Origin of the sequence: Pseudomonas sp. S09G 359 (assembly GCF_002843605.1) — a bacterium.
GTDB lineage: Bacteria > Pseudomonadota > Gammaproteobacteria > Pseudomonadales > Pseudomonadaceae > Aquipseudomonas.
Genome location: NZ_CP025263.1, coordinates 3,630,473 through 3,682,010, shown reverse-complemented (window position 1 = coordinate 3,682,010; position 51,538 = coordinate 3,630,473). Strand labels below are relative to the sequence as shown.

Genomic DNA, 51,538 nt, shown 5'->3' with positions numbered 1-51,538 from the left:
CCCGAAGCCGGGCCGAACGAGATCGAGGTGCTGATGTACGCCGCCCTGGTGCTGATGTTTATCACCTTACTGGTCAACGTCATCGGCTCGATGATCATGCTCTACGCCCAGCGGGGTACCAAATAATGACCAATCTCACCGTTCCTACCGCTGCATTGCCCAGCCTGCAACGCCGCTTCGAAGGCCGCGCGCTGCGCAGCCTGGTGTTGACCACGCTGGTCTGGCTCGGGGCGCTGCTGGCCAGCGTGCCGTTGATTTCCGTGCTGTACATGCTGATCACTCGCGGCGGCGCGCGCCTTAGCCTGGAAGTGTTCACCGAACTGCCACCCACCGGCTTCGAAACCGGCGGCGGCTTCGGCAACGCTATGGCGGGTACCTTCGTGATGGTCGGTATCGCTGCGGCCATTGCGGTTCCGGTCGGCATCATGGCGGCTATTTTCCTCGCGGAACTGGGGCCGGACAGCAAGCTGGCGAACGCCTCACGTTTCGCCGCGAAAATGCTCACTGGCTTGCCATCCATCCTGGCCGGGGTATTTGCCTACGCGCTGGTGGTGATGACCACCGGGACTTACTCGGCGCCGGCCGGCGGTGTAGCGCTGGCCGTGCTGATGCTGCCAATCGTGGTGCTGACCGCTGAAGAGTCGATGCGGATGGTGCCCAAGATCATGAAGGACGCGGCCTACGGCATGGGGTGTACCCGCTCGCAGGTCATCTGGAAAATCGTACTGCCCACCGGCATGCCGGCGATCCTCACGGGCGTCATGCTGGCCGTGGCCCGCGCTGCGGGCGAAACCGCGCCGCTGTTGTTCACCGCGCTGTTCAGCAACTACTGGATCTATCACGACGGCAGCCTGGCTGTGATGAATCCGACGGCATCCCTTGCCGTACTGATTTACAACTTTTCCGGCATGCCTTTCGACAACCAACTTGAGCTCGCATGGGCGGCCTCGCTGGTGTTGGTGATGATCGTGCTGGTCGTGAATATCGTGAGCCGTATTTTCGGCAAGCCCAAGTATTAAGAACGGGAGCACCTGAATTTTGAACGTATCAACTGCACACGTAGCCTCTCCGTTGGTCACCCAGGCGCCTGTGGTCATGGACTGCAAGCTGGACAAGATTTTCTACGGCAACTTCATGGCGGTGCGTGATAGCCATGTGCCGATTGAGAAAAACAAGATCACCGGCTTCATCGGTCCCTCCGGCTGCGGTAAAAGTACCGTGCTGCGTAGCCTCAACCGCATGAACGACCTGGTAAAAGGCTTCCGCTTCGAAGGGCATGTGCATTTCCTCGGCCAGGACGTTTACGGCAAGGGCGTTGACCCGGTAGTAGTACGTCGTTACATCGGCATGGTCTTCCAGCAGCCGAACCCGTTCTCGATGAGCATTTTCGACAACGTTGCCTTCGGCCTGCGCCTGAACCGCTACAAGGGCGACCTCGGCGACCGCGTCAAGCATGCCCTGCAAGGCGCCGCGCTGTGGGATGAAGTCAAGGACAAGCTCAAGGTCAGCGGCCTGTCGCTGTCCGGCGGCCAGCAGCAACGTCTGTGCATCGCCCGCGCTATCGCCACTGAGCCGGAAGTGTTGCTGCTGGACGAGCCTTGCTCGGCACTGGACCCGATTGCCACCCGCCGGGTCGAAGAGTTGATGGTCGAACTGAAAAAGGACTACACCATCGCCCTGGTGACCCACAACATGCAGCAGGCTATCCGCGTGGCTGACACCACGGCGTTCTTCTCGGTAGACATTTCCCAGGGCACGCGCACTGGCTATCTGGTCGAGATGGGCCCAACCACGCAGATTTTCGATAACCCGCGTGAACAAATGACCGGGGACTACATCAGCGGCAAGTTCAGCTGACTATGCATCTACCGTTTTCAGGGCCGCCAAGGGCTACCACACGTCGTCTCGACCTGCTCGCGATTGAACGCGCGCTGCGTGAGGTACAGCGCCGCTTTACCGCGCTCAGTCGCGACTTTACCGAGCCGCGCGACCCCTTGACCGACGAGGTGCTGCAGAATGTGCTTGATGGCTATGCCCTGATTGACGACTATGTTGCCCGTGGCATCGACCTGTTCGACCTCCAGCAACTGAACCTGATGCTGGAGATCAATGCCACCGTGCTCTGTGGCAAAGACGTGGTACGCCGGCAGGAATATGCTCATCACCTGGCGGCGACCGAACAGCACTTTTTCAACAATGTTGAAGGCGGCATCAAGGATTTGTACAACTGGTACTGCAGGCACCACAGTGAATCGGTGTGGAAGCGTGCAGCCGGGGTCTACGTGCGCATTCTCAGCAAGCCGCAGTTGTTTATCGAGGGCAATCACCGCAGTGGGTCGCTGATCGTCAGCTACTTGCTGATGCGCGAAGGTTTATCGCCATTTGTGCTGACGTTGGAAAACGCCGAGGGCTACTTCAACCCGTCCTCGGTCATCCGCAACTCGGCCAAGCATGGTGTCAAGGCGTTGTACGAATTGCCCAAGATCAAGAAAAAATACGCGGCTTTCCTGGAAGAACAGGCACCCGATCCAAAGGAGTTTTTCGTGGACGAAACACCGTTGCCCCTCTATCAGGGAGGCCTTTGATGAAACGGCTTACACTGCTCGCCAGATGCCGTACCTCCGTCAGCCGCGCCTGGCGCGCCATCCCGATGCCGGTGCTCCAGCGCCCACGCATACGTATTTCGTTCGATATCGATGACACACTGGCCTGCCAGCTTCACCACTGCGACGTAGAGTCAAGCCGGCTGCCAGCCTGTGTGCACCGTTGGCTGGGTGAACCGTTGCGTATCGGCACACGCTCCCTGACTCGCGAGCTACGGCGCCAGGGTTGCAGCATCTGGGTTTACACCTCTTCCGGTCGCACACCGTCCTACATCCGGCGTTGGCTGATGCTGTACGGCATTCGTGTCGACGGTGTGGTCAACAGCGTGCTGCACAAACACGCCCTGACGGCGCATGGCCTGTCGAACACCCCCTCGAAATTTCCACCGGCATTCGATATCGACTTGCACGTGGATGATTCCGAAGGCGTGCGGCTGGAAGGTGATGACCACGGCTTTCGCGTCGTCGTGGTACACCCTGAGGATGAGAACTGGGCGCACCGAGTGCTTGAAGCCGTCGCCGCGGTCCAGGCGCAGCTCGCCAGGCAACAACCGCTGAGGCACAAGGCCTTTGTGCAGCAACCCCCACGCATCTATAAGCCCGCGGTTGCAGGCATACCGGTGCGCTGCTGATGGGTTTGGCCTGACTCGCTGGAAACAGCGGGCCTCAGGTGGTGACGTTAGCGGCAGTCGGACTTGCTTATCTGAAAGTCCGCTATTGGGGCGTTGTTTGAATCGTTGAAGACGTAATTAATCAAAAGCCCCGACTCAACGTACAGCCCCAAGCCTTTTTCGTCGCAGGACACAGTAGCTGCAACGGCTTTTCTGTCTTCAGTAAAGGCATCGGAATCAAGGTCGTTTTTCGAAACAGTGGTGAGCGTATACGCGATACGCATCATCCCATCGTTGTAAGTCACCGAATCGAGGCGAGCCGATTCATCGATCATCTTTGGGGCCCCGGCACCCATGATGATTGCGGCGCCTTTAAGCTGGCGTTCGCGCTCTTGCTTCAGCTCTTCCGGGGCAGATTTGGCATGCCAGACTTGCACCAGGATAAAGAGTAACGACATGACCGAAACAAAAATGATGAATCCGCGATACTGCTTCAACTAAGAGCTCCATATCAAAATGCCATCATGCATTTGAGCACGCTGCTATCCTCATCTCAAGCACGAAGATCGCCACGGGCGCTTCTGGCGGGGCATTCCTCCAGAAGCGCTGCCCGCGCTGGGCTTTGGCGTCTAGAAACTTGAAATCAAATACTATTAGAGAGGCAACACATGGAAGTCAGTACCACTCAAAATGAGTACCGCAAGCCAGACAATCTGGCTGGGTTGGGGCGGCGGCTGGGAGGGCAATGGATCGACTCCTTGATCACCGTCTTTGTGTTACTGGCCGTAGGACGAGCGGCTGAGTTTGTGGGTGTATCCCCAGACGCGGTCGGAATCCTGGCGCTTGGGTCCGCTGCGGCGTACTACCTGTTTTCAGACGCAATGCCCAACGGTCAAAGCGTGGGAAAGAAGCTGCTGGGGATGTCCGTAATTGACGAGCGCAGCCATCTTAATTGCAATCTGTATCAGTCTTTTATGCGCAACATTACTACGCCGATCCTGAGCATTTTTGACTGGATATTTATTTTCTTTGGCTCACGCAAACGCTTAGGGGACATGCTTGCGTCTACGATTGTGATCCGAACCAAGTGACTGTAAATGCTGCAATGTAGTGGCGATAGCCATTTCTCCGGGGACGCGCAGCGGTTCCGCACATCGCACAACTTAGCCAGTTACGTCCTACAGACCGAGCAGGACGGAACTGGAATAGTGCCGTGACCTGAATCTGTCTACGAGCTCATCACAAATGCCAATCTCCCTGTCGGAGCGTTATCGTGGCTGCCTACTTGGCCTGGCCTGTGGCGATGCCGTCGGGACTTCTGTCGAGTTTATGCCGCGCGGGTCCTTTACACCGGTCACGGACATGACCGGCGGGGGGCCTTTTGATCTTCAGCCTGGGCAGTGGACCGACGACACATCCATGGCACTCTGCTTGGCGGAAAGCTTGGTGCAGAGCGGCGGTTTCGACCCCGTAGATCAGATGACGCGCTATCTGAATTGGTGGACGTCGGGCTACTTGAGCTCAACCGGCGAATGCTTCGATATCGGCCTGACAGTGCGCCAGGCATTGGCTGACTTCCAAAGAAATGGCGAACCCTTTGCCGGATCGACAAATCGCTACTCGGCGGGCAACGGTTCAATGATGCGTCTGGCCCCAGTGGTGCTGTTTTACTTCCCGGATGCCCATCAAATCCTTACCTTTGCGGCTGATAGCTCCCGTACGACTCACGCCGCTCAGGAGGCGGTGGAATGCTGTTTGGTGCTATCGATGGTGATTGCCAGCGCCCTACGTGGTGATACGAAAGAACAAGTGCTGCAGGTAGAAAGTTCCGGTTTGATCGAGCCGAAAGTGATAGCGATTGCTCAAGGGGCCTACCGGGAAAAGGCCTGCGCTGACATTGCGGGTTCGGGCTATGCAGTGGCTTCGCTGGAAGCCGCGCTGTGGTGCTTCCACCAGACGGACAGCTTTGCGGAGGCCGTGCTGGCGGCTGCAAATCTGGGGGACGATGCGGATACGACGGCGGCAATCGTGGGGCAGGTGGCCGGTGCATATTATGGCGTGCACGGTATTCCTGCGGATTGGTTAGACAAGGTGTGGATGCGTGAGCATATCCAGAGCACCGCCGATGCGTTGATGCAGATGGGCGAGTCTCACTAGGAAACTCGCCCATTGTCATGGATCAATCCGCGATCAGCAGACCGATCGCGGGAACAATCAGCACCGTACTGATCGCCATCGACAGCACATTACCGATATAGGGATGCAGGTAGCTCGGCAGCCGCCCGGCAATCGTGCAAGCCAGCGGCGGGGCAATCAACGCTCCCAGCAATGCGCTGGCCACAATGACCGTTGCGCTGCCGCCATAGGTCAACACGGCCGCGGGCACCACGGACACCAGGGGCACATATGTTGGGTACCAGCCCCGTTTCCGCCACTGCGAACGCCATATCATAATGCCGAGCAGGGAGGTCAACGCCTGGCTTGTTATCAGGTGCGGCAGCCATCCCGATCCATAAGCCGGACTCAGGGGATTCAAGGAGTAGGCCAGCAATACCCCCGCAAGCAACCCCAAGCTCGCCCATTCATTACCGAAAAACGGCGCTTCGGAAAAGTCCGCCAGCACCCGACGAAATGTCCAGCGTATACCGTAGTCGGGTACTTTGTCGGGCGCGGGAGGGGGGACTGTGGCGTTGGCCTCAGGTGAACGGCTGACCAGCACCGGTAGCGCCCTGCACAGCAAAAACGCCACCACGCTGCCCAACGCCATCCCCAGCACATTGCCGATCACCACCGGCAAGCCCAATGGGATGCACAGGTAATTGACCATCAACAGGCAGCTCGGCGTCACCAAGATGGCACCGAGTAGCGCGCCGTTGAGAGTGACCTTCCAGCCCCCGCCAAACAGCAGCACCATGGCCGCCGGCAGTGACACAAAGGCGGCGAACGTGGGTTGCCAGGAGTCAGCTGTGAGAGTCCAGCCCCAGAGCGCATTGCTCAGTAGCAGTCCCAGCAATGAACTGGTTACCAGCCAAGGCCATAAGCCGGTTCCATAGGCGATGCTGAAGCCTTGCCAGCCCGGGGCATACCGACTGGCCCAGTAACCGAAAGCGCCCCCGAGCAGCAACCCCAGGGAGGCGAACTCGTGTTTATAAAACGCCACTTCGCTGATATCGCCGACCACCCAGCGTATCCATGCCGTAGGCGAGGGCAGGCTGGCCATCAAGTCGCTGTAGCCCGGCCATGACATCGATGCCGAGGTGGAGTAGGCCACTGACAATCCCGTGAGCGACACCACCACGGTAAGTGCGGCCAGGATCAGAATGACAAGGTGGCGAACAGATGAGTCGGATGTTGGTTTTGTGGGTGTGAGATCCATGGTCGCACCTCCATCAGCGTGGCAGGCACGGATGATGGCGATAGCCGAGCATCGCGTCATACAGGTCGCCCCTGCGATCGCGCTGCAGGTCGTTCAGGCTGTTCCAAATCGGCGCGCTACGGGCGCTGGACAGGTCGATGTCGGCATAGATGATTGTTTGCTCATTGGCTGTGGCGATTTTGCCGATGGGCCAGCCGTTGGTGCCGGCGATCAGCGAACAGCCCAGGTAGCGAGCGTCACGCTCCTCGCCGATGCGGTTGGCGGCGGCGATAAACACGTTGTTGACGTGGGCCGCGGTCATGGTCAGGTATGAGGCCATGCATTTGCCGGCGTCATCGAACAGCGGCGGCGGGGTCCACACCCAGTTGTTCAAGCTGCAAATGATGTCGGCGCCTTGCTGGGTCAGGATGCGCGGGACCTCGGGGAACCAGATGTCCCAGCAGATCAGCAAACCAATACGGCCGATGGGCGTTTCAAACACGGGGAAACCCAGATTGCCCGGGGTGAACCAGAGCTTTTCCTGGTTCCAAAGATGGGCCTTGCGGTACTTGCCTATAAAACCTTCGGGGCCCAGCAGAACCGCAGTGTCGAACAGTTGCATGCCGTCACGTTCTGCCAAACCTGCCACCAGATACACCTGGTGAAACTGCGCGAAATCCATCCAGGCGCGCATGCTGGGGCCGTCGGGAATAAGTTCGGCATGCAGGTAGGCATCATGACGGTTGATAAAGAGATAACCGGTATTGGCCAGCTCCGGCAGCACAATCAGATTGGCGCCATTGTTCACCGCTTGCAGGGCGAGGTTCAGGCTGGTTTCCAGGTTGGCGGCGCGGTTTTGCGTGCCGACTTGCGGATCGAACTGCACAACGGCGACGCGCACGGGACTGGTAGATTCGTTCATGGAGCAGACCTCTTTTTATTGTTATTGCCCACCGGTGTGGTGGGTGGGCATTAAGTAAGAAGTCTTTTTCACGGGCTTGGCAGTCGGCCGTTTCTGTTTAGGTTGTAGTCTCTTGCTGTAACGCTGATGGCGGCTGGCCTTGGTAGTGTGGGTAATCGTCCAGGGTAAACCCGCCGTTGAATTCGGCGTGGGTGGTATTGCAGAGGTGGATCACCGTATCAATGGCACCGCGCAGGCAGGGTTCCGTCCAGCCGGCATCCACGGAAAACGATTCGCCTGCCAGGTAGAGCCCGGATAAATGGGCGTAGTCGCGGTTGTACTTCATCAAGCTGACCGCGTCGTAGTAAGTTCCCGCTCGATACAGCTTGGCGCAGCCCAGTGCGTTCTTGTCGGTCACCCAGCGTTGGACCACGGCGTTGCGGGTGTCGATGTAGGGGGATATCGGCGTTTGGATATTCGTGGACCGCAATAGGATACGGTCCAGCTCGGTGACGCATTTTTCGACCAGCGCCTGATCATCGAAGGACGCCAGTTTGGTCGCATCATCCTCCCAGGTGTAACTGAGCAAGATGCAGTCGTAGGGATAGGCATCGTGGTAACGGTAGGTGTACACGTCATGGATAAAACTGTCGGTGACCATGATCTGAGGGATCTTTTTGTTTTTCGACAGGAAGCTCTTTTTCAACGGTGCGTAGACTTTGCAACTGGTTTCCCAGTGCGCGGTTTTATAGGCATTGGTGACGGCGTACGGCAGCATGGCAGGACTGAAGTTTTCCATCTGGATGTGAGTTTCGATGAGCCAGGACGGTAGGGTCATGATCACCGCATCGAAGTCTTCATGGCCTTCAGATTTCTCGGTCGGGCTGCTGGCGTGCCAGTCGTAGGTCACACGGATCTGGCCGTTTTCCAGCTTGGTCAATCGATTCACGGAACTGTCGGTCAAAAAGCCCGCCCCGCGCTGGCGGCAGTGGTCGTAAACGGACTGTATATTGACACCGGTTTCCATAAATAGCAGGCACTCATCCAGTGCGGCCAGGCCGAGATAGCGAGGTGGGTCGAAGGCCACGCCGTTGCAGTCATCGAGCGAAGGCTCGCCCAAGTACGGGGATGGAGTGGGGTTGCCTTGGACATCTACGCGGCCATGTACGAGCTGCAACTGGCTGCTGAAGCCAAAAATCGCGGTGCGGATGGGGTAGAGGCAGCACACGTCATAGAACGCGCCCCAACTGCCATCGCCGATACCGATGGAGTAGAAGAGGGTGGATTCGTCCTGGGTCATGCCCAACCCACCAAAATCCCCCGGGGTATCGGCATTCCAGGCGAGGCTCGGCAACGTCACCAGGTCCCGAAAAGACAGGCGGTGGTAGCGCTCGACGATCGCGGCCCACAGGGATTCCCATTGCGGCGTGCCATAGGCTTGGGCGACCTGACGTGTCATCTGATCGGCAAAGTGGCGCCACTTGGCGTACACCTGCTGCAATTGCTCTGTCGGAGGAGGCGTTTGGCCGTGTGGGTTTTTCCAGATCAGCATGTGCGGTTCCGGCTGGCCTTCGAGTAGTCCTTCGCGCAGATAGATGCCGGTACTGCGCACATGGGGAGTGCCAGGATTGGGAAAGTCTGACAGCCGCAGCTCGAAGAGCTTGCAGTAGTAGGCGACCAGCGACTGGCCGTCTAAAGGCGATTCGCCGGCTTGGTTGAACAAGGGCATGCGCATTGCGCCCATTTCGAAGGGGGTGCTGCCGAGGAGAGGGGATTGACCGGATTTGATCACCGATAGATGACGGCCGCCAATGCGGTGAGATTGTTCCAGCAACGTGACGTTGTTGAAGCCACAGCGCAGTAGTTCGCGGGCGGCGCAGAGGCCAGTGACACCGGCACCCACGATGCAGATTTTGTAATTGGGCTGGGTTGCCCGGGCGATGCCGAACGGTTGTTCGATCAGCTTGCGGTAGTTGAAACAAAGATCAGGGGGACTCGGGAAGCGGCCGCGCCAGGAGGATGGAGCTTGGGCCAATAGCTGATTGGCGGCGAAGGCCGGGTAGTCGTAGGTGGATCCGATGGTCATGGTTCACGCTCCAGAGTTGCGCGGTCGGATGGGATGACCGGTGGCAATGAGCGGTGAATTTAGTGGGGCGGTGAGTGTATTGGGTGGTAGATATTGTGATGGGGCTTACTAACGATAAAGGTGGCGCGCGAGGAAACCATTCACGGTGGGTGGCTCCCCGCTCCCTAAACATATCGGAATCAGCTGGAAACCGAAGCGGTCTCATAAACGAAAAAACCCGCCGAGAGGCGGGTTTTAAAGGGTTCCACGGACTTTACTGGCTGTCAGTGGAACAAGAGTTGGTGCCCGAACCCGGAATCGAACCGGGACGCCCTTACGAGCGGGGGATTTTAAGTCCGATGGTAAATTGTTTTAAATCAATAGCTTGTAGTTGTTTTAGGTCCGCAATAGTTCTGCGATGACTCGCTTGGAGGCCTTTGTTTACAAGGGGACTATTTTAATTGCGGAACGGATTTTCACTTGGTTGGGAGCACTTTCAGCCCCTTACGGCGCCGGATGTACTGCTCTGTCATGCCGACAGTTGTGTGGCCCAACTGGTCACGCGCGTCACGAATACTTCCTGTCGACTCCTCTTTGTCCGTTGCAGCTTTTGCGCGCAGGTCGCGCATTTGGAACGCAGACTTTTCAATTCCGGCCTTTAACCTGGCCGCGTCAAATCTCCCCCTCAGCATGCTTGCTGTCATCGGCTGGCCGTTGTCCATTACGACGAGCCTGGTTGACCGAATCTTGTGCCCCTTTTTCCTTTCCATGATCCGGTCGATTACGACCTTTAGCTCGCCGACCACCTCAATACGCCTTTTGGCGCTGGTCTTTCCTTGTTTGATCAGCAGTTGGCCGTCCAGCAAGTCGCGCTCGTCCATTTTGAGCGTGTCACCTATACGCTGGGCGGTTAGGTAGAACAGGTCCAGCGCGTCTTTGAGCGGCTGATCGGCATGCAAGTAAACGGATGCGAACATCTCGTCCTCGACGTAGGTGTCCCGGCCTGTTTCTTTGTTCCCTTTGACGCCCGAGCACGGGTTGGCGAGTGATGTGTAACCGCTTTGTCTGGCGAAGTTCCAGATCGCGCTTAGCAACGCTTTCTCCCTATTTGCTCGCACCTTCGCTGTCTTAGAGCGGTAGCGCAGGTACTGAACAACGTGCTTTGGCTCTATTGCCTCAAGCGGGCCAGGAGGGTCATTGAAGAAGATTAGAAGTTGTTTCAGCTCGCGAGTGTTGTCCTTCTGTGTGTTCGCTGATTTAGTGGGCACCACCTCTTCCATGTACTTGTTTGCGACGTACTCAAATGTCAGTACGGCGCCGACCAGTGCGCTGGCTGCTCGGCTCTTTTCGAGTCGGGCGTATTCAACGATGGCCGCGCCGTAATCAGAACCCAGCGCGATCTCCTTTCTCGGCTTGTCGCCTGCATCGTAGTAGTAATAAACCCTTCCCCCGGAGCGCAGTCGCTTTCTCAGCCGGGGGATGCTGCCGGGGTTAGTGGGGCGTCTTGCCATTTACTGAATTCCCATCCTTGGTTGCCATTCGGCCTTTTCGGGCTTTCGATCTTTAGGGCTGGCCAGCAGCGATGCCGATATTACGCATGGCCAACCATTTCGCTTGATTGTGTGGCGTATGCCGTTTCGAGATAGGACTCGAATCTGGCCGGCTTTGGTTCTAGCGCCGGTAAGCTCGCAAACATCTTCGTGCGACAGGAACTGAATTCCGTCCATATCTACCTCCTACCGCCTGGTTTGGGCGGTGCCTTGTCGTTGTTCAAGAGTTGTCCTCGCCGCGCTGGGCGGCAGAAGATGGTTTAGGGTTATGCTCTTTCGCAGAGGTCCAAGCCGATCTGGCTTACGCGATCGACACAGGCTGGGTTAAGCCAGATGCATTCGGTTCGGTTCGCGGTGCCGCGCCCGGCGCTGATGCGGGCAGATGTGCTGTAGCTCGCCCAGCCGGGTAGAAGCTCCGCGTACAGGTCACTCGGGTATCCCGACAGCACGACCATTCCTTCTAGCTCGAGCAAAACCCCGAGTAACACGCGGTGTGCGGCATCATCCATCTCATGTTTGTAGTACCGGCCGCTCGACGCGCCTTTGTACCTGGTGTCATGCACGTAGGGAGGGTCGACGTAATGCAATGTCTGCGGCGCGTCGTGCGCCTTGATCACCTCGATCGCGGGGCGGTTTTCGATCAGCACGCCGCTGAGCCTCTGGCCAACCCCGGCAAGTTGCTCCGGATAGGAGGCCCAGAGTGACTGGGCTGTGCCGTATTGGCGTTTGGTGTCGATGCGGAAGCCGGTCACGCCCTTGGTCGCACCGGCGGAGCCGAACCCCATTTGCGCTCTGATGATGGTCCGCCTTGCACGCTCGATCGGCTCGGCGCTCGGCTCCCAGGACAGTTCGAACTCTTCGCGGGAGTAGGGTGTGAATACCAGGCGCTCGACAAGTCCCGATCGCGAGTCCTGATCCTGCAAAACCCTGAACAGGTTAACGATGTCGCCATCGAGGTCGTTGTAGACCTCGGCATACGACCGAGGCTTTTGCATCAGCACGCCAGCAGCGCCGCCGAACGACTCTACGTAGCATGTGTGCGGTGGGAAGTGTTGCAATACCCACGGCGCAAGTCGGAACTTGGCGCCGTGGTAACGGATGACCGGTGCGGTGATGGTCATAATTGTTTTCCAGGCGTGCGCCCGCCGCTCACCGGCAGGCACTTGTGATTTAATGAAATGAATTCTTAAAGGTGACGCGAAATGGATAAGGTGTTTAGAAACCCTTTGTTTTTGACTGGGATCCCGTTGGCAATTTGCGGCATTGTGATCGCTGCGCCAGCCCTATGGATTCCCGGTTTGGTTTTGATGGTTTGTGGGTTGGCGAAGAGCAAGAAACAGCCTTGATGCTCACCGGCAGGCATGTAGGGGGATTGGGGTTTGTCTGAAATAGATCCGGCATGGGGCCGAGGGTTGTGCTACACCTGATCTGCCGCGCATGTATTTCAGGTGTGTGTTGTTGAAGTGCTCTGCCGGCAGGCGCTCTATCAAGTAATTTGAGCGCGCCCTTCATGCTGTGGGCAGTGATTCGATGGATCGAAGTAGTTAGCTGCGAGTTAAACAACTCCCTTCCTCTGGGCTAGTAACTCAACGCCTTGGTCCATTGGTCACATCCTCGCCCAGTCACGCGTAGATGCAGACGTAGGCGAACCAGAGGGTGGCGATCATGGCGTCACCCGCTTGAACTCGACCACCCATACCCACGGGTTGGCTTGCCAGTCGCCGCCGACGGATGACCAGAGTAGTTCGAACGATTTGCGCGGATCAGCGCTGTAGGTTTCGATCCCCTCGACGTGCCACCAATCACCCAGCTCCGCATGATCGGTGTAGAGCCTTACGCCCTCGGCCTTTGCTTGCGCCTCGGTGATGTCCTGCAACCGCTCGACGCGCACGTCGTTGATCTCCAGCAGGATGCGGCTGGCCCAGCGGTTCATGTGGATGCTTGGCCGGTGCCGCCAGATCTTGTTCGGCGCCGCCGCCGAGTAAGCGCCGTTGCGCAATCCGTTCGGGTAGCTGGTGTTTGGCTCGTTCGGTGGTGTGCCGTCAGCCGAATAAACCACGCGCTTGCTGCCAAACCAGGCGCCGGTGTCGTCTTCGGGATAGGTAGCCTGCCAGTCGCCAGCTTGCCACCAGCTCTCGCGCACCCAGAGCCGCTGCTCGGGTTGCCCGTAGGGGCAAAGGCGGTGCGCCTCCGATTGGCCGATCTCGTTGCCGGCAAGTTCGCAACCGAAGTCGCGATCGATCAGCGGAAACTTCACCGCCCGGCGCGTGACCGTCTTCCGGCCTTCCAGGATGGCGCGCACCATCGGCGCCGAGAACAGGATGGGGCGTTCCTTTATTTCAGGCATGACTTCGTCCTTGCCGCTATAGCGGCTGACTTTGAAGGGGGAGGGTGGCTTTCTGTTACAGTTCAGGAAATTGCATGGAGGTAGATTGAGATGGAACGGACAATCAAAAAAGACAAAACAGCTGGCGAACAGCTAAAGCTGATATGTGCGGAATGTCGCATTCCTCAAAAGCATGTAGTGCTAACTTCCATGGAGGACTGCATCGAAGAGAGTAATTTTGAATCCAAAAAATCATACCAAATAGTTCAGTGTCTCAACTGTGAGGCACTTTGCTTTCGTAGTGAGTATGATGATTCTGAATCTCATGCTTATGATATGGAAACAGGGGAGGACTTTCATTGGACTTCAGTGGATATTTTTCCCCATAGAACCGCAGGACGGTTCAAGATCAAAGACTCTTTTTTGTTGCCACCTATAGTTCGTAAAGCCTATGACGAACTAGTTGACGCTATGAATGCCGGCCAAACAATTCTTGCGGGCCTAGGGATTCGGGTTCTACTTGAGTCAATTTGCGTTGACCTCAAGGCTGAAGGCGATTATTTATTTAAGAAAATAAACGATCTTTTGGTGAGGGGGGCGATAACTAAAACTGATGTTTCGATTCTTCATAAATTAAGATCTTTAGGAAATACAGCAGCTCATGAAGCAAAGCCAAGTAGCCCCGAACAGCTTGACTTGGCAATGAATGTACTTGAGCACTTATTGCTCGGTACGTATTTACATCCAAGGCTGGCTGATACTGTCTTCAAAACATGACTTTATTCAACGGCAGATCGCGGAAAGTGATGAGCTTCATACCGCCGTCTGCTGCTGTTCCTGGCTCAATGCCTGCTGAACTGCATGAATGATTCGCTCGAGGTAGGCGTAATCGGGGTTTGGCTCGGTGGCATCATTGGTCAGGTGCCACCATTCATCCCCGAAAAGCTTGGCCATCAGTTCGCTGTGCGCAGCGTGCAGGTGGTCAATCGATGGCGATTCGCGAAAGTCTTCGGCTTTGGTGAACAGCTCACGCGCTTCGTCCTGTCCGAGTTCACCGCGCCGGCGTCCTTTCAGTACGGTGTTTTGTGCTTTGTTTGCAAGCGCTTCACCACTGAACTGCCGTGGGCTCATCGCCTGGTCGAAGTAACCGATGATGTAGCCGGTGCTCAACTCGCAAAAGAACTGCCCGATGTTTAGGCTGTCCCACATGCCACCCCAGTACGCGGTCCAGCTCTTGCCCCAGCAGCTGACGGTGATCTTTCCCCTGCATTGGGCCAAGTCTTCAAGGAAGACGGTGATCGGGTCGAGACTCGGTGCGCCGGTGATAACCAGCTTCGTAACTGTCGATCGCTCCACCTGGAGAGGCTCGACCGAATTGTTTTCTGTGGGCATCGGGATTTCTCGGCGGTATATTTAGCGTTTTGGGGAAAGGAGAAAGTATGAGTATTCCAGGGGAAAGCTATTTCGCCACTGATCGCAATAAGAAAATTTTATCTAATATGGTGGTAAAGGTTCGTGGTGGGTTGGATGCACTAAGAGATAGCGACAATGCTAAACATAAATTCCTTTTAGAGTTTATTGGAACGACGCTTTTTCATCTTGAAAGCTATCCCGAGAGCTTTGACGAGAGATGCATCATGAATATCGCCTCTTTAGGCGATAGGTTTATGGATGAGGTGAGAAAGTTTGAGCTCGGCGAGATAGATGCTGAGTACCTTTTTGCATACTGCTACAGATTTTTAATTGAATATCAGCTTAGCAGTCCACATCAAATCTCGTCAGAATTACTCTCTATCTTATCTCGCGTTTCTGATTTCGAGTATACAGTTGGAAGTTCTCAAGTTAGATATGCTGGTCATCAAATGCTGATTAATGTTGTTCAGCATTATTTGTATCATCCGAACCTTGTCTCCTTGAAAGACCTGCCGGAGGTTATTAAGCGTTCTGAGGCCGAACGAGAGGGCGCCGAGCAAGCTATCTTGGATCGAGAGACTAGAGTGAGTGCTTTGGCGGAGAAGCTTGAAACGTACGAAACAGCGTTCAATTTTGTTGGCCTTTACTCCGGTTTCAAAAGCCTAAAAATAACGAAGGTTTCTGAGAAAAACTGGAACTTTCTCTTTTTGCTTGTGCTGGGATTCTTACTGCTGGTTCCCATAGTTGTTAAGTTCTTTAACGTTCTCGAAGCTCCAGCAAAATCTGGTTCTGATATAATTTCGTTTTTTGCGCTGGCGGGGTTGGAGTTGCTACTTCTTTATTTTTTCAGGGTGGCCCTTCAAAATTTTCGATCTATTAAAGCTCAGTTGCTCCAAATCGATCTGCGGATGACTCTTTGTCAATTTGTGCAGAGTTATGCCGAATACTCAAAGGGTGCCCCTGATGGCAGCAAAGGGTTATTGGAACGTTTTGAGCAGGTTGTGTTCAGTGGCATCGTTAATGACGAAAGTGCCATTCCGTCTACATTCGATGGCTTAGATAAGCTCGCAGAGTTGGTAGGCAAGATCCGAAAATGATAATTGTTTTCATTGGTCGGCTGGCGTGATTCTTTGATATGGGGTATTACGGGTGACCGGCATGAGGCCGGAAGGAGCGGATAGAGTTGAATTGGATGGATGGCCACTCAGGACTAGCATCGTGGGCTCAAGCAATTGGGTCGGTCGTTGCTTTGTTTGTTGCTATAGGCGTTGCATGGTGGCAAGGACGCCAGTCGCAAAAGCTGTTTCGATACCAGGTTAACCACGCTGCGGAAGAAGCCAGGCTTCAGCGTATTGCGTCGCTCAGGGCGACGGTTGAAGTTGCTGAAATTGTTGCTAGGCGCGTAATTGAGGTGGCCAGGAAGATGCCCGATATCATGATTGAAGGGAGTGCGCCCTTACATAGAGAAGCTCTTGAGGCCGCAGCACTATGGATTGCAAGGCTTCCTATCTACGAACTCCCTGGAGCTTTGGTCGCTAGGGACGTGCAGAACATAGCCCTGTACGCAAATCGAATGCACAAAGTTCTAGATCAAATATCCACTCAAGGATATCAGTCCGATGAAAGCCGAAAATCTCTGTGGGTGCTCAACGGTGCGCCCGAAAAGGCTTTACTGAGCTTAACTTCCTTTGCAGATGAATATAGTGGCGGAGTCGAGGTAATCAGGGCGCCTGATCTTTAATCTGCGCTCGGCGCAATAGGCGAGGGCTAATCAGGAACGGACTGCTCAGCAATGAAGTAGTCCCAAGCAGCTTTGTCGCTTTGTGCCACATACCATTTCAGCTCCGTGCTTTCTTCGTTGTCAGTAACTGAGCCGCCGTACTGGGCACCAGGGAAGGTGAATAACCCTTTGTTACCGCACCACGGGTATCCGCCGGTGAACTCGGTGAAGGTCACGCCGGGTCGCTCTGCTGCCACACGAACCTTGAATTCTTCAAATCTGGCATTGCGGGCCGCGACCTCAGCTTCGTGCCCAGTCTTACACTCAGGCGAGCAGTAAACGACACGGCCGTCGAACACCAAATCCAGTGTGATATCGGTTTCGGTCTCTTCATCCCAGTAGCTGGCATCACTGTCGCACCTGGCGCCGCAGTGGGTGCATCCGAACCACCAGCCAGCATCGATGTAGGCTTTCGCTGGGATAAAGCGCTGGCCGACATACTGGTCGGTCCAGTGGGCACGGCGGCAAGAAACCGAACCAAAGTCAGTACCGATATTATCTGCGCCCTGGCGGCGAGCTGCAGCGTTCGAGGTGGCGAACTGAATGTTGGATTCTTCAGGGTCGTTGGTCTCTACGGAGTAGGCCAGCACCTTACGCGATGCCGGATCGGCTTTTGGCTTGCTCATGGATTATCTCCAGTCAGGCGCCGCCCTCCGCTACCGGTGGTGGCAATGAGTGATGGCAAAATGGTTGTTTTTCGGTTATTTGTGTGCGGCCGGCATAGGAGCCGAGAGTGGATAGGTAGGATCGAATGAAAAATAAAATAGGCTTGGGGTGGGTAATCACGATAGTAGTCGTGATCGTACTGGGGATATATGCTGGTTATTATAGTTTTCTATATTCAGGCTTTTCATCTCCAGAAGATTTAAAAGAGCTAAAAGGTGTTCGGGGCGGGACGTTTGGTGACGCATTTGGAACGCTTAATGCTCTGTTTTCTGGTCTGGCATTCTCCGGTGTTTTAATTACTTTGCTTATACAGCGTAAAGACTTGCAGGGAAGTCAGGAGCAGAACTTTAGGCAGCAAATCGACTCGCAATTTTATAATATGCTAAGCCTGCAGCAGGGTGTAGTTCAAAGTTTTGACATCAAGAAAAATGGTGTCGTAAAAATGCTTGGTAGGGATTGTTTTAAGACTTGGGTTTGGCATTTGCGAAACGAATATCGTAACGCCAAAGGAACGCATGAGGAAAGAATGGGGGTTGCTTATCGTGAAGTTATGAGAAGATTTCATGGCGATCTTGGTCTGTATTTTCGAAGCCTCTATTCGGTTTTTAGGTTTGTCTCTGAGTGTAATCATCCAGACCAGAGAAAGTTCGGAAACGTAGTTAGATCTTTGCTGTCTGATTTTGAGTTGGTAATTTTATTTTATAATAGTCTAGGTGAGAAGGGGAAAAAGTTTCGGGTTTATATAACCGAGTTTGCTATATTCGATAATTTAGAGCCTGCGATGTTGTTGGATATGTCAGATGTGCTTTATCTAGCCTCTGAATCCTACGGCGCAAATACTGAAATTCTCGATACGTTTAGTCGTAACAGATGCGGGGCTTGTAGCGCCAGTACGTTGAAGAGAGCATCTGACATTACTTATTAAGTATGCCTGGATGAAATGTCTCATCACCTGAATCTCTCCTGATTTCCCGCAGGCTCTCCTCTTGGAATCTACGCGCCACGTTTTCGCTAATCACGATTTCGTGGCGCGGATAGCTCAAGAACTCGATCAACTCGTGGTCGCCCATCAAGTCCATCTTCATGATGGCGATCTGAAGAAGCTCGCTGATGATCGGCACCTGGCCGCGCAGCCGGATTCGCTCCATGGCCTGCTCGATGCCCGGCCTGACCTTGTGCCGCAATTCCTTCTCTGCGACCGCCAGACGCTTCTGCGCAGCCTTGGCCGACCGCTCCTGTACTGATTTTGCCATGGCCTACCTCTTCTATTCCGCTGGCCGGCAGTGCGAGCCAGGTTTGACGTTTGCGTTGCTGGGTGCGGGCTATGCGGCGCATGAATCGACCTTCACCTGGCGCCAGGCGCCGACGGCTTCAAAAATCCGCGCTGCGTGCGCCTCATCAAGCGACATCGCTTCCGGAATGGCGATCCAGCCCGAAGCAACCATCTGGCTTTGGTTGGCTTCGTCGCGGAGCTTCTTGTAGCAATGCTCGATCACGTCTTCCAGGTGGTCGGAGAGGTAAACGCCATCGGGTGCGACCTCCACCGATTTGCTGTAGCGGTCGCCTCGGGCATCGATGCAAAGTGTGCTCAGGTAAATCGTCCACCGGTGAGGAATGCCGCAGACGGCCTGGCCGATCTTCCCAGGCGCGATGTTCTTCAGCGACTTGTAATTGATCATGCCCTGGCGGCCGCTGGGGTCGATGTTGACCACCGCCACATGGTTTGTGGACAACAGGGAGCGGAACGAACGGGCAATGCGGGCCTGTAGGTTGTGGGGCTTACGCTTCTTGCTCATAACGCCTCCGCAAGTTTGCGCAGCGCCTTACGTTCTGCCGCTGTGATAGCCGGCTTGCGGCGCTTGAGGATGGTTTCGGGATCGATCTTGGCCGAGCGCTTCGGCGGTGGTGGGTTGATGGCAGGGCTTTCGCCCTGGTAGATCGTCCCGCCGGCGGATAGGAACTGCTCAACCTTCGCGTTGATCGCGTCGGAGACGCGGACGGTGTGCCTCTACGATGGTCTGGTGATTGCTGATCATGGCGATCTCACTTGATGCGGATCGAACTATCGCCGCGCTCCAAGTGAGCCCAGGTAGGTTCTGGTAAAAGTTCGTGTTCAGCATCCTCACCGGCGGCCATGCGCTTGCGGACCGCCTCGTTATGCTCTCGGATCTCCTTGAGCTTGGCGGCGATGGCCTTTTTGTCTGGGGTGATGCTCGATTTAACGTTGGTCAGCTCGTCCGGTACCGCATCTTCGTTGTCCACGATCACCTTCTCGCTGCCCATAGCCAGTGTGATTGTGAAGAGCGGCCGTTTGATTGACTTGATGTTGGCGGCTTCCATATTGCGGCGCAGGTAGTCGCTGATCTCTGACACGCTGTTGGATTTGATGCGCTTCAACTCGGCCAGGCGCTCAATCTCGTTTTCGATGGCCGTCACATCGCTCTCGATATTGCGGCGCAGCATGACGATGTTGTCTGCCTTGATATTGAAGTCGCCTTGAACCTCGTCCATGGCATGCTGCAGGGCCTCTTTCAAGCCTTCATCATCGGTGTCGGCCATGGCCTGGAGTTCGGCGAGTTTGCCGGTGAGTGCGTAAAGTTGAGTCATGCTGCTGCCTCCTTGCCTTTCTCAAGGCTGTCTTTGCGCTCTTCGAATGCACGAGTGATGCGGGCGATGAACGCTGGTTCATTGCGGCGAGTAGCTTCGCGGATGTATTTCACGTTCAAGGTTTTCAGTTCGTACGTAGTGACGGCCTTGCCGATGGTCTCAACTGCTGAGGCGAGCCAATCCACGCGCTCCTGCTTCTGCCGAAGGATTTCTGCGTCCTTGTCGTCGGCGTTTGCGATCGCTTCCTCTTCTTTGAGCTGAGTGACGTACGCGTCGTCATCGAATAGCCCGAGGAACACGTCGGCGCTGAACCCAAGCATCGAAAGCGATTTCTTGATGGCGTCCGTAAGCGATTTTTTTGGCGCTTCGCCGTCAGTGGTCATGCCGTAGGTAGTTTTGTACTGGTACCGAGTGCAGCCGTATTGCTCAATCTCGCCGCGCTGGCTGTCCTGCATAAACCAGAGGGCGATTTTGACTGTGTGACCAATCTCGCGACCTATGCATGCACGCTTGTCGCCTTCACCGATGAAGATTTCGTGACCCTCATCGAAGCGTTCTTCGACAATCCTCCAGCCCCAGCCGATGCCGACCGGACCAAACAACTCGGTCGCCTTCATGGCCATCGCGGTACCGCTCAAGCTGGTGATGTCCTGGCCGTTGACCTTGGCTTTCTTGGTGAACCTGGTGTCGGTCTTATCGACCTTGTTCCAAATATGCATGTTCTGTTCGGACATGGTTGCTCTCCGCGCCACCGGAGAGGGGCGCTGTAGGTGTTTAGGAGGTGATCCGATCAGCGAGGGCGCTGAGCAACATCAGGAAGGTGCAGACGGAGAGGGCAGAGAAAGAGCCGCGCCAGATGAGGAGGCGACGGGTGCGTTGGTGTGTGGTCACGGCCGAACCCTCACCGCGATCCGCCCGCCCTTCATGGATGCCGCCAGGCGCTTCGGCAAGGTGGCCACGGCACGCTCACGCGGCTGGCCGATCACTTCATTGAAGGGAAGGCCGAAGCCCAGCATGATCAGCTTCGACTCAACTTCGTCGAGTTGCTCGTCGATCAGTGATTTAACCGGTGCAGTGCTCATGCAGCCTCCTTGCGGTGCCTGGTGATTTTCAGCAGGCGCTGGCAGTAGTGGTTGAATTCTTCGACGGTGATTGCGTCGCCGGTGAGCATGTTGGTGATCATCCGCACCACCACCGCCTGGGCGCCGGGCTCGCTGCTGGGATGCTCAAGCGCTTCAAGTGCCTCATCGATCAGGATGTGCGGGCTCATAGGTCGGCATCCACGTCGTCTTCTGCCTCTTCCCGTTCTGCTGCCACAGCGTCGGCGGCGTAAGGCCTGAGCAGGTCTACGGCGACCTTCTCGGCGGCTTCGATGGGGCGGGGCTGGCCGATCAAGTCAGCGGCGTGACCGCGTGAATCTGCCTGGCTGCCCAGGATCGACGACAGGAAGAGGCGGGCGAATGAGTCGCGCTGGTCCAGGCCATCAATCTGGCGCTGATTTAGGACGCCTTGCAGGTAGGTGCAGAACCGATCAAACGTCACCACCTGCGGCTGGCCGTAGCGGCGCTTCCACTTGATGTCCATGCCGCACACCAACTGTTCCGCCGAGTGTTCCAGCCACTCCTGCTCCGCGCTCGCCTCGCTTACCTCTGGAGGCAACTGAGCGTCGTAACGCTCCTGGCATATCTTCAATGCTGCGTTCATGGTCGCCTCCAGGGTGGCGGGTTGTTCACCTGTATTCGTCAACACTCATGCCTCCCGCTGGTTGCCGATGGGCGCGGGGGAGGAGTGCTGACGTAATAGAGGTGGGGGATAAGGGTGAAGGCTTATCGCACTGCTATATTTGAACCAGTTGTTCGAGGCCGAGGAGAACGAAATGAGCGGGGATGAAAGCAGGTACAAAGCAACTTGCAGTGCTTGTGGTCATGAGGGTGTTCAGGTCAGGAGCTCAGATGACTGGGGGCGCACCGAAGAGTGGTGGGAGGGCTTTGACACCACTCCCGCAAATGACTACGAGTACCATCGGAAACGCTCCGAGGCACTCGTGCCAGTCTGTAAGTGCGGAAGCAAAAACATCGATATTGGAGAAGCCATACCCAGATGAAGAGGCTCATCGATATTGGTGTTCACACAGCCAGTTCTGCGCACTCAGCCCGGCGCACCATCCGAACCTGAGCCATTCGCCGTTCCGGCGCCCGGCGATCACGGCGCAGCGAGTCGTCACTGATCATCGAGTGCATGGCGATCAGCGCCGCCAGCACAAAGCACACCGGGGTGATGATCTGGCGCTTCATGGCCTCAGCCACCAAAGCAGTGCGCTTCGTAACGCCCAGCTTGAACATCGCATTGGTCAGGCGCTTCTTGACGCTGCCGTACTCGATGCCCGCTTCCCGGGCGATCTCTTTCGAGGTGAAGCCCTGGGCAATCCAAAGCAGAAACTGAAGTTCTCGCGGCGCAAGGCCACGTCCGAGGTGGCCTTTCCATCCGCCGTTGATGATTGTTGCTTCCATCGTCGTGACTCCCGGTTGTTTTCCCGTTGCCACCGATGCGGTGGCAAAAGTGAAAATTTCCGATTACTTGCTGCGCGCAGCCAGGGCTGCTTTGGCATCGACTTCTTCATCGAATGAGCAAAGGTCCGGCGCCGTTAAATAGAGGTTCAAGGCGCGCTCGTTTTCATCGGTGGACCAAGTCGACTCCGCGATATCACGCTCCGTAGAACTTGCGAATGCTTCGATGGCGGCCTCGATCACGGCAGTCATTGACCGGCGCTGCTTACGACCCACCACATCCAGAAGATGTCTTAGCTTTGGATGCATCCGAATTGCTATCGCCGTCACCGTCGTTTTCCTCCCTACCTTTTTGATCATCACTACTCTCCGGTTGTTTTCCCGCTGCACCCGTCACCAGGTGCAGAAGTGAAAATGTCCGTCTCTCCACCACGCGCATCGCCCGATTCATATCTCTGGCCGGCGTCACACATTTCGTGGACGGTGTTCTTCGCCGACCGGCTTGCGTGGTTTCGCGTACTCGCATGTGGGAGTACGGCCAGTTCCAGAGCTGGCATGGAGATCGAATTTATTGTTCGCGCTGTGCCCGTTACCGGGGATCGATCTGCGAAGGTCTTGGGTTGTTAAAGAGCGGCGCAGCTTTCGCTGCTGGCCGGCGGTGTTCGCTGCTGGCTTGAGATAAATTTAAGCAAGCTGAAATTAATGTGTCAAGTATGCTGAATAAATAAATTCAGATTGCTGAAATTTTTGGGCGATAAAAAGCCCGCTCATTGGCGGGCTCCTTTATGCGTCGCAGTACTCGCGCCAGCCGATCCTGACGGCACCGTCATCCAAATGCTCGACGCTAATGCCGGCGGTGTCGCCGATGTCTTGGATGACCTGGCGCCAGGCTTCAGGGCTTTCGTCGTCGCGTCTGGAAACCTCGACCAATTGAATCCGCTGTACCCGGGGAGAGGCGATCAAGCCTTGCAGGCGGCGGCCAACAAGTTCGTAGGAATTTCTCGGTTTGGATGTGGGGTAGGGTGCCTGGATCATGCGTCGCTCCTTGCGAATACTGTATGTATACACAGTATTGGTGCTGGCATATCTTGGCAAGAGGGCGGCAAGAAGTTTCATGCATAAATGCATATTTTCTGGAGGGTGTTTTTCGACAGGCATGAAAAAGCCCGCACTGGGCGGGCTATCGTTGAAAGGTTTGATCTTACTTTGTCGCGTCGAGAACCTTGCGCATGCCGCCCATGTCACTTTCAGAAATTTTTCCCTCTATACCGCAGACCTGAAATTCTATGAGTTTCGCAGAAGCTAGCCTTTCAAGATTGGCGCGATCAACCCGCTTGTCAAATCGTTCCATGACGGCCGATCCAGCGCTAACCGAAGAATATTCAAACTCTAGATATGGGTCTCGAGCGCCATCAACAAGCCAATTAGTATGGTGACAGTCTCTGAATTGCCCTCGGTCGCTCCAAGTCATGAGTTGGACTCTGTAGTAACCAGGCGCTGGTGAGCCTTTTAAATACAAGGCATACGTAGAAAATGAGAAGTCTTCAGGCTTTGAAGGCAAGGCGTCCCAAGAGGCGGACCTGTTGCCGGTGAATCGGTCTGTCTCGTCCTTGAATAAACCGGCATTGGCCGAAAGCGAAATGGCAAAGAAAAGCGCCGCGATTGGTGCGTGGAAACGCATGGAATCCCTCCCATAATTGAGCGAGCACTTTACCATTCGTAGCGTACAGCCACCATTGGCGGGTTCACGTCGGCTCTCTGAAGGGGTTGTCTCTTGACGACTACGCCTCGAGACTCGCACTCACCCCCGATTGGAAATCTCTTCTTCGACTTGCTGCCCGCCCAGACCCCGCAGCGCTAAGTAGTAGGCCACGCACCATCCGATTAATGTCCATCCGGTCAGCAGATTGATTAAAAAAATTCGGCGGGGCGGAATTGGTTCGACCGCAGCGGCATAAATTGAGGGGAATAGGTAAAGAGCTATGGCGGTAACGTAGAACATGAGATCAGCTGCAATCGCGACTCCATTGTCGCCGCTGCTGATGAAGTAGCTGACCAAGCAGGTTGGTGCAAGCAGTACTAATCCAAAGACCTTCATCGCAGCTCTCCGTGAAAACTAGAAGATGGCTATTTGATATCGCGCGGCATTTGCTTTGGATAGTGGCTGTTCTTTTGATTCAGTGTGGGGCTATGACGAAGGTGCCCAACCTTACCTCAAAACCTAGTTACGATTGCCTGTGCGAGCTGCTGATCATTCATCAGCGGTGGCGCATAAGTCGTACGGTAGAAGCGCACCGCCTGTTCAAATTGGGCGCCGCGAATATCGCCGTCGGAGCCAATAAATGCGAGCGCGTCAGCCTTTGCAGGCTTGAAGTTATTTGTGGCTAGCATTGTGAGCCCGGTAGTGCCTGCAACGGTGTAGGTTGGAGCCATCAGTACAGACAACATCGAGTTGTTATAGGAGTCATCCGACCCCTCAGAGGCATGAGCGTTGATCGATACCAGTAGGGCTACCGTCATAATCTTCCATGAATCCATTCTTCGTTGCTTCCATTGCGTTTAAAGTAGAGCGCGATCGGGTTCCAGCGGGGGGGAAGCCAGAAGGCCGTCACTGCGGGCATCTTTAGGTCGACATCAGAGCGAGGTCGCTATCGCCTGCGCCAGCTGCATGTCGGACATATGAGGCGATGTGTATGCCGAACGATAATACCGGGAGGCCTGCTCAAACTCCGCACCGCGAATCTCGCCGCCTGAACCGATGAATGCTAAAGCGTCGGTCTTGGCCGACTTGAAAATCTTTGGCGGCTCGGTCGTGAGAGATGTGGTCGCCCCAATTAAAATGGTTGGCGCGGAGATTGTGAGAAATATCGCGGCAGCGATAGGGTTGGCGCCATCACCTGATACGGCCTGCGTGCTGACCGATGCCAGTAGGGCTATCGCCAGTGTCTTACATAACTCCATGCTTCATTGCTTCCATTGCGATCTAAGGGCGCCACCATAGCAGGGTAGTGGCTCGCCAGAAACAAGAAGCCCGACGCAGGGCCGGGCTCGATGTAACCGCGTCAGAAACTAACGATGCTTGTTCTTGTGTTTATGCTTGTTGTTGCCTTTGTGCTTCTTACCATCCGACCGATGATTGCTCTCATCATCCGCCAGGTTGTTTCCAAGCGCTCCACCCGCAGCGCCGCCTAGACCTGCGCCGATCGTCGAGCCAGTCGTGCCGCCGAGGCGATTACCGATGAGCGAGCCACCAGCCGAGCCGATACCGCCACCTAATGCGGCTTCAGCTCTGTTGCCTCTCTGAGCGCCGACAGCACTGCCGGCAGCACCACCTACGCCTGCGCCTACTGCCGCGCCAGTTGAGCCGCCGAGCTGTTGGCCTACGATATTGCCAAGTGCACCACCAACGCCGCCTCCAAGGCCGGCTGTGCCATCTCCGGCAGCCATTGCTCCTTGCGAGATGAGGACGCCTAAAAATAGGGCAGGCAGTGTAATTTTCATTTTTTGAACCTCTATGGGCTGTCAGCAGGCGCTCACGGTTTAAAGCACGCCTAGCATTAGGACTGGAGTAGAAGTTTGTAGTTCTCTACAGGCGGTGCCTACAGGCGAATGGTTGTAACAAGATATGCCGTGATGGCTTCAGCGGCGAAGGGCAGGCTTAAGCGGTTTCACCAAAAATTGGGATGACCAGAGGAGCCCGAGTGTGAATGGGCAGATACAAGAAGCCCGGCGCTGGGCCGGGCTCATACTCTTCAGTGGAGCGTATCTGGAATGCCTTGTTTTATTTTTTCCAGCAATGCCGATTTCCCTTCTTCCGAACTGGTGACGCGTATTCCTGGAAAAGACTTAAGCTCTTCAGAAATCTCCCGATATGCCCTCAGTAGCTTTGGCTTGCCTTCTTCGGGAGGTCCGGCAATGAAAAGGGTATCTTTTGCGAGTTGCCCAGCGGCATTCAGGCGTCTGATCTTCGAAATCCAGGCATCGCCATGCTCAATGATCTTGGCCGACTCGTCATGTCCCAAGTGGATTGGCTTCAAGGCCTGGACCGGTTCAATGCCACTCATCAGCACGAACGGAAACTTAACCGGATAATCAGCATTGCCCAGTTTTTGCTCGCTGTAGCGCTGCTTAAGGTTGGACGCGGCAAGCAGCTTTCCGAGCTGACGCTCCAAAAATGTTTCCTGATACTCCTTCGTTGCAAAGCTATGATTCACATAATGATCGAAAAGAGTCGCGAGAGCTTGGTCCGCATTATCTGTGGCCATAGTGCCAGGATCGCTAAACCTCATCATCGTCTCGCGAGGGTGAATCAAATGTTTGAAAGTGGAGAGGAGTAGTCCTACATCTTCGCGATTAACAGTGAGAAAGCCGCTAAGACGTGTCAGCTCCACATCGATTTCCCTGCGAGCTCTGACGAATATTTTTGCGTCGAGGCTGGGAAAGAAATTAGTAATTCGCTGCCTTTTTTTCTCAATTTTGAAGCGAAAGTCACCGTTATTGGCAATCAGAACGATACCAATATTTACGAACTCGCCTGTTTCAGGGTAAGGCAAAAACCTCAAAATTGAATAGTTGCATATGTATTTCATAGCGCTCCCCAGAACCGCTCTTCCTTGAACACTTCCAGCATTTCCAACCTCTCTGCTAGCGTCGGCTCTGATTCATCGATGTAGTCGCGATCTCGATAAAGCCAGTCGTTAGGCAAAAGGGCGGTGATCGTACCCCAGTTCTTCATAGCCTCGCTAAGCATTTGCTCACAGTCCTGACGAACGACCAGATCTCTAAAGAAAGACCTGCATTCTCGAAAAACGTGCCCTTGCATAAATGCATCGGAGTCAAACGTTCTGTCAAACGCAAGATTGTGGTCAATGACATTTAGGTCGCCGCTAGCGTCCAATATTAGGTTCACGTTGCCGCCACGATCTCCAAGGCACCGATCCTCATTCCGAATCCAAAAATCAAACAGAAGAATTCGTCTTCTTAGGTCTAAAGGGGTCCGGTTTATATTACTGAGATTGAAATCCGAGGCGTTTTCTACTGCGAGCGAGGCGAACGCCAGACCCCCGCCGAGATCCCCCACATTAGGGATTGCGCTGAACGCAATCAGATCCTGTGGAATGTGCATTAACCGCCAAGGAGGTATTGGAAGGCCTAGAACCTTCCCAAGCTCGGCGCCAATTGCCTCTGAAATAAGTGCGAACCCGCCTGCCTTGTCGAGTCCTTTGACGAAATATGGATGGCCATCGTCTCCCCGCACAATAAATGGCTTTATCGAATATCCCTGTTGACTCTGCCGGACGATTTCAATCGCTGTAATGCTCTCAGGCATTAGGTTTCTTCCATGTTCGACGCTGTGCGTGTCCGGTTTTGGCTGGCCGCGAGCCTGTATGCTTTCGCGGCGCTTCGCCCTCAATAAAACTTCTGCAGCGCCTGCACAACCACGCCCACGATCCGGCAGTTCTCGTCGACCGCCTCGATCGGGTAGCTCGGATTCAGCGGTTTCAGGAACAGCCGACCGCCGTCGCTGACCAGCTTCTTGAATGTAGCCTCGTTGCTGTCTGGCAGCTTGGCCACCACCAGCTTACCTGGTGCAACCTCAGCCTCGGTGTCTACCAGGATCAGAGTGCCCTCAGTGATGCTCTGGCCGGCGGGCGCCGTCATCGAGTCACCTTTGACCGTCAGCCAGAACGCCGGACCTTTGGAGTCGTACTCCGAAAACTCGTAGGTGTCCGAGATTCCAGCCGGGTAGGGCTCCACTGCTTCCGACCAGGCGCCGGCGGCAACCCAGCTCACTACTGGGTAGCGGAATGATTTGGTGGGCTGGGCGGCGGGGGAGATATTTGATTCGGTAGCCTCCCGTTCATTGCCCTCGCCAATGGCTAGCCACTCAGCCCGAAAGCCAGTCGCTTTCGCCAGGGCGTAAAGGTTCTCCGGCCTGAGGCTTTTGCTCTCGCCGGTGATCCACTGAGTGACGGCCGAATTTGCAACGCCGCAAAGCGATGCAATTTCCCCTTTCTTTTTACCGCTGACCTGTATGGCGCGGGCGATACGTTCGTGTCTTTCCATGGACTCAATATTAAGTTAACTGAATTTAAGCATGCAGTAGGTGCAAATCACCGTTGATGCCATAACTTAAGCATGCTTAAATTGCGACAGGCTCGAACGAGGATGCGCAATGAATACGCATGAAGTCGCCGAATTCTTCGGCAGCAAGACGAAGCTGGCACTCGCTTTGGGCATCCGCCCAAGCGCCGTGACCATGTGGGGGGAAACGATCCCCGAATCCCGGCAGTACCAGATCCAGGTCCTTTCCAAGGGCAAGTTCAAGGCGACAAAGAAAGACCAAGCCGCCTGACAGGCAAACCCTTCTGCCCATGTAGCCAGTATCGGCCCAGCCGGTCTGCGAAGTAAGAAACCTGAGGTCGCTGGTGTTTTATCCAGTGGGTTTTGAGAGAGGCGATGCGGGGAGTAGGGCGAGGTGGTTGGCGCTTCGGCGCCGAATTACAGGCAATAAAAAAAGCCGACGGTCGAGGTCGGCTTCTTCGATAAAACTTAGCGAGGTCGATTATATGCAAACGCCGCCACATATCAATAGCACTACCAATCTCGCGCCACGTTTTTCGCAATCTGAAAACGTGGCGCGCAATTCAGCAGTAATTCCGTTCGACTTCGACGGCGCCGCAATTCGGGTCATCACCGACAAGCTCGGCGATCCGTGGTTTGTCGCGCGCGATGTCGCTGACGCCCTCGGCTACTCCAAGCCAGAGAATGCCGTGTCCCGTCACTGCAAGGCTGCGTCCACTACCCCGAAACAGGGTGGTGGTTTCATGACCATTATCCCGGAGCGCGATCTTTACCGGCTGGTAATGAGGTCCAAGCTTCCGACCGCCGAGAAGTTCGAAGAGTGGGTGGTGGGCCAGGTCCTGCCGAGCATTCGCAAGACCGGCTCGTTTTCCGCCCAGAGCCCGAACAACTCCAAGATCGTCGGCGAGCTGGCCATTCTGGAATGCTTCGACCGCCTGTTGAAGCCTGCCAACTCCAGCAAGATGCTGATGCTGGCCAAGATCGCCGCCAACAACGGCCTGGACGCCAAGTTCCTTCCAGGCTACGCCGTTGACGCCGCCCCTGATGCCGCTGGCGGCTCTTCGATGCCTACCAAGGCAATCACCGCCCTGATCAAAGATCACGCCATCGCCAGCACCGCCCGCGGCTTCAACCTTGCTCTTGAGGCCCACGGCTTCCTCAAGGTTCTTCAGCGCAAAAACTCCAGGCAGGAAATGGTCGACTTCTGGTCCGTGACCGAGAAGGGCATGGCCTACGGCAAGAACCTCACCAGCCCTCAATGCCCCCGCGAGACGCAGCCTCACTGGTATGTGGATCGCTTCCTTGAATTGGCCGCAAAGGTCGGGAAGGCCTGACATGCAATACACCGTCACGATTAACCAGGTGAAGGCGCTGGAGTGGGGGCTGAATTCTCAGCAGGCCCTGCTGTTCGCCTTCGTCTACGGCTGCCCAAGCTGGACCAAGCCAATCAAGACTGATGACGGGATCTTCTTCGCGCTGAGCAAGGCCAAGATCATCGAGGAGCTGCCGCTGCTCACTGATAAGCCGGACACCGCTTACCGCATGCTGAAGGCCCTGGAAGAGGCCGGTTTGATTGAGCTTTCCAGCACCTCGAACATCACGCTTTTCCGCCTCACAGAGAAGGCCGTCGAGTGGAACCAGAAGCTGGATGGGTCGGAAAAATATCCGACCCCACCAAAAAACAAGGGTCGGAGAAATATCCGATCTACCTCGGATAAATCTCCGAGCAAGGTCGGAAAAAAATCCGGGCAAGGGTCGGAAAAATCTCCGACAAATCAGGATACCAATCATCAGGGTACCAATCAGGACACCAGTCAGGACTTGCAGGACGCCACCGGCAAGCCGGCTCAGTCCCGCGGCTTGTTGCTGGTGGTTGATCGCACCGATGCCCCACGGGTTGAGATCCCCGCCGACATGCCGGGCCCCAAAGACCAGACCTGCAAAACCTTCAAGGTCTGGGCGAACTACGCCATGGCTTACCGCAAACGCTACAGCGCCTGGCCAGTGTGGAATGCCAAGGTCGGCGGCCAACTCGGCCAACTGGTTGACCGCCTCGGCGCCGATGTCGCCCACCACGTCGCTGCCCACTTCCTGAAAACCAGTGACGCCGCTGTGCTGCGCAAGTGCCACAGTCTCAACGAGCTGCTGGCCAACGCCGAGAGCTACCACACCCAGTGGGTCACTGGGCAGCGCATCAACGGCACGACCGCCCGGCAGATGGAACGGACAGAAGCGAACCACTCCGCAGCGGAGCAGGCCGCCCAGATGGTTTTGGCCAAACGCCAAGCAGGTGACCGTAATGAATACCTTTGAAATGAATGACCACCAGGTTGCCGGATTGGCCGCCGCCATCTGCGCCACAGCCGAGGCCATGGGCCAGGAAATGAACCCGGGTACTGCCGCGATGATGGCTGAAGACCTCTGCGCGTATCCGGTGCCCGTCGTCAAAGCCGCATTGAAGGCCTGCCGCTTCGAGGTGAAGGGCAAGCTGGCAATGGCTGACATCCTGCAACGCGTCCAGTCCTCCGACGGGCGCCCGGGCAAGGACGAGGCCTGGGCCATCGCCATGACCACCAACGACGAATTTGAAACAGTGGTGCTGACCGACGAGATCCAGCTGGCCCTGGCTGCTGCGAAGCCCATCTTGGATGGCGGCGACAAGATCGGTGCGCGCATGGCGTTCATCGATGCCTACCAGCGTTTCGTAGGGCAGGCCCGCGAGGATGCGAAACCGGTCAACTGGCACGTGTCCGTGGGCTTCGACGCAAACCGTCGCGTGCAGGCTGTGACTAAGGCAGTGGAGCTGAAGAGAATCCCGCGCGAACACGCCCAGAAGTACCTGACGGACCTTAGCGTCGAGCCGATCACTGAGGACGGTCGCGCCATCGCCGGTTTGCTCACTGGCACCGTCACACGGCCAGAGCCCCAGCTTCGGCAGAAGTTGGAACTGGTGAAAAACTCGATGCTGGAAATGCGCAAGGCCAGTGCCGAACGGAAAACCGAAATGCGGATTGACGCGGCAAATGAGTTGGCGGATCGCAGGGCGCTGCTCATCAAGCAAGCTCAGGAACTGGAAGCGAAGAGGGCGGCGCCATGACCGACAAGATCAGCGTGAACTGCCAGGCCAAGCTCTCTGAGGCTATCACCAAGTTGAGCGCCATGTACCGCGACAAGAAGTTCGTGGTGGTCTCCTTGCGCCCGGGCAAGGACCGCACGCTTGACCAAAATCGGTTGTGGTTCGGGATGTACAAGCGCATCGCCGAAATGACCCAGATCGGTGACGCCGCTGACGCCCGGCGCTACTGCAAGCTGCACTTCGGCGTTCAGATCCTGCTGAACGAGGATGCCGGCTTTCAGGCCGAGTGGTACCGGGTCATGCGCCATCTGCCCTACGAAACGAAGCTGGCCATGATGGGCGAGTGCCATTTGTTCGGCCCCGACGGTTTCCCAGTGACCAGCCTGTTCAATCGCGCCCAGGGCATCGCTTATACCGACCGCATTGCAGCCTACTTCACGGGCCAAGGTGTGGTTTTCACTGATCTACTCAGCAAGGAGGCTGCATGATCGCCAAGCAACCCAAACCGAAGAAATGCAAGAACCCAGCGTGCGGCATCAGCTTTCCGCCGCAGCGCCTCGGACAGGCCGTATGCAGCCCGAAGTGTGGCCTGGCAATCAAGGACGTAAATCAGGCGAAGGCGCGTAAGTCTCTGGCTCAAGTTGAGCGGCGCGAGATCAAAGTCCGCAAGGAGAAGCTTAAGAGCAGGGCGGATCACCTGCGCGAAGCCCAAACCGTAGTGAACGAGTACGTGCGTCTGCGTGACGCGCACCTGCCGTGCATCAGCTGTGACTCGACGCCGAGCGACGGCGACCTCATGACCGGCAGCCGGTGGGACGCCGGGCACTACCGATCCGTCGGCGCCTGCCCGGAGCTGCGCTTCGAGCCGCTGAACATCCATCGCCAGTGTGTGAAGTGCAACCGCAACCTTTCCGGCAACGCAGTGGAGTACCGCATTCGCCTGGTGTTGCGCATCGGCGCCGAGAAGGTCGCTTGGCTGGAAGGCCTGCACCCAGCCTGCAAGTACACCGTGGAAGAGATCAAGGCGATCAAAGCCAAATACCGCGCAATGACCAGAGAGTTGAAAAAAGGGGAAGCTGCATGACCTATCGCAACGTTGTTTCAGCAGTAGTCCGAGCCCTCGCGGCCGAGACCATCACTTCCGCCGGCGGCTGCGACTTTGAACCGAAGGTGCAATGTGCCAAGCAAAAGGGGGAGATCATCGGAAAGGAGGCGGCGTTTCTCCAGGACTGCTGGGTGTTCGGCCGGCTGCACAAGGCGCTCACCCCGGCGCACTGGCGAGCACTCGTGGCGAAGTATTCCACCCATGAGGAGCGTAAGCACGGCGCGATTCTGGAACTGCTCAACTCGGTGCGCACGCCTGCGCCGAAACGTTTCCGGGAGTGCGCCGTATTGACCTGGGCGATTCCACAAGTAGCCGGCGCCGAAGGCAAGCGCTCCGCCGCGGTGCTGCCGGCCGCCTGGTACGACATCACCAATTGGGGCAATGATGGTAAGCCAGAGTCGACCCGGTACCGTTGGCGCTCAGGGATCCGCAAGACGCTTGATGACCAGGTGAACGAGGCGCTTACTGCCGCTCAGGAACTGCTCGACGCTGAGGGGCTTATCGAAAGTTGCGCCGCGTGACAAAAAGCCATTGCATCGAATGAGAAAGTGAGAGAGCATTTGTTTATCCTGTCGATCTTGCGCGTTGAGGTTGCACAGTAAAGCCCGGCGACCGTGTCGGGCTTTTTATTGGGTGAGCATCGTTTGCGGGTTGAAAATTTTATTTGACGCCACTAAATTGGCATCATTGTGCCTCTATCCTATAGTGGCACACTCAGCCCAAAGGATCTGACGATGTTGAAACCAGGTTATGTAGCACCACTTCTGTTGGCATTGGCTTCCTCTCAAGTTTTCGCTCAGCAAGCTACCGACAATTTCGCGGACACCCAATCTCAAAAGCCGCGCGTCCAAAATGACCCAATGAAGGGCTGTTACGCCGCTGATCAGTTCTATTCAGAAGGTATGAGACTGGATGTGAAGTCTGGCACCTTGGTTTGTGCGCATACTAAAAGCTCATACAATCAGCGTGACTCTTCTTTACCATTTGAGTGGGTCAAAGAGTCCGAGCTTTAATCAGGTTTATCCCAAAAAGCCCCGCCATGTGCGGGGCTTTTTATTGCCCACGGAAGGGCGATTCAGCAAAAGGAATTTGCAGATGTTGAAAGAATTCAGATGCGGTAACTGCAAAAGACTTCTCGCCCGTACGGGTGGGTTTACAGAGCTCCAGATCAAATGCTCCCGATGCGGGACGTTGAATCATGTGAAGGCCACGAGCCTCGAGCAATCGCCTTTGAGCGACATGAAAGCGGAATCCTCCGCGACAAATCATTCGACTCAATAGGTGAAAACATGGAACCAGTACAAATCGGCAGCCGTTTCAAATCGGTGGCAACCAGCTACGCCGAGGCAATTTTCACTCCGGCACAGAACGTCAATGGCGCTGTAGTTCGGACAGCTACGATGATCAGCCCTGTCGGGAACGGATTTATTAGTACCGGCACGACCATTCCGGAAGGGCGCTGGGTGACCAACGTGCCCGTTATCTTGTCCGCCGTTAGCGGTTCTTCCACTCTTCCGTTCTCTGTGACCATCCCTGCCGGTCAGGGCCTGTGGGTAGCAATGACGCAGAATGGCGGCGGTACGGCCTACGTGACCTACGACCTGCTGCCATAAGAAGCGGTGGGCTGCATCTGCAGCCGTTTGCTTTTCTCCTGTCCTTACGTGACAGGCCAAGGCCCTGGCATTTGCCGGGGCCTTCCTATTTTCGGCTCCGCCACACCCATTGCTCCGAGCTGGGAGTGCTGCTGGAGCCGACCTATTTCAAACATGCCCCACGGAGTCGAGCGCATGGAGTATCTACAGCGCCTGCTCGACAAGATCGACAGGTACGAATTACTGATCGCGGGCCTCGTCGGCGCTGTAATCGCCAGCTGGTGGCACAAGGATGACCTCAACGACTGGCGTGCCTGGGTGATTTTCCTCGTCACCGGCATGGCCTGCTCGATCTATCTTACGAGCATGGTCAGCACCTACCTGGGCGTGACTGAGCCAAAGATCGTCGCTGGCATCGGCTTCCTGCTGGGTGCCTTTGGCGGCTCGCTCCTGGCGGCCATCAACAGAGCCATTAAATCCGCTGACCTCTGGGCTCTCATTCGCCAGCGGTTTGGGGGAGGCAATCCACCATGAATCTTGAACTGATCAATACCATCGCCTGCGGCCTTATCGCGCTGTGGGCAGCCTGGTGCGTACTGAGCGGGAAGGTGAGGGACGGCATTCTCGGGAAGCTGATCTACTCGGCCATCGCCATCACCGGTTTCGTTGTGATGGTACGCAGCCAGAACATCTTCTTCGGCCCTACCACTGCCGGCCTGACGTTGCATGTCGCCCTGGCCCTGGCCGGTGCACGGCATATCTTCATGGTCACGTACTGGCAGCGGGTGAAGGTCTGGCTGTGCCGGACGCTGAACTGCGAGCACTGCCTGAACTGTAACAAGGCACCTGGCGGTGTCGAGCGGCGGGGTAAGTAATCCGCGCCACGTTTTCGGGTGCGCCAAATCGTGGCGCGAGGTTTCAGATGAGCAATGTCACCCGGCTGCGCCACGTACTCCCGATGAGCCTATACATATGGTGAAGTCTATTTTCTTGACGCAAAGCACGTCTGCAAGGACTCCTGATGTTGTCGCATCATGATCTGCATGTTTCCACGCTTTTCACTTGAGTCTGTGTAACCGTAGGCTTCCTCAATTTTGTACTGCAAACGTGTGATATCCCTTCGAATAGATTCGCACTGATCATTCTGCATGCTTACTAGCCTGGCGTTTGCAGACGAGTTTTCAGCGCTGAGTTTTGTGTAAGCGTCCCGCCACTTCTCAATCGCTTGTAGGTATTGTTCGTTTGCTTTCTCAAGCTGCGCGCTGCGACGTTTTTCGGTGTCTAAAGAGCTTCTGAGTTGGCCGTAATCGATGCCGCCGAGAACCAGTGCTGAAAGCCCGGCGCCTACTGCTAGCGCAATTGGTACGGCTACCGCCAATTTAGAGACGGTTCCCCAAAAAACGCTTTGTTCCTGGCTATCCATGTCCTTCCCCTAAGTTAAACAGCCATTTTCGGTTGGTCACGGGTCTAAAAGCAATTCGTGGATGCGAGGTAATAATGGATAGGCCATACCCTCCAGCGTCGCTGCTTGAGCTGTCCGACCTTTCCGACTTCGGTATTCGGCTAACTCCAGCACCTGAGGTGTGGGACTGGCTCCAGGCCCAGATCCTTGCCGACACCGGCAGCATTCACAACGAAGACCATGCCCACCTACTGGATGCAGACATCCGGGTCATGTGGGCGTCGTCGAGCTTCGAGAAGCAGGGTAGGACAGTGCTTGGCCAGGCTGAACAGGTAGCGTTTCGTGCAGGTGGTTGGCAGAAGGCCCGAATGGAGCAACAGATGCGTGATTGGTTCGGCGACGTGCCGGCTTTCATCATCACGCTGGCTGCCGACTACTGCGACCAGTGCAGTGACACCGACTTCTGTGCACTGGTTGAGCATGAGCTTTATCACATCGCCCACGCCAACGATAAGTCCGGCCAGCCAGCATTCACCAAGGATGGGTCGCCCAAGCTCGAGATGCGCGGCCACGACGTCGAAGAGTTCGTCGGTGTCGTCCGCCGCTACGGTGCAAGCCCTGACGTTCAAGCGTTGGTGGATGCTGCAAACAGTCCTGCTGAGGTGGGTAAATTGAACATTGCGAGGGCCTGCGGAACCTGTCTGCTCAAGTCGGCCTGATTCTGGACAGGCTCTGGACGGATGAGAATCTATGGCAGCCCTTCAAAACGACGTGAAGGCCTTTATCGTTCAGGCCCTGGCGTGCTTCGACACGCCCTCACAGGTTGTTGAAGCTGTCCAGAAAGAATACGGGGTCGTTGTAACCCGCCAGCAGGTGGAAACACACGACCCGACGAAGACATCGGGTAAAGGCCTGGCAAAGCGCTGGGTGACGATGTTCGAAGACACCAGGAAGCGATTCCGCGAAGAGACTTCCGAGATCCCGATTGCCAACCGCGCCTTCCGCTTACGAGCCATGAACCGCTTCGTGGAGAAGGCTGAGTCGATGAAGAACATCGGCCTCGCCATGCAGATCCTGGAGCAGGCCGCAAAGGAAACCGGTGACATATACGTCAATAGGGCGCGGAAGGAAGAGGCCGGCGATGAACCGATGATCCCAACCCGCATTCAAGTCGACGTGGTGGATGCGAGGAAGCCGAATGCCGAGTCTTAACGTTCCGCAGGCTCAGTTCCTAACTCTGCCCCACAAGTTTCGTGCCTTTGTTGCCGGGTTCGGCTCAGGCAAGACCTGGGTGGGATGCTCGGCACTGAGCAAACACTTCATGGAGTGGCCCGGCGTCAATGCTGGCTACTTCGCACCGACTTACCCGCAGATCCGGGACATCTTCTATCCGACCATGGATGAGGTGGCCTACGACTGGGGGCTGAAGACCAAGATCAACCAGGCGAACCACGAGGTTCACATCTACAGCGGCCGGCAGTACCGCGGCACTGTGATCTGCCGGTCAATGGAGAAGCCGCAGACGATTGTCGGTTTCAAGATCGGCCATGCCCTGGTGGATGAGCTGGACGTTCTTACTGCCGTCAAGGCTCAACAGGCCTGGCGCAAGATCATCGCCCGGATGCGCTACAACTTGCCCGGGCTCAAGAACGGGGTGGATGTCACCACGACGCCGGAAGGCTTCAAGTTCGTCTTCCTGCAGTTCGTGAAGCAGCTCCGCGACAAGCCTTCGCTCAAAGAGATGTATGGCTTGGTGCAGGCCAGCACGTTCGACAACGAACTGAACTTGCCGGATGACTACATCGCCTCCCTGATGGAGTCGTACCCGCCGCAGCTGATCATGGCGTACCTCAAGGGCCAGTTCGTCAACCTGACGTCAGGGACGATCTACACGGCCTACGACCGAAAGCTCAATGGGTGCTTCGATAGAGTGCAGTCCGGCGAGCCTCTCTTTATCGGCATGGACTTCAACGTCGGCAAGATGGCGGCGATTACTCACGTCAAGCGCGACCAGGGGCTACCCAGGGCAGTGGATGAGTTGATCGACGGCTACGACACGCCCGACATGATCCGCCGTATCAAAGAGCGGTACTGGCAGCACGACGGCAACGAATTCAAGAAGACCTGCGAGATCAGGATCTACCCGGATGCCTCGGGCGATTCGCGCAAGTCCGTGAACGCCAGCATCACCGACCTGGCCATGCTCAAGCAGGCAGGGTTCGCAGTCATCGCTCCAGCGGCAAACCCGCCGGTGAAGGACCGAATCAACGCAATGAACGCCGCCTTCTGCAATGCGCAGGGCGAGCGCCGCTACCTGGTCAACCCGTTCACCTGCCCAACTTATGCCGATGGCCTGGAGCAGCAGGTGTGGGGCGCAAACGGGGAGCCAGACAAGACCGCAGGCATCGATCACGCGAACGACGCCGGCGGCTACTTCATCCACCGCGAGTACCCGATCATCAAACCGGTCACCGCAATGAAAATGGGGGTCGCTCGATGACGGACGTCACTTTCACCCGTCCCGAGTACACGGCGGCGAAATACCGCTGGCGCTTGGTGCGCGACGTCTGCAAGGGCTCGGAAACAGTCAAGGCTGCTGGCGATTACTACCTGCCCAGGCCGAACGCCTCGGACAAGTCACAGGACAACAAGGACCGGTACGAGGCGTACAAGAAGCGCGCTGTGTTCTACAACGCAACTGGGCGCACGAAACACAGCCTGGTAGGCGCGGTGTTCCGCACATGGCCAACGCTGACTGTTCCCGGTGCGCTCGACTACGTGACGAAGGACATCGACGGGCAAGGCGTCAGCGTTTACCAGCAATCGCAGTCGGTTATCGGGCATTTGCTCGAGGTTGGTCGTCACGGCCTGCTGGTGGATTATGCCGCCGTTGAGGCTGGCACCGTGAGCAAGGCAGACGAGCAGGCCGGTCGCGCCCGTGCCAACGTCGCCAGCTATCCGGCTGAATCAATCATCAACTGGAAAACGCGCCTGGTTGGCGGCCAACACCTGTTGAGCCTGGTTGTGCTGCGCGAAAAGGTCGACGTCGATACTGATGACGGGTTCGGCAGTGAGCAGGTTGTGCAATATCGCGTGCTGCGCCTGGATGCTTCCGGCGTGTACACCCAGGAGGTATGGGAAGAGGGATCCAGCAAGACGGAGATGACGGTAGCGCCATTCGCCCCGCTGAACGGAGCCGGCCAGCCGTGGCGAATCATCCCGTTCCAGTTCCTGGGCAGCGAGAACAACGACACCAGCATCGACGACTCGCCGCTGTACGACATGGCCGAAGTGAATATCGGGCATTACCGGAACAGTGCCGACTACGAAGAGGCGGCTTACCTGGTAGGCCAGCCTCAGCCATGGATGTCTGGCCTTGATGAGCAATGGCGTGACCACCTCGAAAATGCCGGGATCTTCCTGGGCTCCAGGGCGCCCTGGCTGCTCCCTGTGAATGGCGCATGTGGCGTATGGCAGGCGCAGCCCAACACCGTCGCCAAAGAGGCCATGGACGCCAAGAAAGAGGACATGGTTTCGCTCGGTGCCCGGTTGATCGAGCGTGGCAGTGCAGTGAAGACCGCGACCCAGGCCGATAACGACAGTGCCGCCGAACACAGCGTTCTCTCACTGGTGGTGAGTAACGTCAGTGAGGCCTACAGCCAGTGCCTGGTCTGGATGGCCGAGTTCGTCAATGCGCCCGGCGAAGTGGTCTACAAGCTCAACCAAGACTTCAGCCAGATCACTCTGGACGCGACGATCCTTTCGGCGCTGTTCAACGCGGTGCAGGGAGGAAAGCTACCGGAAGGCGACTTCTGGCAGTACCTGCGCGATCGCGGCGTGATCAACCCGGAGAAAACGGACGACGAAATCCGGGGCGAACTGGAAACGCAAAGCGCCGGGCCTGACCTGGACGATGATGAGGGCGCACTAAATGGCGGCAAATCAAGCAATCCTTGACGCCACCATCCGGCATGCCGTCTTCCTGGAGCAGCTCAAGTCGGGAGAGGTGGCGAAGTTCGCACCCTTCCTCAAGGAGATCGATCGCTCGATTCGCGAGCGACTGACCCGGGCAGACCTGACGGATTACACCGTCGTCCGCCTAGAGCGGCTGCTGAGCGAGGTTGATAGCCTCCTGCTGGGCATCTTCGACCGGTACAGCGAGAGGCTGAACCTCGACCTGGTGGATATCGCCAACTACGAGGCCGAGTTTGAAGCGACCAGCCTGACTCGGGCGGCGCCGGTTGGCGTCACCTTCGACGCTGCGGTGCCTGGTGCTGCTGCGATCCGCGCGGCGATCCTCACCAATCCGCTCAGTGTGCGCGGCGCCGACGGCGGGAAGCTGCTCAAGTCGTTCATTGATGGCTTCACCGCAACAGAGCGGCAACGCCTCACTGGCGCGATCAGGCAGGGCTTCTTCGAGGGCCAGACGAACTTCCAGATCATCAAAAACATTCGCGGCACCAAGGCACTCCAGTACAACGACGGCATCCTGGCCACGACCAACCGCAACGCCGGCGCCATCGTGCGGACGGCGGTGCAGCACGTCGCCACCCAGGCGCGCATGGAGACGCTGAAGGAAAACAGCGACGTTGTGCAGTCAGTGGAGTGGGTCAGCACCCTGGATTCGAAGACCACCAGCCAATGCCGGACGCTCGATAAGCGTCGGTTCAAGCTGACTGAGGGGCCGAGGCCACCGATCCACATCAATTGCCGCTCGACGGTGGTGGCGGTGACGCGCTTCAGCGCTCTGTTTGCTAAGGACGCCACTCGGGCATCCCTCGGTGACGCCGGCGCCCAGCAGGTGAGGGCTGACCTTAGCTATTACGACTGGCTCAAGCAGCAGCCGGCGGCGTTTCAGGATAAGGCCATCGGTCCGGTTCGGGCGAAGTTGTTCCGCGAAGGCGGCCTGAGCATCGAACGCTTTTCCGAGCTGCAGCTTGATCGCAACTTTGCACCTCTGACCCTCGTGCAGATGCGTGTTCTTGAGCCGTTGGCGTTTGAGCGGGCAGGTATTTGACGAGGTTCTTCAAACCATGTAGTCAGTGCATTTCAACTGATGAATGGATGAGTCATGATGAGATACCAAACCGTTGAGCTGAATGATCTGGAGGGGTGGTGGCTCGACTATGTCATTGCCGGAGAGGTATGCGAATATGGCACGAACGTCAGCTGGCGTCCGGGTGGTTATGGTGCAGATTTAACGATTAGCGTTCGGAAAGGGCCGTGGAAAAAATTTTCGCCAAGCACGCTGTGGGCGGATGCGGGTCCGCTGATCGAGGAGTTCAGGATATCTCTTAAGCATTTCGACCAAGGTGGGTGGGAGGCAAGCTTAGAGAGTGGCGAGAGTTTCACCCATCACTTTCCTCTGATTGCCGCCATGAAAGTCTTGGCTATGTCCAAGGACAAAGATGGTTTTCAGATCCAAATGTACAGCTGATTGATCAGTTTTTATAAGCCCTGCCTAGTGCGGGGCTTTTTTTTGCCCGCAGGCAGGGCCTGCACCTACGTCTCTGGGAGACAACCAATGCTGAAATTCCAACTGGATACCCTGGAAGGGGTAGATGAAGCCGTGCGCGCTCTTTACACCGAGAAGGACGGCAAGTTCGTACTCGGCATTGAGGGGCTGCCTCAACAAGAAGATGTGTCCGGCCTGAAAGCTAAGGTCGATGAGCTGCTTGGCGAGAAGAAAGCCGCAGAGAAGGCTCGCAAGGATGCGGAAGAGCAGGCCCGACTGGAGCGTGAAGAGGCAGCTCGCAAGTCCGGCAACGTCGAAGAACTCGAGAAGTCCTGGTCCGAAAAGTACAACCGCCGCGAAGCTGAGCTGAACGGCATGCTGGAACAAGAGCGTGGCACGCTGAGCACTCAAATCCGGGATCTGACTGTCGGCCGTACCGCTACTGACATCGCGTCTGCCCTTGCAATCCCAGGCAGCGCAAAAGCCCTGTTGCCGCACATCGAACGCCGTCTGAGCGTCGAGCAGCGCGATGGGAAGCCTGTTGTGGTCGTCCTCGACCAGCAGGGCAAGCTCTCGGCGGCAACGCTGGATGAGCTGAAAGCAGAATTCGCAAACGACACGGCCTTCGCGCCGTTGATCGCGGGTAGTAAGGCATCTGGCGGCGGGGCTGCTGGTGCTGGAGGTGGCGGCGGGGCCGCAAAAGGAAAAATCGGCGGCACCAAAGAGGAACGCACGGCCGCGATCGCGAGCCGGTTCCCGGATCTCCCTCAATCGTAAGGAAATAACTCATGTCCCTGTCGCAAATGCAGGTTTTCAACGAATACATCATGCCGGCGACTCTCGAGACGCTGGACCAGTATCTCGCTGCGTTCAACGCCGCCAGCCGCGGTGCAATCGTGCTGTCTCCTGACGGCTTCACTGGTGACTTCCTTCAGGAGTCGTTCTTCCAGACCCTGGCCGCTGCTCAGCGTCGCGTGGACCGCTACAGCGCGAACGCCGCCGTCGCTGCCACCGACCTGACCGAGCTGAAGAACACTTCGGTGAAGGTAGCCGGCGGCTTCGGTCCGATCCGCTACGAGCCATCCCAAATGACCTGGCTGGAGCGCCCAACCGCCCAAGGCATCGAAGTTGCCAGCCGTGCGTTCGCTGAAATCCTCCTGAAGGACCAGCTGAACACCGCGATCGCCGCTCTGGTCGCCGCTATCACCGCCCAGGCTGCTGCCGTCAACGATGTGTCGGCTACCGCTGGCATCACCTACGCCGGCCTGAACAACGCCCACGCGAAGTTCGGCGACGCAAGCCAGAACCTGGTAACCCAGGTGATGCAGGGCACCAGCTACCACAAGTTGGTCGGCCAGAACCTGGCAAACCAACAGCAGCTGTTCCAGGCGGGCAACGTCCGCGTCGTGGACATCCTCGGCAAGATCTCCGTTGTGACGGATGCCCCGGCGCTGATGCAGGCCGGCACCCCGAACAAGGAAATCATCTTGTCTCTGGTGCAAGGCGCTGCCCTTGTCCACGACGGCCGCGACATCATCAGCAACGTCCAGACCACCAACGGCAAGGAGCGTATCGAAACCACGCTCCAAACCGACTACACCTTTGGCCTGGGTCTGAAGGGCTACACCTGGGACACCACCACCGGCGGCAAGTCGCCAACCGACGCCGAACTGGCGACCGGTACCAACTGGGACAAGACCGCCACCAGCATCAAGCACACCGCCGGTGTGGCTCTGATCGGTGACGCCTCCAAGTAACCCTGACAGCTGAGTCGGGCCCAGTGCCCGGCTTGGCGAGGACATGATCATGAGCAACAAAAACATCTGGTATCTGCCTGGTCCATTCCACCAGTACCAGGAAGACGTGAAGGCGCTGGCCAAGGCGAATGGCCTGCGCATCGTCGACGCAAGCGTTACCGAAAGTCGTGAAGATGCAGCAGAAGAAGTGCCTGACGTGACCGTCAAGGAGTTGCCGAAGATGCTGCTGATCGATGGTGGCAGTTCCAGCATCGATATCGACGCCTTTCGCGCTGAGCTCGAATCTGTAGGTCTGATCGTCGAGTCGTTCGCTGATCAAGCGCTGGCGCGCCCGGAAGGCGAACTTGGCCCTATCGCTGATCGCCTGTTTCGGGTGTTCGAAGCGGTAAACGCCGGCGTGGAAAGTCTTATTCGCGAGCGTGACGGTGAAGTCGAGAAGGTGAAAGTTCTGCAACTGCAGGTAGATGAGCTTCTCCAGCAGATCGACAAAGCGGGTCGGGAAGATGCCGACGCGAAGGAAGTCGCCGACCTGAAAGCCAAGCTCGACGAAGCGAAGGTGCCATACCGGGCCAACGCCTCGAAAGAATCCTTGGAAAAGCTCGTCGCTGATCTGTCCAAGGCCTGATAATGCTGGCTGTCGGTGATCCGGCGGCCAACCTACAAACCATTCCAGCGAGTTGACGCATGACACTCATCATCGAGGACGGTACCGGTAAGCCGGACGCCGAAAGCTACGCGAGCGCCGAGGACCTGGCCATGTATGCCGTGAAGTTCGGCACGGTCATCCCCGCAGGCGTTCCCGAGCAGGAAGCGTTGCTGCGCCGGGCCGCGTTGGCGATGGATGGCAAGACCTGGAAAGGCCGCAAGATGAGCAGCGAGCAGGCGTTGGCCTGGCCGCGCCGGGGTGTTGAGCTGGACTGCCAGATCAAGCCAGACAACTACCTGCCGGCACGGATCCAGTACGGCCAGATGGCCCTGGCCGCCGAGATCCATCAGGACGACATCGACCCGGTGGAGAAGCGCAAAGGCGCGGTGCTGCTGGATCGTGTTGAGGGCGCGGTGACGCGGCAGTATGCGGCAATTCCTTCGACCAGCAACCGGCTGTTGCCAGCGGCGCCGGATCGGCCGAGCGCTACGCAGTTTGCGGATTATCTAGCCAAGCGTGGCCTTTTTGCAGTTAGAGCCTAAAGCCCCATGTCTTCACAAAGCTTCTCGCCGGTATACCAAGACAAGGCGCGGCCTCCGTCCTTGAAGCAGAGTGCCTGCGTAATAGACTCCAGTTTCTCTAAGTTCACGTTCGGATTAATGTTCCTCGGGAAGCAATCGTCAAGGATTTGCGCAGCGAGGCCCGCGATTACAGGATGCTGCTCTGAAAGCGCTTTAGCTAACGCGTGGGCGGCGGTAACTTTTTTGGTGTCGACATTATCGCAGTCGCTTTGTACTGCCTTCTTAAGCTCGTGAACAGCATCTAGTAGTTCGATATACATTTTTCAGTCAATTTTAGAAGGGGTCGATCATGTCATTTTACGATGAGATGGCCGTGATGGCTCTGGAGATGATCACAGAGTTTGGCCAGCCCGTGACCATCAGCAAGGCGGAGCCGGGCGAGTACGACCCGGAGACGGGCGGCGAGGCGCCGGGCGCGACAATCGAGCAAACCGCCCAGGGCATCCTGCTCGACTTCACTGGCCTGGAATTCCAAAACAACAGCCTCATCCGGCAAGGCGACAAGAAGCTCAAGGTTGCCGCGCAGGGTTTGGTCTGGGTGCCGGGCTTGCTGGATAAGGTGGTTGCCCAGGGCTGTACCTGGTCAATTGTTCCTCCGCTAAGAGAGGTCAACCCGGCCGGGACGCCGATCCTGTACGAATTGCAGGTGCGTTCGTGAGCCGGGCAGGTGCCGGCCAGTCCGGTAGCTTCGCTCTGAGCCTGGCCGAGTTCGCCGCGCAGACCAGCGAAGCAATCGACGGCAGCGTCCGCGAAATCATCATTGAGGTCGGCAGCAGCCTGATTCGCATGTCTCCCGTGGGTAACCCGGATATCTGGGCGCGGAACGCGGTAGCGACGCAGTACAACAAGGCTGTTGACGATTATAACAGCGCGCTGCGCAGTGACCCGGCCAACCTCACGAAGGGCGGCAGGCTCAAGAAGGCCCGTAAGCTCAACGACGGCATGGATCTCAAGGCGCCAGAAGGCTACGTCGGAGGCCGCTTCCGCGCGAACTGGCACATCTCGCTGGGCGTTGTCGAGAGCGTCACCTTCGACGAGGTAGACCCGAGCGGCGCCGAGACTACTGCCGCACTGGTGGCCGCAATGAGCGACTTCACCGCCGGCCAGATGGCCTACATCATCAACAATTTGCCCTACGCGATCCCGCTGGAGTTTGGCCATTCGACCCAGGCCCCCGGCGGTATGGTCCGGGTAACCGTGGCTCGCTTTCAGCAGATCGTGCTGGAGGCCATCAGGAACAACCAAGTATGAGTCACGCAATAATAGCCTCGATCTACGAGGCCAAGCTCATCGCCTGGAACGCTGCCAGGTCGGAGAAGCTGAAGATCGTGTTCGAGAACACGGCCTACACGCCGGCGGCAGGCGAGACGTATTTGCGTGCTTTCACAATTCCGGGCGATACCGCGAGCAACACGCTCGGCGGCGATCACCGGCTGTTCACCGGAGTGTTCCAGGTGAGCATTATCGCGCCGTCCGGTACCGGCAAGGCCAAGACGAATCCAATAGCAGCCGAATTGACCGACCTGTTCCCTCTATACGCGCGGGACACGAAGGGCGCGCTGACCGTTGTGACAATGTCGCCAGTTGACCCAGGGCCCGGCATCACAGGCGATTCAACTTATACCGTTCCAGCCTCGTTCTTGTACCGAGCCGACACCAACTGATCCCGCCCATTGGGCAAACCCAGAGACCCGCCATTGAGCGGGTTTTTTCACATCTGCAAAGAGGAAATACCCATGGGCTACAAAATCCCGAACGGCGGCACCTTCCAGCACGCCGCAACCTACGCTGCCGCACTGGCGTTCGCCACCATCAGCAACGCTAGTGAGGCGGTGGCCACTGTTGTAGGTGGCACCATCGCTGCCGGCGATATTGTTCTCTTGACGTCTGGCTGGAGCAAGCTGGATAGCAAGGTGGTGCGCGTGAAGGCAGCCACGGCCACGGCGATTACCCTAGAAGGCATCGACACTACCGACACGCAGGTCTATCCGGTCGCTGGTGGCGCAGGCACGATGCGCAAGGTGCTGACCTGGGTGCAGATCCCGCAAATCTCCGACGTGGCCTTCTCCGGTGGCGAACAGAACTACCTGGATGTGGTGTTCCTCGAGGATGACCAGGGCAAGCAGATCCCTACCGACAAATCGGCAGCAAGTATGGTGCTCACCATCGCCGATGACCCGGCTCAGGCGTTCAACGGGGTGCTGCTGAAGGCGGACGCCGGCAAGCAGATCGAAGCGGCGCGCCTGAACCTGCCCGGTAACGACACCCTGCTGTACGGCACCTACACGTCGTTCTCCAAACAGCCAGCGGTGTCCCGCAACAACCTGCTGACCCGTACCGTCAGCTTGGCGTTGCAGGCCGAGCCGACACGCTACCTGACGGCGGCGGTGTAAACCATGGCTAAGATCCGTATTGCGCAAAAGGCTACGTTCAATGCGCCCGTGCTGATCCCGATCGTCGGCAGCGCGCCCGAGAAGGTCGAGTTCACCTTCAAGTACCGGGATCGCTCCGAGCTTGCCGCGCTGTTCGATGAATGGAACGAGGCGCGGAACAAGGCGAGAGCCGCGCTGGGCGACAAGCCTTCTTGGTCTGAAGTGGTTGCCGTGGATACCGAGCAGCAAGCGCAGCAGATCAAGGACCTGGTAGTCAGCTGGGGCTTCGATGACGAATACAGCGACGACAACATCGTCGCATTCGTGAAGTCTTGCCAGGGTGCCGCCGAGGCGGTCGTTAAGGCCTACGAAGGTGCATACAGCCAGGCCCGCCTGGGAAACTGACCGACGCCGCCCGCGCGATGTATTCGCCTGATGTGCCGGACACGGTAATCGGCATGTTCGGCCTTGCCCCTGGCGACCTGGTTGAGGAAGTGGAGGTCTGGCCCTGCAACTGGCCAGCCTTCATCCTGTTCAACCGCATGTCCACCCAGTGGCGAGCAGGCTCTGGCGGCGCTATCGGTCTCGACTATAGCTGCCTCCGCGACGTGGCCGGATTTCTCGGTATCAAGAAAAAGAAACTCGCTGAAATCTTCCCTGACCTTCAGGTGCTGGAAGGCGAAGCCCTGCGCGTCATGGCGGAGGAAAGGGAAAACAGCCCGTAACCACGGGCACTTATTCAAGGTGAGTCGATGAACATTGCAGAACTCGGCGTCAAGATCGACTCGGCCGATGCAATCCAGGCAAAAACGAGCCTGGATGAAATGGCGAAGGCCGGCGGCCGGGCCGAGCAGTCCGCCGTTTCGCTGATGAACGAAATGCAGGCGCTGGAAAAGTCGCTGTCCAGCAGCGCCAAAACCACCCAGGACCTGGCAAAGCAGCGTGACGCTCTCGCCAAACTGACCAAGACCGGCGCCTATGGCGAGGCCGAGGCGGCGAAGATCTCGGCTCAGCTCGATAAGCAGCAGATCGCCTTGGCCAAGTCTGCCCTCGACGAACAGAAGGCCCTGAACAGCCTGCTGGGTGCCATCGACCCAGCTCGCGCTGCACTCGCTAAACTGGACACGCAGGTCGAGCAGCTTGGCAAACACCTGGATGCCGGGCGGATCAGCCAGGACCAATACAACAGCGCCCTGGGCAAGATCGATAAGGATTACGCCAAGCTCGAAAAGACCACCACCGGTTTCGACAAACTGCGTCTCGGCACCCGCCAGGCTCAGGAAAACGTAGTTCAGCTCGGTAATGCGTTGTCGTCGGGTGACTGGGGTAGCGGCGTGCGTGCGGTTGCTCAACTGGGGGCCGGGGCAGGTGCAGGTGCTGCGGGGTTGCTCGCTATTCTGGCGCCGCTGGCCTTGGCCACCGCTGCCGTGGGTGGCCTGGCGTATGCCTACCACAGAGGCAGCGAAGAACAGGACAGCTACAACAAGTCGCTGATCCTTACCGGCAACTATGCAGGGGTTAGCGCTGGGCAGTTGGGCGACATGGCGCGCCAAGTCAGCGCGACCGTGGGCACCACAGGCCAGGCCGCTGCGGTACTGGCGATGCTGGCGGATAACGGCAAGATCGCTGGCGAGAGTTTTGCGGGCATCACCAAGGCCGCCGTTTCGATGCAGGAAGCGACCGGTAAAGCCGTCAGCGAGACGGTCGCCGAGTTCGTGAAGCTTGCCGACGACCCAGTTAAGGCTTCCGCTGCCCTGAATGAGCAATATCACTATCTGACGGCTTCGGTGTTCTCGCAGATCGCCGCGCTGGAAGAGCAGCGCGACCATGCTGGCGCCGTAAAGCTTGCGACCGAGTCTTACGCTGACGCGATCAACGAGCGCACGCCGAGGATTTTGGAGAACCTGAGCTTCTGGGAGAAAGGCTACAACGCGGTCGCACGCGCTGCTGACAGTCTCAAGAACATCGGGCGCCCGGACATTGGTGCAGATATTGAGCAGGCACGCCGAGACCTGGCGAGCGCACAGTCCGGCGACGTTGGTCTGTTCCAAAACAAGCAGGAGATGATTGATCTCTATCAAAACCGCTTGAATATGCTTGAGGACCAGAAGGCGGCACAGGCTGAAATTGCAAAGCTGGAAAGCGATCAGGCGAAAGCCCAACAAGCTGCGATCACCTCGATGCAAAAGGTGGACGCCCTAACCAAGTCCTCGTGGACGAATGAGCAAAAGCGCGCCGACGCACTCAAGGACTACAAAAAACAACTCGACGATATCCGAAAGGTAGCGCCAAACGATCCGCGCCTGGCCCAGGCGACGGTCGACAAAAATATCGCCAACATCAACGACAAATTCAAGGACCCGAAAGCAGCTGGCACCCAAGTCGACTTGACTAGTTTCAACAACGCCAAGAACGACCTGGCGGCGATCACCGACACCTACAAGAACTATCAGAAGGAACTGGAAGCGGCTCAGAAGGCCGGCCTGCTGTCCGAGGAAGACTATCTGCTGCGCCGCCAGGCGCTGATCGGCAATCAACTCGACCAGACCAAGGCCGGCTATGAGGCCGAGATTTCTGCGCTGGAGGGAGCGAAGGGCAAGAAGAGCACATCGGCCGCGCAAAGCATCCAGCTTGACCAGAAGATCGCCGACGCGCGCGCAGGAATGGTCAAGGCGCAGAAGGATGCTGATAGCCAGCTTGAGGTTCTCGCGACCAACGAGACCGGCCGGCTTGCCAAACAGGAGCGGGCGATCAGCACTTACGTGCAGGCGCTGGGGCAGCAACAGCGTGCGTTGGAGTTGGCAGGCCAGCGCGCAGTGCTCGGCGTAGGGCAGGGCGATCGCCAGAACGCGCTCAGTGGCGAACTCAACAGCCAGCAAGACCGGTTTGCTCAGCAGTCGCTGGAGCTGGCCAACCAGAAATCCGATCCGTCGCGCAACATGTCGGAGGAAGAGTTCAAGCGCAAGTCGCAGGCGCTCGCAGACGCGAACAAGGCTGCGACTGATCAAATCCGGCAGAACTACGCGGATGTGGAGGCCGCCCAGGGCGACTGGACGAATGGGGCTACGGCCGCCTGGGACAACTACCTGGATTCGGCAGCCAACATTGCCGGCCAGACTAAGAGCTTGTTCGGCAACGCCTTCAGTTCCATGGAGGACTCAATCGTCAACTTTGCCATGACCGGTAAGGCGTCGTTCTCGGACTTCGCCAAATCGATCCTGGCCGACATGGCGCGTATCGCGACCCGCCAAGCCAGCTCCGCATTGCTGGGCAGTCTGGTGGGTGCGGCGGCAAGCTACCTCGGAGGTAGTGCTGCTGGCGGCGGCAATGGGCTGGCTGCCGGGTCTTCTGGCGCTGCATCGTCAAACCTCGGCGCCTCTTCGGCCGGCTACTCCAACACCTACTTCCCGCAAGCCAAGGGCGGCGCGTGGTCGGGGGGTATGCAGATGTTCGCCGACGGCGGTGCATTCACGAACTCCATCGTCAGCAAACCCACGGCGTTTGGCATGGCCAACGGCAAGACCGGCGTTATGGGTGAGGCTGGTGAGGAGGCGATCATGCCCCTGACTCGGACGTCGAGCGGTAAGCTTGGGGTTATGGCCATGGGCGGCGGTGGGGCTGGCGGAACGCAGATCAATGTCGAGGTACACATCGACGGTGACGGAAACGCATCGTCAACGGCTGATGCACCTGGCTATGACCTCTTCGGCAAGGAGCTGGCGACGTTCGTAGAGCAGAAATACCAGGAACTGCGGAGCAGGGACATGCGCCAGGGCGGCGTCATCAACAACGCAATTAAGGGGCGATGATGGCTATCGAACGATTCACCTGGGCGACGGAGAAGGGCGCTGAGGGCGATATTGCCCAGCGGGTCCGCTCCAAGCAGTTCGGCGATGGATACGAGCAGTCGGTCGAGGATGGCCTCAATAACCGGTCGCAATCCTGGCCCGTGACCTTCACGGGCTTGAAGGGGCGCATCAAGGAAATCATGGCGTTCCTCGACCGACACAAAGGGGCGAAGGGCTTCCTCTGGGAGCCGCCCCTGGGTGAGCTTGGCCTCTACAAGTGCAACGGCTACAAGCCAGTGCACCGCGGTGGCCAGGTCTATGCCATCACTGCGACTTTCCAGCAAACCTTTCATCCCTGAGATAACTGCCCATGGCCCTGATCACGGACATCCAGAAACTGGAGCCCGGCGGCGAGATTCGCCTGTTCGAAATTGACGGCACCGAATACGGCGCCGATTACCTGCGCTTCCACGGTCACGCCATCCCGCATACGGCTGAGGAGTTGCTGGCTTACGAGGGCTCCGAAGAGGACCTGCCCGCCAAGTCAATTATCTGGCAGGGCCAGGAGTACGCGGCCTGGCCGGTGCAGATTGAGGGTATCTCCTCGAGCAGCGACGGCACCGCCTCTCGGCCGACGTTCGCCGCGGGCAACGTCAACGGGCGCGTCACGGCGCTGTGCCTGGCTTTCGAGGACATGCTCAAGTTCAAGCTCACAGTCCGCGAGACCCTGGCGCAGTACCTGGATGCGGCGAACTACCCTGACGGTAACCCAGCCGCTGACCCGACTCAGGAAGCGCTGGAGATCTGGTACATCGACCAGAAAACCAGCGAGGACGGTCAGGTGGTGGTGTGGGAGCTGTCTTCCCCGGGCGAGATCGACAACCACGGGCTTCCAGGGCGCCAAATGACGACGTTCTGCCATTGGGCCATGACCAACGGCTACCGGGGGCCGGACTGCGGCTACACCGGCGCTGCCATGTTCGACGACGAGGACAACCCCACGGATGACCCCGCACTGGACCAGTGCAAGGGCTGCCTGTCGTCCTGCAAGCTGCGCTTCGGAGAGAACAACGAACTGTCCTTCGGTGGATTCCCCGCCGTTTCTCTGATTGCCCGGAGCTGACCATGCGCAAGCACATCATCGCGGCGATCCAGTCGCACGCGGCGGCGGAATATCCACGTGAGTGCTGCGGCCTGCTGTTGGCCGTCGGCCGGGCACAGAAGTACTTCCCGTGCCGGAACATCGCCAAGGAGCCGAACGAAGAGTTCCGGATTGACCCAGAGGACTACGCCGCG

Annotated in this window: 73 protein-coding genes (2 of these 73 cut by a window edge); 43 read left to right on the top strand and 30 right to left on the bottom strand. The window is 57.2% G+C overall.

Annotation, left to right across the window (positions count from 1 at the left end):
- From pstC to CXQ82_RS16655, 5 genes are all read left to right on the top strand, one after another.
- Nucleotides 1-126, top strand: partial view of a phosphate ABC transporter permease subunit PstC gene (pstC, locus tag CXQ82_RS16675; RefSeq protein WP_101270873.1) — the 3' portion only. 840 nt of this gene lie to the left of the window's left edge; the window shows 126 of its 966 coding nt (coding positions 841-966); its start codon lies off the left edge, out of view; its stop codon occupies nucleotides 124-126.
- A complete protein-coding gene (pstA, locus tag CXQ82_RS16670) occupies nucleotides 126-1,019 on the top strand; it encodes a phosphate ABC transporter permease PstA (protein ID WP_101270870.1) in 894 nt (297 codons plus the stop codon). The genes pstC and pstA overlap by 1 nt, the downstream gene beginning before the upstream one ends.
- A 76-nt stretch (nucleotides 1,020-1,095) precedes the next feature.
- Nucleotides 1,096-1,857, top strand: coding sequence for a phosphate ABC transporter ATP-binding protein PstB (gene pstB / locus CXQ82_RS16665; protein ID WP_010562760.1), 762 nt, complete (start codon nucleotides 1,096-1,098; stop codon nucleotides 1,855-1,857).
- 2 nt (nucleotides 1,858-1,859) lie between these two features.
- Nucleotides 1,860-2,585 carry a hypothetical protein gene (locus tag CXQ82_RS16660; protein ID WP_101270866.1) on the top strand — a complete coding sequence of 242 codons (726 nt, stop codon included), beginning with the start codon at nucleotides 1,860-1,862 and terminating at the stop codon, nucleotides 2,583-2,585.
- Entirely contained in the window at nucleotides 2,585-3,235 is a 651-nt protein-coding gene (locus tag CXQ82_RS16655; protein WP_256581811.1) for a hypothetical protein, read from the top strand. The genes CXQ82_RS16660 and CXQ82_RS16655 overlap by 1 nt, the downstream gene beginning before the upstream one ends.
- A gap of 47 nt (nucleotides 3,236-3,282) precedes the next feature.
- Here CXQ82_RS16655 and CXQ82_RS16650 read toward each other — a convergent pair whose 3' ends face one another.
- Nucleotides 3,283-3,711, bottom strand: a complete 429-nt coding sequence (locus tag CXQ82_RS16650; protein WP_256581810.1) for a hypothetical protein — start codon at nucleotides 3,709-3,711, stop codon at nucleotides 3,283-3,285.
- Nucleotides 3,712-3,882: 171 nt separating this feature from the next.
- Here CXQ82_RS16650 and CXQ82_RS16645 point away from each other — a divergent pair, with 171 nt between their 5' ends.
- Together CXQ82_RS16645 and CXQ82_RS16640 are read left to right on the top strand one after the other, a co-directional pair.
- Entirely contained in the window at nucleotides 3,883-4,305 is a 423-nt protein-coding gene (locus CXQ82_RS16645) for an RDD family protein (RefSeq protein WP_101270864.1), read from the top strand.
- Nucleotides 4,306-4,459: 154 nt separating this feature from the next.
- Nucleotides 4,460-5,371 (top strand): ADP-ribosylglycohydrolase family protein, encoded by a 912-nt coding sequence (locus CXQ82_RS16640; RefSeq protein ID WP_101270861.1) that lies wholly within the window; start codon nucleotides 4,460-4,462, stop codon nucleotides 5,369-5,371.
- Between the two features lie 22 nt (nucleotides 5,372-5,393).
- Here CXQ82_RS16640 and CXQ82_RS16635 read toward each other — a convergent pair whose 3' ends face one another.
- From CXQ82_RS16635 to CXQ82_RS16605, 7 genes are all read right to left on the bottom strand, one after another.
- Entirely contained in the window at nucleotides 5,394-6,590 is a 1,197-nt protein-coding gene (locus CXQ82_RS16635; RefSeq protein ID WP_101270859.1) for a hypothetical protein, read from the bottom strand.
- 13 nt (nucleotides 6,591-6,603) lie between these two features.
- Nucleotides 6,604-7,491 (bottom strand): nitrilase family protein, encoded by an 888-nt coding sequence (locus tag CXQ82_RS16630; protein ID WP_101270857.1) that lies wholly within the window; start codon nucleotides 7,489-7,491, stop codon nucleotides 6,604-6,606.
- Between the two features lie 97 nt (nucleotides 7,492-7,588).
- The gene (locus CXQ82_RS16625; RefSeq protein WP_101270855.1) at nucleotides 7,589-9,556 is read right to left on the bottom strand and encodes an FAD-dependent oxidoreductase; all 1,968 of its coding nucleotides are present in this window, start codon (nucleotides 9,554-9,556) and stop codon (nucleotides 7,589-7,591) included.
- A gap of 455 nt (nucleotides 9,557-10,011) precedes the next feature.
- Nucleotides 10,012-11,046, bottom strand: a complete 1,035-nt coding sequence (locus CXQ82_RS16620) for a tyrosine-type recombinase/integrase (protein ID WP_101270853.1) — start codon at nucleotides 11,044-11,046, stop codon at nucleotides 10,012-10,014.
- Entirely contained in the window at nucleotides 11,047-11,262 is a 216-nt protein-coding gene (locus tag CXQ82_RS16615; RefSeq protein ID WP_101270851.1) for a DUF4224 domain-containing protein, read from the bottom strand. It abuts the gene before it with no gap.
- An 89-nt stretch (nucleotides 11,263-11,351) separates the two neighbouring features.
- Nucleotides 11,352-12,206: a DNA adenine methylase gene (locus CXQ82_RS16610; RefSeq protein WP_101270849.1), complete on the bottom strand. Its 855-nt coding sequence runs from the start codon at nucleotides 12,204-12,206 to the stop codon at nucleotides 11,352-11,354.
- Nucleotides 12,207-12,748: 542 nt separating this feature from the next.
- The gene (locus CXQ82_RS16605; protein WP_101270847.1) at nucleotides 12,749-13,432 is read right to left on the bottom strand and encodes a hypothetical protein; all 684 of its coding nucleotides are present in this window, start codon (nucleotides 13,430-13,432) and stop codon (nucleotides 12,749-12,751) included.
- A gap of 90 nt (nucleotides 13,433-13,522) precedes the next feature.
- Here CXQ82_RS16605 and CXQ82_RS16600 point away from each other — a divergent pair, with 90 nt between their 5' ends.
- On the top strand, nucleotides 13,523-14,188 hold the full coding sequence (locus tag CXQ82_RS16600; protein WP_101270845.1) for a DUF4145 domain-containing protein: 666 nt from the start codon (nucleotides 13,523-13,525) through the stop codon (nucleotides 14,186-14,188).
- A 36-nt stretch (nucleotides 14,189-14,224) separates the two neighbouring features.
- Here the strand turns inward: CXQ82_RS16600 and CXQ82_RS16595 are convergent, their stop codons facing one another.
- Entirely contained in the window at nucleotides 14,225-14,803 is a 579-nt protein-coding gene (locus tag CXQ82_RS16595; RefSeq protein WP_101270843.1) for a hypothetical protein, read from the bottom strand.
- Nucleotides 14,804-14,850: 47 nt separating this feature from the next.
- On the opposite strand from CXQ82_RS16595, the gene CXQ82_RS16590 reads away from it, so the two are divergent.
- A complete protein-coding gene (locus CXQ82_RS16590) occupies nucleotides 14,851-15,921 on the top strand; it encodes a hypothetical protein (protein ID WP_101270841.1) in 1,071 nt (356 codons plus the stop codon).
- An 86-nt stretch (nucleotides 15,922-16,007) separates the two neighbouring features.
- Nucleotides 16,008-16,565, top strand: coding sequence for a hypothetical protein (locus tag CXQ82_RS16585; protein WP_157832170.1), 558 nt, complete (start codon nucleotides 16,008-16,010; stop codon nucleotides 16,563-16,565).
- Nucleotides 16,566-16,591: 26 nt separating this feature from the next.
- Here CXQ82_RS16585 and CXQ82_RS16580 read toward each other — a convergent pair whose 3' ends face one another.
- Nucleotides 16,592-17,230, bottom strand: coding sequence for a hypothetical protein (locus CXQ82_RS16580; RefSeq protein ID WP_101270837.1), 639 nt, complete (start codon nucleotides 17,228-17,230; stop codon nucleotides 16,592-16,594).
- 125 nt (nucleotides 17,231-17,355) lie between these two features.
- On the opposite strand from CXQ82_RS16580, the gene CXQ82_RS16575 reads away from it, so the two are divergent.
- Nucleotides 17,356-18,195: a putative phage abortive infection protein gene (locus tag CXQ82_RS16575; protein WP_101270834.1), complete on the top strand. Its 840-nt coding sequence runs from the start codon at nucleotides 17,356-17,358 to the stop codon at nucleotides 18,193-18,195.
- Here CXQ82_RS16575 and CXQ82_RS16570 read toward each other — a convergent pair.
- From CXQ82_RS16570 to CXQ82_RS16485, 18 genes are all read right to left on the bottom strand, one after another.
- Nucleotides 18,185-18,523: a hypothetical protein gene (locus CXQ82_RS16570; RefSeq protein WP_101270832.1), complete on the bottom strand. Its 339-nt coding sequence runs from the start codon at nucleotides 18,521-18,523 to the stop codon at nucleotides 18,185-18,187. The two genes, CXQ82_RS16575 and CXQ82_RS16570, sit on opposite strands and share 11 nt — an antisense overlap.
- Nucleotides 18,524-18,592: 69 nt before the next feature.
- The gene (locus CXQ82_RS16565) at nucleotides 18,593-19,066 is read right to left on the bottom strand and encodes a hypothetical protein (RefSeq protein ID WP_101270830.1); all 474 of its coding nucleotides are present in this window, start codon (nucleotides 19,064-19,066) and stop codon (nucleotides 18,593-18,595) included.
- Between the two features lie 247 nt (nucleotides 19,067-19,313).
- The gene (locus tag CXQ82_RS16555) at nucleotides 19,314-19,877 is read right to left on the bottom strand and encodes a siphovirus Gp157 family protein (protein WP_101270828.1); all 564 of its coding nucleotides are present in this window, start codon (nucleotides 19,875-19,877) and stop codon (nucleotides 19,314-19,316) included.
- Entirely contained in the window at nucleotides 19,874-20,611 is a 738-nt protein-coding gene (locus tag CXQ82_RS16550) for a hypothetical protein (protein ID WP_101270826.1), read from the bottom strand. Before CXQ82_RS16550 ends, CXQ82_RS16555 begins: the two co-directional genes overlap by 4 nt.
- 153 nt (nucleotides 20,612-20,764) lie before the next feature.
- Nucleotides 20,765-20,959, bottom strand: coding sequence for a hypothetical protein (locus CXQ82_RS16545; RefSeq protein ID WP_101270824.1), 195 nt, complete (start codon nucleotides 20,957-20,959; stop codon nucleotides 20,765-20,767).
- Nucleotides 20,956-21,147 (bottom strand): hypothetical protein, encoded by a 192-nt coding sequence (locus tag CXQ82_RS16540; RefSeq protein WP_003218303.1) that lies wholly within the window; start codon nucleotides 21,145-21,147, stop codon nucleotides 20,956-20,958. Before CXQ82_RS16540 ends, CXQ82_RS16545 begins: the two co-directional genes overlap by 4 nt.
- Nucleotides 21,144-21,581 carry a hypothetical protein gene (locus tag CXQ82_RS16535; protein WP_101270822.1) on the bottom strand — a complete coding sequence of 146 codons (438 nt, stop codon included), beginning with the start codon at nucleotides 21,579-21,581 and terminating at the stop codon, nucleotides 21,144-21,146. Before CXQ82_RS16535 ends, CXQ82_RS16540 begins: the two co-directional genes overlap by 4 nt.
- A 422-nt stretch (nucleotides 21,582-22,003) precedes the next feature.
- Nucleotides 22,004-22,387, bottom strand: coding sequence for a response regulator transcription factor (locus tag CXQ82_RS16530; protein WP_101270820.1), 384 nt, complete (start codon nucleotides 22,385-22,387; stop codon nucleotides 22,004-22,006).
- A 63-nt stretch (nucleotides 22,388-22,450) separates the two neighbouring features.
- The gene (locus CXQ82_RS16525) at nucleotides 22,451-22,744 is read right to left on the bottom strand and encodes a hypothetical protein (RefSeq protein WP_101270818.1); all 294 of its coding nucleotides are present in this window, start codon (nucleotides 22,742-22,744) and stop codon (nucleotides 22,451-22,453) included.
- Between the two features lie 423 nt (nucleotides 22,745-23,167).
- Entirely contained in the window at nucleotides 23,168-23,419 is a 252-nt protein-coding gene (locus CXQ82_RS16520; protein WP_101270816.1) for a DUF1654 domain-containing protein, read from the bottom strand.
- 166 nt (nucleotides 23,420-23,585) lie between these two features.
- The gene (locus CXQ82_RS31280) at nucleotides 23,586-24,065 is read right to left on the bottom strand and encodes a hypothetical protein (RefSeq protein WP_145980351.1); all 480 of its coding nucleotides are present in this window, start codon (nucleotides 24,063-24,065) and stop codon (nucleotides 23,586-23,588) included.
- Nucleotides 24,066-24,185: 120 nt separating this feature from the next.
- Complete coding sequence (locus CXQ82_RS16515) at nucleotides 24,186-24,482, bottom strand: superinfection immunity protein (protein ID WP_101270813.1); 297 nt, start codon at nucleotides 24,480-24,482, stop codon at nucleotides 24,186-24,188.
- Between the two features lie 116 nt (nucleotides 24,483-24,598).
- A complete protein-coding gene (locus CXQ82_RS16510; RefSeq protein WP_101270811.1) occupies nucleotides 24,599-24,922 on the bottom strand; it encodes a DUF2388 domain-containing protein in 324 nt (107 codons plus the stop codon).
- Between the two features lie 96 nt (nucleotides 24,923-25,018).
- Complete coding sequence (locus tag CXQ82_RS16505; RefSeq protein WP_101270809.1) at nucleotides 25,019-25,345, bottom strand: DUF2388 domain-containing protein; 327 nt, start codon at nucleotides 25,343-25,345, stop codon at nucleotides 25,019-25,021.
- Nucleotides 25,346-25,453: 108 nt separating this feature from the next.
- A complete protein-coding gene (locus CXQ82_RS16500) occupies nucleotides 25,454-25,885 on the bottom strand; it encodes a hypothetical protein (protein WP_081327091.1) in 432 nt (143 codons plus the stop codon).
- Nucleotides 25,886-26,136: 251 nt separating this feature from the next.
- The gene (locus CXQ82_RS16495) at nucleotides 26,137-26,973 is read right to left on the bottom strand and encodes a DUF3037 domain-containing protein (RefSeq protein WP_101270807.1); all 837 of its coding nucleotides are present in this window, start codon (nucleotides 26,971-26,973) and stop codon (nucleotides 26,137-26,139) included.
- Nucleotides 26,970-27,713 (bottom strand): HipA family kinase, encoded by a 744-nt coding sequence (locus CXQ82_RS16490; RefSeq protein ID WP_101270805.1) that lies wholly within the window; start codon nucleotides 27,711-27,713, stop codon nucleotides 26,970-26,972. The genes CXQ82_RS16495 and CXQ82_RS16490 overlap by 4 nt, the downstream gene beginning before the upstream one ends.
- A gap of 80 nt (nucleotides 27,714-27,793) precedes the next feature.
- The gene (locus CXQ82_RS16485) at nucleotides 27,794-28,450 is read right to left on the bottom strand and encodes a LexA family transcriptional regulator (RefSeq protein ID WP_101270803.1); all 657 of its coding nucleotides are present in this window, start codon (nucleotides 28,448-28,450) and stop codon (nucleotides 27,794-27,796) included.
- A gap of 109 nt (nucleotides 28,451-28,559) precedes the next feature.
- Here CXQ82_RS16485 and CXQ82_RS16480 point away from each other — a divergent pair, with 109 nt between their 5' ends.
- The 12 genes from CXQ82_RS16480 (at nucleotide 28,560) to CXQ82_RS16430 (ending at nucleotide 35,116) form a co-directional block, all read left to right on the top strand.
- The gene (locus tag CXQ82_RS16480) at nucleotides 28,560-28,739 is read left to right on the top strand and encodes a Cro/CI family transcriptional regulator (RefSeq protein ID WP_017255748.1); all 180 of its coding nucleotides are present in this window, start codon (nucleotides 28,560-28,562) and stop codon (nucleotides 28,737-28,739) included.
- Nucleotides 28,740-28,953: 214 nt separating this feature from the next.
- Nucleotides 28,954-29,802 carry a BRO family protein gene (locus CXQ82_RS16475; RefSeq protein WP_101270801.1) on the top strand — a complete coding sequence of 283 codons (849 nt, stop codon included), beginning with the start codon at nucleotides 28,954-28,956 and terminating at the stop codon, nucleotides 29,800-29,802.
- Nucleotide 29,803: 1 nt separating this feature from the next.
- On the top strand, nucleotides 29,804-30,781 hold the full coding sequence (locus tag CXQ82_RS16470; protein WP_101270798.1) for a phage replication protein: 978 nt from the start codon (nucleotides 29,804-29,806) through the stop codon (nucleotides 30,779-30,781).
- Entirely contained in the window at nucleotides 30,768-31,565 is a 798-nt protein-coding gene (locus CXQ82_RS16465) for a hypothetical protein (RefSeq protein WP_101270796.1), read from the top strand. Before CXQ82_RS16470 ends, CXQ82_RS16465 begins: the two co-directional genes overlap by 14 nt.
- Entirely contained in the window at nucleotides 31,562-32,032 is a 471-nt protein-coding gene (locus CXQ82_RS16460) for a hypothetical protein (RefSeq protein WP_101270794.1), read from the top strand. The genes CXQ82_RS16465 and CXQ82_RS16460 overlap by 4 nt, the downstream gene beginning before the upstream one ends.
- The gene (locus tag CXQ82_RS16455; protein WP_101270792.1) at nucleotides 32,029-32,628 is read left to right on the top strand and encodes a recombination protein NinG; all 600 of its coding nucleotides are present in this window, start codon (nucleotides 32,029-32,031) and stop codon (nucleotides 32,626-32,628) included. The genes CXQ82_RS16460 and CXQ82_RS16455 overlap by 4 nt, the downstream gene beginning before the upstream one ends.
- The gene (locus tag CXQ82_RS16450; RefSeq protein WP_101270790.1) at nucleotides 32,625-33,170 is read left to right on the top strand and encodes a hypothetical protein; all 546 of its coding nucleotides are present in this window, start codon (nucleotides 32,625-32,627) and stop codon (nucleotides 33,168-33,170) included. Before CXQ82_RS16455 ends, CXQ82_RS16450 begins: the two co-directional genes overlap by 4 nt.
- A 213-nt stretch (nucleotides 33,171-33,383) precedes the next feature.
- Nucleotides 33,384-33,662 (top strand): hypothetical protein, encoded by a 279-nt coding sequence (locus CXQ82_RS31275; protein WP_157832169.1) that lies wholly within the window; start codon nucleotides 33,384-33,386, stop codon nucleotides 33,660-33,662.
- Nucleotides 33,663-33,744: 82 nt separating this feature from the next.
- A complete protein-coding gene (locus CXQ82_RS16445; protein ID WP_081044268.1) occupies nucleotides 33,745-33,930 on the top strand; it encodes a Com family DNA-binding transcriptional regulator in 186 nt (61 codons plus the stop codon).
- Nucleotides 33,931-33,938: 8 nt separating this feature from the next.
- Nucleotides 33,939-34,262: a hypothetical protein gene (locus tag CXQ82_RS16440; RefSeq protein ID WP_092489149.1), complete on the top strand. Its 324-nt coding sequence runs from the start codon at nucleotides 33,939-33,941 to the stop codon at nucleotides 34,260-34,262.
- A gap of 174 nt (nucleotides 34,263-34,436) precedes the next feature.
- Complete coding sequence (locus CXQ82_RS16435) at nucleotides 34,437-34,775, top strand: MFS transporter (RefSeq protein WP_101270788.1); 339 nt, start codon at nucleotides 34,437-34,439, stop codon at nucleotides 34,773-34,775.
- The gene (locus tag CXQ82_RS16430; RefSeq protein ID WP_101270786.1) at nucleotides 34,772-35,116 is read left to right on the top strand and encodes a hypothetical protein; all 345 of its coding nucleotides are present in this window, start codon (nucleotides 34,772-34,774) and stop codon (nucleotides 35,114-35,116) included. Before CXQ82_RS16435 ends, CXQ82_RS16430 begins: the two co-directional genes overlap by 4 nt.
- 107 nt (nucleotides 35,117-35,223) lie before the next feature.
- On the opposite strand, the gene CXQ82_RS16425 is transcribed toward CXQ82_RS16430, so the two are convergent.
- Nucleotides 35,224-35,664 (bottom strand): hypothetical protein, encoded by a 441-nt coding sequence (locus CXQ82_RS16425; protein WP_101270784.1) that lies wholly within the window; start codon nucleotides 35,662-35,664, stop codon nucleotides 35,224-35,226.
- Nucleotides 35,665-35,738: 74 nt separating this feature from the next.
- Here CXQ82_RS16425 and CXQ82_RS16420 point away from each other — a divergent pair, with 74 nt between their 5' ends.
- The 10 genes from CXQ82_RS16420 (at nucleotide 35,739) to CXQ82_RS16375 (ending at nucleotide 44,043) form a co-directional block, all read left to right on the top strand.
- A complete protein-coding gene (locus tag CXQ82_RS16420; protein ID WP_101270782.1) occupies nucleotides 35,739-36,362 on the top strand; it encodes a putative metallopeptidase in 624 nt (207 codons plus the stop codon).
- A 31-nt stretch (nucleotides 36,363-36,393) separates the two neighbouring features.
- On the top strand, nucleotides 36,394-36,855 hold the full coding sequence (locus tag CXQ82_RS16415) for a DUF2280 domain-containing protein (RefSeq protein WP_101270780.1): 462 nt from the start codon (nucleotides 36,394-36,396) through the stop codon (nucleotides 36,853-36,855).
- Nucleotides 36,842-38,143 carry a terminase large subunit domain-containing protein gene (locus CXQ82_RS16410; RefSeq protein WP_101270778.1) on the top strand — a complete coding sequence of 434 codons (1,302 nt, stop codon included), beginning with the start codon at nucleotides 36,842-36,844 and terminating at the stop codon, nucleotides 38,141-38,143. The genes CXQ82_RS16415 and CXQ82_RS16410 overlap by 14 nt, the downstream gene beginning before the upstream one ends.
- Entirely contained in the window at nucleotides 38,140-39,600 is a 1,461-nt protein-coding gene (locus tag CXQ82_RS16405) for a DUF4055 domain-containing protein (protein ID WP_101270776.1), read from the top strand. Before CXQ82_RS16410 ends, CXQ82_RS16405 begins: the two co-directional genes overlap by 4 nt.
- Complete coding sequence (locus CXQ82_RS16400; protein ID WP_101270774.1) at nucleotides 39,575-40,660, top strand: minor capsid protein; 1,086 nt, start codon at nucleotides 39,575-39,577, stop codon at nucleotides 40,658-40,660. The genes CXQ82_RS16405 and CXQ82_RS16400 overlap by 26 nt, the downstream gene beginning before the upstream one ends.
- A gap of 54 nt (nucleotides 40,661-40,714) precedes the next feature.
- Nucleotides 40,715-41,080, top strand: a complete 366-nt coding sequence (locus CXQ82_RS16395) for a phage protein NinX family protein (RefSeq protein WP_101270772.1) — start codon at nucleotides 40,715-40,717, stop codon at nucleotides 41,078-41,080.
- 87 nt (nucleotides 41,081-41,167) lie between these two features.
- Nucleotides 41,168-41,875 carry a hypothetical protein gene (locus CXQ82_RS16390; protein WP_060550169.1) on the top strand — a complete coding sequence of 236 codons (708 nt, stop codon included), beginning with the start codon at nucleotides 41,168-41,170 and terminating at the stop codon, nucleotides 41,873-41,875.
- 11 nt (nucleotides 41,876-41,886) lie between these two features.
- A complete protein-coding gene (locus CXQ82_RS16385) occupies nucleotides 41,887-42,855 on the top strand; it encodes a major capsid protein (RefSeq protein ID WP_008431834.1) in 969 nt (322 codons plus the stop codon).
- Between the two features lie 49 nt (nucleotides 42,856-42,904).
- The gene (locus CXQ82_RS16380) at nucleotides 42,905-43,480 is read left to right on the top strand and encodes a hypothetical protein (protein WP_101273807.1); all 576 of its coding nucleotides are present in this window, start codon (nucleotides 42,905-42,907) and stop codon (nucleotides 43,478-43,480) included.
- A gap of 59 nt (nucleotides 43,481-43,539) precedes the next feature.
- A complete protein-coding gene (locus CXQ82_RS16375) occupies nucleotides 43,540-44,043 on the top strand; it encodes a DnaT-like ssDNA-binding protein (RefSeq protein WP_101270770.1) in 504 nt (167 codons plus the stop codon).
- Here the strand turns inward: CXQ82_RS16375 and CXQ82_RS16370 are convergent.
- Nucleotides 44,040-44,342, bottom strand: coding sequence for a hypothetical protein (locus tag CXQ82_RS16370; protein WP_101270768.1), 303 nt, complete (start codon nucleotides 44,340-44,342; stop codon nucleotides 44,040-44,042). The two genes, CXQ82_RS16375 and CXQ82_RS16370, sit on opposite strands and share 4 nt — an antisense overlap.
- 29 nt (nucleotides 44,343-44,371) lie before the next feature.
- Between CXQ82_RS16370 and CXQ82_RS16365 the strand changes: the two genes are divergently transcribed.
- The 10 genes from CXQ82_RS16365 to CXQ82_RS16320 all read left to right on the top strand — a co-directional run.
- Complete coding sequence (locus CXQ82_RS16365) at nucleotides 44,372-44,740, top strand: hypothetical protein (protein ID WP_101270766.1); 369 nt, start codon at nucleotides 44,372-44,374, stop codon at nucleotides 44,738-44,740.
- Nucleotides 44,737-45,333, top strand: coding sequence for a hypothetical protein (locus CXQ82_RS16360; RefSeq protein WP_101270764.1), 597 nt, complete (start codon nucleotides 44,737-44,739; stop codon nucleotides 45,331-45,333). Before CXQ82_RS16365 ends, CXQ82_RS16360 begins: the two co-directional genes overlap by 4 nt.
- The gene (locus tag CXQ82_RS16355; RefSeq protein WP_101270762.1) at nucleotides 45,330-45,746 is read left to right on the top strand and encodes a phage tail terminator-like protein; all 417 of its coding nucleotides are present in this window, start codon (nucleotides 45,330-45,332) and stop codon (nucleotides 45,744-45,746) included. The genes CXQ82_RS16360 and CXQ82_RS16355 overlap by 4 nt, the downstream gene beginning before the upstream one ends.
- Before the next feature lie 72 nt (nucleotides 45,747-45,818).
- A complete protein-coding gene (locus tag CXQ82_RS16350; protein ID WP_101270760.1) occupies nucleotides 45,819-46,475 on the top strand; it encodes a phage tail protein in 657 nt (218 codons plus the stop codon).
- 3 nt (nucleotides 46,476-46,478) lie between these two features.
- Nucleotides 46,479-46,859, top strand: a complete 381-nt coding sequence (locus CXQ82_RS16345; RefSeq protein ID WP_101270758.1) for a phage tail assembly chaperone — start codon at nucleotides 46,479-46,481, stop codon at nucleotides 46,857-46,859.
- 17 nt (nucleotides 46,860-46,876) lie between these two features.
- Complete coding sequence (locus CXQ82_RS16340; RefSeq protein ID WP_101270756.1) at nucleotides 46,877-47,179, top strand: DUF1799 domain-containing protein; 303 nt, start codon at nucleotides 46,877-46,879, stop codon at nucleotides 47,177-47,179.
- A 27-nt stretch (nucleotides 47,180-47,206) separates the two neighbouring features.
- Nucleotides 47,207-50,263 (top strand): phage tail tape measure protein, encoded by a 3,057-nt coding sequence (locus CXQ82_RS16335; RefSeq protein WP_101270754.1) that lies wholly within the window; start codon nucleotides 47,207-47,209, stop codon nucleotides 50,261-50,263.
- Nucleotides 50,263-50,601 (top strand): phage tail protein, encoded by a 339-nt coding sequence (locus CXQ82_RS16330; protein WP_101270752.1) that lies wholly within the window; start codon nucleotides 50,263-50,265, stop codon nucleotides 50,599-50,601. The genes CXQ82_RS16335 and CXQ82_RS16330 overlap by 1 nt, the downstream gene beginning before the upstream one ends.
- Nucleotides 50,602-50,612: 11 nt before the next feature.
- Entirely contained in the window at nucleotides 50,613-51,365 is a 753-nt protein-coding gene (locus CXQ82_RS16325) for a phage minor tail protein L (RefSeq protein WP_101270750.1), read from the top strand.
- A gap of 2 nt (nucleotides 51,366-51,367) precedes the next feature.
- Nucleotides 51,368-51,538 carry the 5' portion of a C40 family peptidase gene (locus CXQ82_RS16320; RefSeq protein ID WP_101270748.1) on the top strand. 603 nt of this gene lie beyond the right edge of the window, so only the first 171 of its 774 coding nucleotides appear in the window; its start codon is at nucleotides 51,368-51,370; its stop codon lies off the right edge, out of view.

Bases quoted from the DNA above. Each gene is read 5' to 3' on its own strand.
- pstA (WP_101270870.1), top strand. From the start codon at position 126: ATGACCAATCTCACCGTTCCTACCGCTGCATTGCCCAGCCTGCAACGC.
- pstB (WP_010562760.1), top strand. From the start codon at position 1,096: ATGGACTGCAAGCTGGACAAGATTTTCTACGGCAACTTCATGGCGGTG.
- CXQ82_RS16660 (WP_101270866.1), top strand. From the start codon at position 1,860: ATGCATCTACCGTTTTCAGGGCCGCCAAGGGCTACCACACGTCGTCTC.
- CXQ82_RS16655 (WP_256581811.1), top strand. From the start codon at position 2,585: ATGAAACGGCTTACACTGCTCGCCAGATGCCGTACCTCCGTCAGCCGC.
- CXQ82_RS16645 (WP_101270864.1), top strand. From the start codon at position 3,883: ATGGAAGTCAGTACCACTCAAAATGAGTACCGCAAGCCAGACAATCTG.
- CXQ82_RS16640 (WP_101270861.1), top strand. From the start codon at position 4,460: ATGCCAATCTCCCTGTCGGAGCGTTATCGTGGCTGCCTACTTGGCCTG.
- CXQ82_RS16635 (WP_101270859.1), bottom strand. From the start codon at position 6,590: ATGGATCTCACACCCACAAAACCAACATCCGACTCATCTGTTCGCCAC.
- CXQ82_RS16630 (WP_101270857.1), bottom strand. From the start codon at position 7,491: ATGAACGAATCTACCAGTCCCGTGCGCGTCGCCGTTGTGCAGTTCGAT.
- CXQ82_RS16625 (WP_101270855.1), bottom strand. From the start codon at position 9,556: ATGACCATCGGATCCACCTACGACTACCCGGCCTTCGCCGCCAATCAG.
- CXQ82_RS16620 (WP_101270853.1), bottom strand. From the start codon at position 11,046: ATGGCAAGACGCCCCACTAACCCCGGCAGCATCCCCCGGCTGAGAAAG.
- CXQ82_RS16615 (WP_101270851.1), bottom strand. From the start codon at position 11,262: ATGGACGGAATTCAGTTCCTGTCGCACGAAGATGTTTGCGAGCTTACC.
- CXQ82_RS16610 (WP_101270849.1), bottom strand. From the start codon at position 12,206: ATGACCATCACCGCACCGGTCATCCGTTACCACGGCGCCAAGTTCCGA.
- CXQ82_RS16605 (WP_101270847.1), bottom strand. From the start codon at position 13,432: ATGCCTGAAATAAAGGAACGCCCCATCCTGTTCTCGGCGCCGATGGTG.
- CXQ82_RS16600 (WP_101270845.1), top strand. From the start codon at position 13,523: ATGGAACGGACAATCAAAAAAGACAAAACAGCTGGCGAACAGCTAAAG.
- CXQ82_RS16595 (WP_101270843.1), bottom strand. From the start codon at position 14,803: ATGCCCACAGAAAACAATTCGGTCGAGCCTCTCCAGGTGGAGCGATCG.
- CXQ82_RS16590 (WP_101270841.1), top strand. From the start codon at position 14,851: ATGAGTATTCCAGGGGAAAGCTATTTCGCCACTGATCGCAATAAGAAA.
- CXQ82_RS16580 (WP_101270837.1), bottom strand. From the start codon at position 17,230: ATGAGCAAGCCAAAAGCCGATCCGGCATCGCGTAAGGTGCTGGCCTAC.
- CXQ82_RS16575 (WP_101270834.1), top strand. From the start codon at position 17,356: ATGAAAAATAAAATAGGCTTGGGGTGGGTAATCACGATAGTAGTCGTG.
- CXQ82_RS16570 (WP_101270832.1), bottom strand. From the start codon at position 18,523: ATGGCAAAATCAGTACAGGAGCGGTCGGCCAAGGCTGCGCAGAAGCGT.
- CXQ82_RS16565 (WP_101270830.1), bottom strand. From the start codon at position 19,066: ATGAGCAAGAAGCGTAAGCCCCACAACCTACAGGCCCGCATTGCCCGT.
- CXQ82_RS16555 (WP_101270828.1), bottom strand. From the start codon at position 19,877: ATGACTCAACTTTACGCACTCACCGGCAAACTCGCCGAACTCCAGGCC.
- CXQ82_RS16550 (WP_101270826.1), bottom strand. From the start codon at position 20,611: ATGTCCGAACAGAACATGCATATTTGGAACAAGGTCGATAAGACCGAC.
- CXQ82_RS16545 (WP_101270824.1), bottom strand. From the start codon at position 20,959: ATGAGCACTGCACCGGTTAAATCACTGATCGACGAGCAACTCGACGAA.
- CXQ82_RS16540 (WP_003218303.1), bottom strand. From the start codon at position 21,147: ATGAGCCCGCACATCCTGATCGATGAGGCACTTGAAGCGCTTGAGCAT.
- CXQ82_RS16535 (WP_101270822.1), bottom strand. From the start codon at position 21,581: ATGAACGCAGCATTGAAGATATGCCAGGAGCGTTACGACGCTCAGTTG.
- CXQ82_RS16530 (WP_101270820.1), bottom strand. From the start codon at position 22,387: ATGGAAGCAACAATCATCAACGGCGGATGGAAAGGCCACCTCGGACGT.
- CXQ82_RS16525 (WP_101270818.1), bottom strand. From the start codon at position 22,744: ATGATCAAAAAGGTAGGGAGGAAAACGACGGTGACGGCGATAGCAATT.
- CXQ82_RS16520 (WP_101270816.1), bottom strand. From the start codon at position 23,419: ATGATCCAGGCACCCTACCCCACATCCAAACCGAGAAATTCCTACGAA.
- CXQ82_RS31280 (WP_145980351.1), bottom strand. From the start codon at position 24,065: ATGCGTTTCCACGCACCAATCGCGGCGCTTTTCTTTGCCATTTCGCTT.
- CXQ82_RS16515 (WP_101270813.1), bottom strand. From the start codon at position 24,482: ATGAAGGTCTTTGGATTAGTACTGCTTGCACCAACCTGCTTGGTCAGC.
- CXQ82_RS16510 (WP_101270811.1), bottom strand. From the start codon at position 24,922: ATGGATTCATGGAAGATTATGACGGTAGCCCTACTGGTATCGATCAAC.
- CXQ82_RS16505 (WP_101270809.1), bottom strand. From the start codon at position 25,345: ATGGAGTTATGTAAGACACTGGCGATAGCCCTACTGGCATCGGTCAGC.
- CXQ82_RS16500 (WP_081327091.1), bottom strand. From the start codon at position 25,885: ATGAAAATTACACTGCCTGCCCTATTTTTAGGCGTCCTCATCTCGCAA.
- CXQ82_RS16495 (WP_101270807.1), bottom strand. From the start codon at position 26,973: ATGAAATACATATGCAACTATTCAATTTTGAGGTTTTTGCCTTACCCT.
- CXQ82_RS16490 (WP_101270805.1), bottom strand. From the start codon at position 27,713: ATGCCTGAGAGCATTACAGCGATTGAAATCGTCCGGCAGAGTCAACAG.
- CXQ82_RS16485 (WP_101270803.1), bottom strand. From the start codon at position 28,450: ATGGAAAGACACGAACGTATCGCCCGCGCCATACAGGTCAGCGGTAAA.
- CXQ82_RS16480 (WP_017255748.1), top strand. From the start codon at position 28,560: ATGAATACGCATGAAGTCGCCGAATTCTTCGGCAGCAAGACGAAGCTG.
- CXQ82_RS16475 (WP_101270801.1), top strand. From the start codon at position 28,954: ATGCAAACGCCGCCACATATCAATAGCACTACCAATCTCGCGCCACGT.
- CXQ82_RS16470 (WP_101270798.1), top strand. From the start codon at position 29,804: ATGCAATACACCGTCACGATTAACCAGGTGAAGGCGCTGGAGTGGGGG.
- CXQ82_RS16465 (WP_101270796.1), top strand. From the start codon at position 30,768: ATGAATACCTTTGAAATGAATGACCACCAGGTTGCCGGATTGGCCGCC.
- CXQ82_RS16460 (WP_101270794.1), top strand. From the start codon at position 31,562: ATGACCGACAAGATCAGCGTGAACTGCCAGGCCAAGCTCTCTGAGGCT.
- CXQ82_RS16455 (WP_101270792.1), top strand. From the start codon at position 32,029: ATGATCGCCAAGCAACCCAAACCGAAGAAATGCAAGAACCCAGCGTGC.
- CXQ82_RS16450 (WP_101270790.1), top strand. From the start codon at position 32,625: ATGACCTATCGCAACGTTGTTTCAGCAGTAGTCCGAGCCCTCGCGGCC.
- CXQ82_RS31275 (WP_157832169.1), top strand. From the start codon at position 33,384: ATGTTGAAACCAGGTTATGTAGCACCACTTCTGTTGGCATTGGCTTCC.
- CXQ82_RS16445 (WP_081044268.1), top strand. From the start codon at position 33,745: ATGTTGAAAGAATTCAGATGCGGTAACTGCAAAAGACTTCTCGCCCGT.
- CXQ82_RS16440 (WP_092489149.1), top strand. From the start codon at position 33,939: ATGGAACCAGTACAAATCGGCAGCCGTTTCAAATCGGTGGCAACCAGC.
- CXQ82_RS16435 (WP_101270788.1), top strand. From the start codon at position 34,437: ATGGAGTATCTACAGCGCCTGCTCGACAAGATCGACAGGTACGAATTA.
- CXQ82_RS16430 (WP_101270786.1), top strand. From the start codon at position 34,772: ATGAATCTTGAACTGATCAATACCATCGCCTGCGGCCTTATCGCGCTG.
- CXQ82_RS16425 (WP_101270784.1), bottom strand. From the start codon at position 35,664: ATGGATAGCCAGGAACAAAGCGTTTTTTGGGGAACCGTCTCTAAATTG.
- CXQ82_RS16420 (WP_101270782.1), top strand. From the start codon at position 35,739: ATGGATAGGCCATACCCTCCAGCGTCGCTGCTTGAGCTGTCCGACCTT.
- CXQ82_RS16415 (WP_101270780.1), top strand. From the start codon at position 36,394: ATGGCAGCCCTTCAAAACGACGTGAAGGCCTTTATCGTTCAGGCCCTG.
- CXQ82_RS16410 (WP_101270778.1), top strand. From the start codon at position 36,842: ATGCCGAGTCTTAACGTTCCGCAGGCTCAGTTCCTAACTCTGCCCCAC.
- CXQ82_RS16405 (WP_101270776.1), top strand. From the start codon at position 38,140: ATGACGGACGTCACTTTCACCCGTCCCGAGTACACGGCGGCGAAATAC.
- CXQ82_RS16400 (WP_101270774.1), top strand. From the start codon at position 39,575: ATGGCGGCAAATCAAGCAATCCTTGACGCCACCATCCGGCATGCCGTC.
- CXQ82_RS16395 (WP_101270772.1), top strand. From the start codon at position 40,715: ATGATGAGATACCAAACCGTTGAGCTGAATGATCTGGAGGGGTGGTGG.
- CXQ82_RS16390 (WP_060550169.1), top strand. From the start codon at position 41,168: ATGCTGAAATTCCAACTGGATACCCTGGAAGGGGTAGATGAAGCCGTG.
- CXQ82_RS16385 (WP_008431834.1), top strand. From the start codon at position 41,887: ATGTCCCTGTCGCAAATGCAGGTTTTCAACGAATACATCATGCCGGCG.
- CXQ82_RS16380 (WP_101273807.1), top strand. From the start codon at position 42,905: ATGAGCAACAAAAACATCTGGTATCTGCCTGGTCCATTCCACCAGTAC.
- CXQ82_RS16375 (WP_101270770.1), top strand. From the start codon at position 43,540: ATGACACTCATCATCGAGGACGGTACCGGTAAGCCGGACGCCGAAAGC.
- CXQ82_RS16370 (WP_101270768.1), bottom strand. From the start codon at position 44,342: ATGTATATCGAACTACTAGATGCTGTTCACGAGCTTAAGAAGGCAGTA.
- CXQ82_RS16365 (WP_101270766.1), top strand. From the start codon at position 44,372: ATGTCATTTTACGATGAGATGGCCGTGATGGCTCTGGAGATGATCACA.
- CXQ82_RS16355 (WP_101270762.1), top strand. From the start codon at position 45,330: ATGAGTCACGCAATAATAGCCTCGATCTACGAGGCCAAGCTCATCGCC.
- CXQ82_RS16350 (WP_101270760.1), top strand. From the start codon at position 45,819: ATGGGCTACAAAATCCCGAACGGCGGCACCTTCCAGCACGCCGCAACC.
- CXQ82_RS16345 (WP_101270758.1), top strand. From the start codon at position 46,479: ATGGCTAAGATCCGTATTGCGCAAAAGGCTACGTTCAATGCGCCCGTG.
- CXQ82_RS16340 (WP_101270756.1), top strand. From the start codon at position 46,877: ATGTATTCGCCTGATGTGCCGGACACGGTAATCGGCATGTTCGGCCTT.
- CXQ82_RS16335 (WP_101270754.1), top strand. From the start codon at position 47,207: ATGAACATTGCAGAACTCGGCGTCAAGATCGACTCGGCCGATGCAATC.
- CXQ82_RS16330 (WP_101270752.1), top strand. From the start codon at position 50,263: ATGGCTATCGAACGATTCACCTGGGCGACGGAGAAGGGCGCTGAGGGC.
- CXQ82_RS16325 (WP_101270750.1), top strand. From the start codon at position 50,613: ATGGCCCTGATCACGGACATCCAGAAACTGGAGCCCGGCGGCGAGATT.